Origin of the sequence: Amycolatopsis balhimycina FH 1894 (genome assembly GCF_000384295.1) — a bacterium.
Classification (GTDB): Bacteria; Actinomycetota; Actinomycetes; order Mycobacteriales; family Pseudonocardiaceae; genus Amycolatopsis; species Amycolatopsis balhimycina.
Genome location: NZ_KB913037.1, coordinates 1,273,117 through 1,330,230, shown reverse-complemented (window position 1 = coordinate 1,330,230; position 57,114 = coordinate 1,273,117). Strand labels below are relative to the sequence as shown.

The following is a 57,114-nucleotide window of genomic DNA, read 5'->3' as shown; positions in this document are numbered from 1 at the left end:
TGCGGACGAACTGGTCTCGCCGTTCTCGACGAGCGACTACTACGAGCGGGTCCGTGCCGTGCTGGGGCCCCGGGAGACCGGTGCGTTCCTGCGGTACTACGTCGTCCCCGGGGCGAACCACGCCAACTTCGGCACGCCGGCGTTCGCGGCCGGCTGGGACTCGCTCACGGCGCTCGAGCGGTGGACCGAAGCGGGACGGCCACCCGCGAACCAGGTCGTGACCGACCTGGCCCACCACCGCACCCGGCCGCTGTGCGCTTATCCGGGCTGGCCCCGGTATCTCGCGGGTGATCCGGACAGCGCCTCGAGTTTCGCCTGCACCTGAAGCCTTCCCATGCGACGCGTATGGCCGGCGTGAAGGAGTTCTGCGGGGTTCTCAGTCTCTTGCCAGCCGGGCCTGGCAAGCTCGGACCGGACCACAGCGGAACGGGAGGAGGCCCGGTGGTGCCACCACGTTCGGCTTCTCCCGTGCCCGCGCAGCGAGCTGCCGGCGTCCGGCGGGCACCGGCGGCCGCCGCGTGGGAGCGGCTGACCGGGTGGACGACCCGGCCGCTCGCGTCGTTCCACCTGGTGCTGGCGTTGGCCGGGATCCTCACCGTCGTCGGGGTGGTGATGGTGTCGAGTGCGTCGTCGGTGGCGTCCTACGACCCGCGCACTCCCGGCCAGGGCGGCTTGTTCGGCAAGCACCTCACTTACGTCGCACTGGGTGCGGGGGTCTTCTGGCTCGGCCTGCGCGTGCCGCTCGCGACGATCCGCCGGTGGTCCGGCGGGGCGATGATCGTTTCGCTGGGCATGCTGCTTCTCGTGCTGACCCCGCTGGGTTCCGACGGCGGCGGGGCGCAGCGCTGGTTCGTCGTCGCCGGGCAGTCCGTCCAGCCGATCGAGTTCGCCAAGCTCTCGCTCGCCCTGTGGGGCGCGCACGTCCTCGTGGCCAAGGACCGGTTGCTGCACCGGTGGCGGCACCTGCTGGTGCCCGTCGTCCCGGTGACGTTGCTGATGTTCGCGCTCGTGATGGCGCAGCCGAACCTCAGCGGCACGATCACCCTGGGCATCATCATGCTCGGCCTGCTGTGGTTCGCCGGCATGCCCGCGCGGTTGTTCACGGCGCTGGTCCTCGGCGCGGCCGCCGGGTTCACCGTGCTCGCCCTGAGCGCGGGCTACCGGCAGGCGCGCGTGCTCTCGTTCCTGTCGTCGGCACCTGACTCCGGTTCCGGTTCGTACCAGACGACCCAGGCGTCGTACGCGCTCGCCGACGGGGGAGTGTTCGGCCGCGGGCTGGGGCAGGGCAGCTCGAACTGGGGCTACCTGCCGGGCGTGGCGAACGACTTCATCTTCGCGCTCATCGGCGAGGAACTGGGCTTCGTCGGCGGTGTCGCGGTACTCGCGCTGTACGCGGGCGTCGCCGTCGTCGGGATGCGGATCGCCCGCCGCACCGCGGATCCCTGGATCCGCATCGTCGCGGGCACGCTGACCCTGCTGGTCGTCGGCCAGGCGGCGATCAACGTCGGCTACGTCGTGGGCCTCCTGCCGGTCACCGGCGTCACCCTGCCGCTGATCTCCTACGGCGGCTCGTCGCTGCTGGTCACCATGCTGGTGTTCGGCATCCTCGCCAACTGCGCGCGCCACGAACCCGAGGCCGTCGCCGCGCTGCGCGAACAGGGACTCCGGTCGCCGATCCGGAAAAAGAGAACACTCGTCAGTTATTTCCCGGCCGGATTCCGCCGGTCGTGAATTGCGGTTGAAGAATCATCAACCGTTTCACGCCACGCGGAAACCCAGTGGTTCGCCATCGCGAGGACCACGCCGGCCGTCACGCACGACCATCGGTCCGGCACTACCGCCCCGACGACCGCGTATCCGGCGCTGCCCGCGGCGAGCACGACCGCTCGGGACACCACCACCCACGACACCTTCTCCGCGCCGAAGCAGCCGCACGGCACGCCCGGCCGGTGCGTCCGCAGCACGGCTGCGTAGACGGCAAAGGCGCAGTACAAGACCGCTTGGGCAGCAGCGGGCAGAACCGCGGCCGCCGGGTCCGCGAGCAGGAACGCGAGGACGGCCACGCCCACGAGGACCTCCGTGACGGCGGTCGCCGGCGCCGCGAAAGCCGTCCACGCCGGTGGCAGCAAGCGGTGGACTCGCAGCACCGCCCGGTGCTCCCGCGGCCGCGCGGCGTGCGCCACGCCGGCCACGGCCAGGAGAATCGCCCCGAGTGCGGTCAGGACGGTCATTCCCGCCGGCCAGAAAACGTTCATGGAACCACTGTATTCGCTGACAAAATTGCCGTCCCCCGATCGGAGCAATTCGGAAACCGTTCCGGAACGATCGTGGCCGCGGTCGAATCCGTCGGCTAGTCTCGCCGGGCGGATTCCGGGGGAATCGGAGGTCTCATGGCGACACAACGGCTGCGACTGGTGGCGCCGAGCGGTGACCGGGTGACCGTGGGCCTTTCCGCGGCGGCCCCCGTTTCCCACGTGGTGGCCGGAGTCCGTTTCGTCGGCGGTTCGTTCGGCACCGGGTTCCAGATCGGGCCACGCGGTTACCACGACTTCGCCTGCACGCATGTCGCACCGGCCGAAACCCGCGAACGCCTGGTCGTGCACGGCCGGGAGGTGATCGTCGCCGAGGCCCGCGACGGGCAGTCGTCGCTGGCCACCCTGATCGGCACCTACCACGAACTGATGACGGTGTACGCCGGACCGGCGCCCCGCCGCGACCGTGTGCTCGCGCTGTTCGGTTCGCTGCGGATCGAAGACCACGCCGGCGGCATGACCGTCGTCCCCCAAACGGCGACGCTGCTGGACTCGGCGAACGAACACTTCGTGGTCGTGGTGAAGGACCACGGCGCGCTGTCCATCCCCGCGCCGCGGCACGCGGCGGGCCTGATCCCGCGGCACGCGGGCGCCCGCACGAAACACGGCGAGGTCTGGAAATCGGCGTACGCCGGGGATTCCGCGCGCTCGTTCGTCCTCGGGTGCCCGGCGGGCGTGGCCGAGGTCCACCTCGCGGACACGGCGGCGAAGACCGAGCGGCAACGGCTCGACTGGCTCGACGAGATCGACGTCGCCTGGGACCGCCGATGACCCCGACGACCGCGGTCACCGTCCTCACCTGGGCGGCGATCATCCTGCTGTTCTTCGGCTTGGCCGCCGTCCTGCGCGAAGTCCGGCTGCTGCGCGGGATGGTCACCCGGACGACGGACGGGTTCGTCGCCGTGCCCCCGGATCTGGTCCTCGGCCCGCGGTTCGCCGGGGACGGCGGCCGGATCGTGGCGGCGGTCGATTCCGGCTGCCCGCTGTGCCTGACGGTGGTGGAACGGCTGGCCGGGCTCGGCGCGGAAGCGACCCTGCTGACCCACGAACCCGGCACGACGTGGGCGGACCTGGCCCACGGCCTGCCGGTGGTCAGCGACGGCGAAGCGTGGCGTTCGGTCTCCCACCTCGCGCCACCGGTGCTGATGCTGCTCGACGGGACCGGCCGCGTCCGCCGGATGCTGCTCCCGGTCCGGGCCGGCGAAGTGGACACCACCCTGGCCGAATGGGCCGTCCCGAAGGCAGGAGGCGATAGCGGTGACGCTGGAGTTGGCGCGCATTCCCGGTCTTGACCGGCCCGGACCGGACGCCGGAGGCACCCGCGCGGGACGGAAGCTGAAGGCGGGTGGCACGAGGAGGACGTTCCTGCGCGCGGTGGCGCTCGGCGCGCTGACGCTCGGCGCGACCGCGCTCGACTGGTCGGGCCTGTCCCGGGTCCGGAAGGCGAACGCCGAGTTCAGCCCGTACGGCATGCCGGGCTTCGACCGCAACGACTGCCACGACGCCTATCCGACCGGCTACGCCGAGCTGCCCGACACCAGCGGCGCCTACGTCAACGCCTACGCCGCCTGCTTCGGCGGCTTCTGGCGGGGAAGCACCTACTGCGACGCCGGGTGGCACAAGTACGGCACCTGGAACGAGGGCGGCATCCAGGTCGACCATCAGCCGGTGGCCAACACCTGCGGCCAGTTCGTGGGCAAGAACGCGTGGCGGTGGACGACACCGGACCAGAAGGTCTACCGCTGCTCGGACGGCTTCTCCACCTTCTGGGGCGGCGGGTACACCGGCCAGACGTACCTGACGATCTGCCGCGCCGCCCTTTGATGCGCGCGGTTCCGCGGCGCCGGTGGCACCCGCTGACGATCGCCGCCGGGCTCGCGCTCGCCGCCGCCGGGGTGACGGGCGCACTCCTGCTCGCCCGGCCGGGCTGGCTGCTGCCGAGCGCGTGGCTCGTCCTGTGCGCGGCCGCGGGGTTCGCCACCAGCGGCTCCAGTTGAAGCCGGAACTCGGCCTTCGTGCTGAGCTCGCCGGTCTGGCGAGGCACTCCGGTGGTGGCGTTCTGCGCGGGACTGGTCTGCGGCGGCGCCCTGACCGCGACGGTTCTCCTCGTGGCGGGATCGCTGCTGCGCGCACCCCTGCCGGACTTCGTGCGCTGGGCCGTGGTGGCGGCCGCGCTCGGTGCGGTGCTGCTGCGGGAAACGGGCGTGTGGTCGTTCCGGCTGCCGGAAAACCGGCGGCTGGTGCCGGACACCGTGTTCCGGCTCGGCCGGCACCTCGGCCCGCTGCAGTTCGGGTTCGAAATGGGCACCGGCGCCCGCACCTACCTGCCCAGCGGGCTGCCGTACGTCGCCGCGGTCGCCGTGGCCCTCACGGCTTCGGTGGCCGCCGCCCTGTGCGCGGGCGCCGGGTTCGGCATCGGCCGGGCCCTGATGACGACGGCGAACCTGCGCTACGACGGTGAGAACGGCTGGGACGGCGAGTGGCGGGCCCACGGCCGGGAACTGAGGTTCCTGACCGGGGCCGCCTTCGTCGTGCCGCTCGCCGCGGTCGCTGTCACGGTGTTGTCTGGTACGCCCTGATCACTGTCTGGCTGACCGCGTTGCCTTCCGTGTCGCGGGCGGTGATCCGCAACGACACGAACCCTTCGCCCGCCGGGTTGCGCACCAGCGCGAGCCCGCCGTTGCCGATCCGGACGGCGGGTACCGGCGTCCAGGTCGTGCCGTCGTCGGCGGACGTCTCGACCCGCAGGTCCGCCAGCCGGAACTCGCCGGCACCCGGCTGCCGCTGTGCGGTCAGCGCGAGCACGAACGGCTTCCCGGCCGGGGCCCGGCTCTGGTCGTCGACCGCGCCCTCGGCCCGGACCACCAGCAGCGGCAACGGTTTTGCCGGCGCCGCCAGACCCGGTTCGCGGAACGTCCACGCCACGTCCACCGCGGTGCCCACCACCGACCACGGCACGTCGCGCGTGGCGACGGACCGCAGGGTGTAGGTGGCCGGGCCGTCCGGGATGGCGAACGCCCCGAAGGCCGGGCTCGCGGAGGTGCCCAGCGGAACGCCGTCGCGGGACAGCGTCGCCGTGCCGGTGAGGCCGCCCGGTGGCGAGGTGTACTGCTGCGGGTCGCTGCCCGACACCAGCGGGATCGCGTACGTCAGCTGGTTCCCGGCGCGGAGCACACCCCAGCCGTCCTGGAGCGCGCCGAAGGCGGGCCCGACCGGGGCGCGGTTCCAGCCGGAGCGCTGGGGGCCGGGCCGGTAGGTCCGGTACGAGTAGTTGTTCTCCGCGTCGGTCAGCGGGGTCGGGTACACCGCCACGATGTGCTGCCAGCTCACGCCGGGCCCGGCGGTGTAGTACTCCGTGCGCCGGCTCGGCAGGGTCTGCGCCGAGACCAGGTACGTGGAGGTGTCGGCGCCCGGGAAGCCGAAGGTGGAGTCGTCGACGCGCAGCCCGTTCGCCGGTTTGCCCTGCGTGTGGTAACGGGTGTCGACCACCGCGAGGTCCCGGTCGCGTACCCGGAAGACCGGGTCGGCCGGAACGCGGCCGCGCTCGAGGAGTGCCAGCTGGTAGACGTAACCGTTCGGATCCACACCGGGTGGCCGGGCGGCCAGGGTGGCCCGGAAGTACAGCGCGTAGGTGTGGTCGGTGACCTCGCGGTCCGAGCCCACCGCGTACAGCTCGTTGCCCGGCTGGACGGTCCAGGCGAGCGTGCTGGTGCGGGTCCCGCCCGGATTTCCGGACACCAGGCCCAGTTCGCCGCCCTGCAGCCGCGCGTCCGCGCGATCGACCGCCGCGCGCACGGGTTTGCCCGCCCGCGCGTCGAGCGTGAACGCGACATCGCCGGTCACCGGCTGACCGGGCCGGGACAGCAGCGTCACCGCGGCCGGCCGGGTCTGGCCCGCCGGATCACCGGACACGTCGAACGCGTTGAGGTCGTAGCGTCCCTTCGGCACGCGCACCACGGCCGTGCCGTCGGAGCGGAACGGCCGCACCCCGAAGGCGGCCCCGGTCGCGGTGTCGACCAGGGTGGCGACGCCCACCGTGAACCGCCCGTCCCGGCCGATCAGCCGGACGGACACGTCGTAGCTTTCGGCTTCCAGGAAGGCGCCGAGCGCGGTCTGCACGCTGATCCCGGGTGCCGTCGCGGTCAGCCGGCCGCCGTACTGGCCGGCGCCGGCCGCGCCGGGCCGGAGGGTGACGCCGACGTCGGCGGCACCGTGGGCGGGGACCACCACGGACGGCACCGACGGCGTGAACAGCGCGGCGGTGGTGGCGAGGGCCAGGGTGACGGCCGCGTCGCCGTCGTTGCGGTAGGTCACGGTCTTCGTGACGGACTGGGCGCGTGGCCAGGCGACGAAGCCGTAGCCGAGGCTCCCGGTGGTCGCGGTGACCTGCTGGGTGACCGCGCGTCCCACGTCGACCCGGCCGGCGCCCTGCTCGACGACGTCGGCGGTGGCGTGGGCGGTGCTCGTCAGCGTGGTCTTGAGCCGATCGGCGAGCCAGTCCGGGTGCCGCTGGAGCAGCAGCGCCGCCGAACCGGCGACGTGCGGCGCCGCCATCGACGTGCCGGACAGCCTGGTGTAGTTCTCGTCGACCGGAGCGATGTCGCCGTCGCGGGTGCCCGCGGCCCTGGCCGAGACGATGCCTTCGCCGGGCGCGGCGAGGTCGGGCTTGAGCGCGTAGTCGCCGAGCCGGGGGCCACGGTTCGAGAACGCGCTGGTGGTGTCCTGGGCCGACACGCTGCCGACCGCGAGCGCCGCGTCCGCGGCGGCGGGCGCGACGACCGGCCCCGGTTCGGGCAGGTCGTTCGAACGGTCGTTGCCCGCCGGGGCGACGAACAACGTGCCGTACCGGCCGGTGAGCGCGTTCACCGCCTGGGACACCGGATCCGTGCCGTCGGTCGCTTCGCCGCCGAGGCTCATGGTGACCACGCGCACCTTCGGGGCGATCCACTCCATGCCGGCGATCACCGCGGACTCCGGGCAGCCGTAGGCGACGCAGACCTTGCCGCTGATCAGCCGCGCGTCCGGCGCCACCCCGCGGTAGCGGCCCCCGGAGGCGGCTCCGGTGCCGGCGATGATGCCGGCGACGTGCGTGCCGTGCCCGAGGTCGTCGCTCGCGTCCGGCCTGGTCCCGGTGAAGTCCTTCGCCTCCACGACCTTGCCGGCCAGGTCCGGGTGGTCGGCCTTGACGCCGGTGTCGAGCACGCCGACCGTCACACTGCTGCCGGTGTAGCCCGCCTGCCAGGCGGCCGGGCCGCCGATCTGCGGCACGCTGACGTCGAGGGCCGGCGTGGCCAGGCCGTCCAGCCACAGCTTGCCGACCCCGGCCCGCGCGGTGAGCCAGGTCCAGAACTCCGTGGCACGGCGCTTGTCTTGGCGCAGGGCCGTGCCGTGCACGCTCGGCAGGTCGCGGACCGTCGTGGTGGCGGGGGGAGCTTCGGCGGCGGCCCCTGCCGAATCGGTGAGGATCAGGGGGAGTTGTGGCGCGGAGTCGGCGAGGTGCTGCCGCAGCAGCTCGGAAACGTCGAACAGCCGGGAATCCAGCTTGCCGGACGCCACCAGCGCCAGCGCGTCCGACGGCACCACGGTGATGTCGCCGGGTTTCGTGCCGGTATTCGTTTCGCGGAGGAAGCCGATCCGGTCGCGGCCAGGGCCCGGTTCGATCACGACCGGGCTCGCCCCGCGGGGATTCGGCAGCACCCGCACCTTGTCGCCGGTGATCAACGTGACGGTCTGCCCGGGACCGCCGGGCACCGGGGAAACGGCGGCCGGTGCCGCCACCGCGGGCATGGACTGTGCCAAGCTCGCCACCACCACGGCCGCGAGCGCGCCCGCCGTCTTCTTCCGTTTTCGCTGCATGTCAGGACCTCCCGATTTGTTCGGTGCCCATCCTGATAGCCCCCACAATGCGAGCACGGCGAATATCCGCGTCACACTGCCGCCGATCATGAATCGTCCGGCAGTCCGGAACGGTCGGAAATTCACACCCCTCGAATTGTGCCCACCCGCGGCGTCCGGATCTGGCGTTTCACCGGCATCACGGTACCATTCGAAATGGGGGTGAAGAACCGCTGGGAAAGCAGCCGGTTCCTTGCCCGCTCGAGCTGGGCGCCGGTCGCTCCGCCCGCCGGCAGGTAAGTGCGCGCGCCGCCGTGACGGTCGTCCAGGTGGCTCAGCATCCGGAGCATCGTGTCGCCGCTGCAGCCGTCGGTGCGCGCGTAGTCCGCGGCGATCGAAGCGGGTGGCACGCCGGCGACGCTCAGCGCGAGCGCCACGAGCACCCCGGTCCGGTCCCGCCCGGCGCTGCAGTGCACCGCGAGCGGGCCGGACGGGCGTCGCCCAGCCGGACGAAGGCAATCCGCCGACGTCACGGGCGTGAAAGTTCGTGAAGGCCACCTTGAGGAACGTAGAGTTCCTCAAGGTGGCCTTCACGAACTTCGGGGAAGAGCGGTGGGGCTTGCCGCCGTGACGGCGTCAGGAACCGCCGTGGAAGGTGATCGTGAAGCCGGTGCAGGAGGCGCACTGGTACACCGTCTGGTTGCCCGGCTCGGTGTCCTGTGTGGACCAGGCGTACGCCTTCGGGCAGTGCGACTTGATCGTGTCGCTGTAGCTCGTGGGCGCGTCGCGGTCCGGGTTGACGCAGTTGACCAGCGTGCCGCCGGGGGAGTACTGGCGGTCTCCGGCCGGGCAGTAGGGCAGCAGGTTCTCCGGGCAGCCGGCGGTGCCGCACGACGCCGAACCCGGCGGCACGGTCGCGTTGACCGGCTCGATCGTGATCGGCAGCGAGAACGCGTTGACGTAGCTGACGTCGTACCACGGGGCGAGGCCGTCGGCCGTGTCGAAGTTGAACTCGGCCAGGCTGGCCGGCTGTTCACCGGTCGCGCAGTGGTCGGCGTAGACGCCGCAGTCGCCGACCACGCAGTGGAAGTTCTGGCCCGAGGTGCCGGTGCAACCCTGGCGCGCGAAGAACTTCCCCCGCCAGTGCCCGGGCGCCGACGTTTCCGGGATCGTCACGGTCGCCGACTGCCCGTTCGCCAGTGTCGGCAGGTTCGCGAAGTTGACGGACTGGTCGGCGTTCACGGTGCTGCCGAGCCAGAGCGTCTGGCCGGAGCGGTTGACGAACGTGACGGTGTGGTTGCCCGCCGCGGTGGCCGGAGCCGCCGGTGAGCTCACGGTCAACGCCACCACGATCGCCGCGGCGATAGCGAAGAACCTCCTGGAAAGCATGGGTTCGACCTCCGTTCGTTCCGTGCGGGGAAGGGGCCTTCGCGGTGGTCATCGGATGTCGTGAACGACTCGTTCATGGCGTCCGACGACAGGAAAGAGTCGTTCACGACGTCGCGGATTCTCTGAACTGCGGAAACGACTTTGCCGGGGCCTGGAGGGTGATAGGCCGGCCTCCGGCGGTGCCGCCGGAGGCCGGCACGGGGGTCACGAGTGCACGAACGTCCAGGTCACCGGGATGTTGCCCAGATTGGTGTCCGCCAGCTGGGCGAATGCCGGCTGGCTGAGGTCGATGTGCGCGCTGTCGCAGCTCGGGCACTTGTCGACCACGGGCACGGTGATGGACCGGCCGTTGTAGGACACCCGGATGGACACGCCCCGGCACAGCGGGTCGTTGTTCGGGTTGGCCGTCGTCCAGTACGCGGCCGGGGCCGCGACGAGCATCTGGGTGGCGGCGTTGATCTGCGTGCCGCAGGCGCCGAAGCCCGCGTCGTTGTAGTAGGTGGCGCGTCCGTTGACCGGTTGGTCGAAAGGAATGTCGGCCCACGCCGTACCGCTCATCGTCAGAGGAAGTGCGACAGCGGCGGCCAGTACACCGAGCGACTTGGTGGTCTTACGCATTCGTCCCTTTCCCTCGTGTTGCGGACGTGTTCGCGCCGGATGCTACTGGCCGACAGCAATACCTTGCTATGACAAAGAAGTGTCCGGACAAGATCGGCCGTCAACGTTGACAATGGGGCGTGGCGTGTTCAATGCGGAAATCGTGCGTCGGTTCTCCGTAATTCGTGAAATCGTCGGCTCGGCGGGTGGTCTTGGCCCAGATCACCACCGGGGGCGCGTCCGGATAGCCGGTGTCGTGGGCGATGACCTTGTCCACCTCGGGGTTGTGCCGGAAGAGCTTGAACTCGTCCTGTCGATCGCCGGGTCACGGCCGGCGGTAGAGCGTGATGGAGTGGCCGACTTCGCCGATCGGCGTGCTTTCGTGGATCAGCGCGGCCAGGCGGCCGTCGGCCTTGGCGGCGGCGGAATCCGAGACGACGAGCAGCCCGCGCACCTCGTCCGGCGGCACGCCGAACGGGTCGGCGGCGTCGATGCCGTAGGAGGACGGCACGCCGCTGCCCTTGTAGACGAGCCAGACCCGCTCACCCGCGTGGTCCCGCCGCAGGCGGTCGGCCAGCCGGCCCAGGTCCTGGCCCCAGTCGACGTTGGAGTCGTGCAGCCACCGGTGGGTCTCCGCCGGGCCGCCGAACGCCTCGTTGGAGTACGGCAGGTAGTACGGGAACGTCCGCAGCGAGCTGACCGCGGAGAACCCGACCAGCGCGGCCACGGCGACGTACGCCCAGCGCCGGCGGATCGCGACCACGCCGGCCGCCGCGACCGCCAGGAACATCGGCAGGAAGACCGCGTACCGGACGCCGAGGTCACGGCTGCCCGTCATCGCCACGGCCAGCAGCACGGCCGAGGGGACGAGGACGTACGGTGCCGCCGGGCGCAGCCGCGGAACCGCCACCAGCACGACGGCGCCGGCCAGCCAGAGCGCCAGCGCGCCCAGCGGCGTCTTCACCAGCAGTGCGGCCGGGAGGTAGTACCACAGCGAGCCGACGTGGAGCCTGCCGAACAGGAAGGTGGTCCAGACCTGGTCCTCGAAGCCGAACTGGACGCGCATCCCGTCGAGGTAGGGCCGGGGGAACGGCAGCCACTCGACGAGGGCGCGCAGGCCCTGGACGGGCGGGAGGCCCGGCGGTGCCGCCCAGCGCAGCCGCGGATCCACGGCGAGATAGGACGCCCACACGACGGCGACCGCGATCAGTGCCACGCCGGCGGCCGCCGCTACGCCGAGCCCGAGGTTCCGGACCGTCCTGCGTGGACCATCGCCGGGAGCGCGCCGGGCGTGCCAGACCGACAGCACGGCGAGGAGCATCACCACGGGGACGGCGGCCAGGGCGCTCATCTTCGTGGCCACGGCCGCGCCGAGGGCCAGCCCGGCCGGCGGGAGGTGGAGGACGGGACGGCGCCGGGCCCGCCACAGCAGCCAGGCCGACGTCAGGAGGAACCCGGCCGCCGGCACGTCCAGAGTGGCCAGGGACCCGTGCGCGATGAGGTCGGGGGAAAACGCGTACAGGGCCAGCGCGGCCAGCCCGCCGGCGGAACCGGTCAGATCACGGGCGAAGGCGAAGACGACCAGCCCGAACAACAGAGTCAGCACGATCATCGGCAGCCGGGCCGCCGACATCAGCCGGCCCGGGTCGTTGCCCGACTCGTACAGCACACGCCGGCCGAGCTGGGTCTGGTCGCCGTCGAAGGCGGGGTCGACGTGCGCGCCGGCGAAGACCAGCCCGGTCGCGATGATCAGCTTGCCCAGCGGCGGGTGCTCCGGGTTGTACCGCAGGCTGTGCTGCTGCAGGGAGTACACGGCGGTGCCCACGTAGACCGGCTCGTCGATGGTCGGGGACTGCTCGACGGCCGTCGTGACCATGGCGATCGCCATCTGGGCGAGCAGCGCGACGACGGCGAGCGCGAACCACCACCGCCGGTGCCGCCGCAGCCGGCCAGGCGGATGTTCGTCCGGGGTCGCCGCATCGGTGCCCGGCGGCCGGCTCGTCAAGAGGGCCAACCCACCAGTCCTTCCCTGGGCGATAGCGAGATCATCTTCCAGAGACGTCCGGCAAGCGCGGTGGTTCGCCTCGAAGGGGTCCCGGCCGGTCGTCACCAGCCGCCCGGCGGGCGGTTCCAGCCGGTTCGCCGATGCCGGCCGGCGCCCGCGGTACCGAGTATAGAACCCGGGAAGGGAGGCCCCCATGGAACGCGACGACCACCGCGGCACGGATCGGTCGGCGGCGGCTCGCCCCCCACTCCCAGCCGCCGCCGGCATCCCGCTTCACCGATCAGACGCCCCCTTGGTGCCGGGGACCGGCCGCCGGTGCGGCACGCCACCCCACCGGCAGTGACCGGGCCCTCGGCTGCTCGCCGGGCACCGCGAAGGTCCGGTCGAACTGCCAGAACGCCTGCGTCGGGGGTTCGGGAACCGGCCGGTGCCGCCCGGCCTGCCGCAGCGGCTGGGTCATCGGCTCCGGGTTCGTCCGCGGCGACGGGGCCTTCTGCTCCTTGGTCGGGACACCCGCGTAGCGCAGCCGGGGGAGCAGCCGCTCCTGCTTCATGACGACGCTGTGCGGGGCGACGTAGGCGTACTCGCCGATTTCGGCCCCGTACAGCGGAACCGTGCCGTGTGACAGGGTCGAATGCGCTCCGACGTACACGTGGTCGATCTTGAGCACGCGGTCCTCGAACGTGTGGGCCTGGAACATCGCGCTGACCGTCGCGCCGTCGCCGAAGTGCAGCATGTCGGGGTCGACGACCTGGGCGAAGCCTTCGCCGAGCACCACGCGCTTGCCGATGTCCATGCCGATGCGGCGCAGGTAGAGCGGCAGCATCAGGGTGCCTTCCAGCGCCGACAGCACGCCGCCCGCGATGACACCCCAAGCGACGTAGAGGAAGTCCCACCGGCTGCACCAGCAGGACCACAGCGGGTGCACGCCCGGCTTGACCCGCCCGAGCAGCCCCCACTTGAGGGCGAGGACGATCAGGCACGGCAGGATCCCGGCCGCCACCGTCACCACGGCGGCGCCGGGGAAGAGGAACGCGGCCAGCGGCAGCACGCCGGCGGCGTAGGCGATTCCGGTGAACCAGGCCGTCATGACGATCAGCGGGGCGACCGGCAGCGCGAACCGCAGCCACTCCCAGAACACCCGGGTGACCACCCGCGCGAACGACGGGTCGTGGGTCAGGCTCCGGTCGGTTTCCACGATCTCCCGGCGCGGCAGCAGGATCGGCGGGTGGCCGAACCACGACGTGCCGGGCAGCATGATGCGGTCGTCGGCCACCGTGCAGACGCCGATCAGGATGTCCGGTGGCAGCCGCTGCCCGCCCGGGATGACGGCGTGGTTGCCGAGGAACGTGTCGTGCCCGAGCCGGACCCGGGCGAGGGTGACCGTGCCCTGCTGGATGCGGGGGCCGCCGAGGTAGATGCCGTCGGCGAAGAACGTGTCCGGCCCGATCTCGACCAGCTCCGGGACGACGTCGATGATCGTGCTGATCTCGCAGCCGCGGCCCACCTTCATCCCGGCCCAGCGCAGCCACACCGGCCAGAACAGCCCACCGGAAAGCCAGTTCCCGGCCGTGGTGACCAGGCCGGTCTTGAGGCTGACCCGGATGTAGGCGAGACTCCAGCGGCTGATGACGCCTTCCTCCACCCGGCCGAGCGCGCGGGCGCAGAACGCTTCGACCCAGACCCCGATCAGCAGCGACAGGCAGCTGGCCGCGGCCAAGACGAGCAGGAACGTCGGGTGCGCCCACGGCCGGGTGAGCGCGTCCAGCAGCGCCGGGTAGGTGACGTCGAAGGCCAGCACCAACGCGATCATGACGATCGAGAGCGGCAGCGCGAACACCCAGGCGAAGAGCGCGCGGGCGGCGATGGTGGCGAGCCCGTGCGCGAACGGCGACAGCACGCTGCCGCCGACGACCGGGACGGGCACGCGCGGCGCCGGGCCGGCGTCGTGCGCCGGGACGCCGTCCCAGCGCCGTCCGTCGGGAACGGCGGTCCCGGACGGCAGTGACGACAACGCGGCGAGCCAGGAACCGCGGCCGAGGCGGGTGTTGGGGGACATGCCCGCGCGGACGTCCACGGTGGCGCCGCCGGCGACGGTGATCCGGCCGATCGTGAGGTGCCCCTCGCTCAGCTGGACCAGGCCGAGCTGGGCGTCCTGGCCGATGGTGGCGTCGTCGCCGATGTCGAGCAGGTCCCAGCCGCCTTGGACGACGTCGACGCCGCGGTGGATGTGCACGCGTTTGCCGATCCGGGCGCCGAGCCTCCGCAGCGCCATGTTCTGGAACTCGGTGCCGGCGATGGTGCCCCACGGCACGAACCGCAACAGGTGCCGGACGATCCACAGCCGCAGGTGGAACCCGCTCCAGACCGGCACCCGCGTCGGCTCGAACTTGCCGATGAGCAGCCGTTTCGCCCGCACGGCGAAGAACACGGCCAGCGGCGTCCAGCCGAAGGCGACCACCACGAGCGCGGTCGGGAGCAGGACGATCAACGGCACCAGGCCGATCCGCTCGGCCAGCCACGGCAGCGCGACGAAGACGGCGAACCAGCCGATCGGCGCGGCGATCGCCAGTTCGGCGAACAGCCAGGCCGCCTGCGCCATCGTGATGGAGACGGCGCTGCGTGCCGGGGCCGCGACCGCGTCGATCTCGTCGTGGGTCACCGGGGCGGCCAGCTTCGCCAGTCCCGACACCGTGCGGGCACGGTAGACGTCCCGGACGGCGATGGCTTCGGTGAGCGGGTTGACGCGCAGCTTCGAGATGAGCATCGCCGCCTGCAGCGAGCTGCCGCCGAGGTCGTCGAAGAAGTCGTCGTCGGCACCGACGTCCGGCGTTTCCAGCACTTCGCGGAGGGCGGCCGCGATGAACTCCTCGGTCTCGTTCCCGGTGGTCTCGGTGCCGGTGGTCCTGGCCGCGTGCCGCCGCCCGGCCGCCAGCACCGGCAGGTCGTCGCGGCGCAGCTTCCCGCCGGCGCTGCGCGGCAGGGTTTCCGCCTCGCCGAAGACCGCCGGGATCATGTACACCGGAAGGACTTTGCGCAGGTGTTCCTTGAGCGCGGCCGGGTCCGGCATGGCGCCGTCGGGCACCAGGTGCGCGGCGATCACCTGGCCGGCGCCCTCGCCCTGGACCCGGCACGCCGCCTCGCGCACCCCGGGGAACCGGGCCAGTGACGACTCGATGGCCTCCAGCTCGATCCGGTAGCCGCGCAGCTTGACCTGGGAGTCGATGCGGCCGTGGTAGAAGAGCCCGCCGTCCGCTTCGGCGTGCACGAGGTCGCCCGTGCGGTACAGCCGGCCGAGCCGGGGGTGCCGCGGGAACTTCTCCGCCGTCAGCTCCGGCTTGCCGTGGTAGCCCAGCGCCAGGCCGGCGCCTGTCATGCACAGCTCGCCCTTCTCGCCCGGCTTGACGGGTTCGAGCTTGTCGTCGAGGACCCAGGCCCGCATGCCCGGCACCGGTTTGCCGATGGCGACCGGCTTCCCGGGCTCGACGTCGGCGCGCAGGCAGGTCACCGTGCACTCGGTCGGCCCGTACCCGTTGACCATCCGGCGGCCCGGGGCCCAGCGCTCGGCGACGTCGTCGGGCAGGGCTTCCCCGCCGACGTAGAGCAGGCGCAGGTCGGGCAGCTCCCGCCGCGGGTTCTCGCACGCGGTCGCGCGCAGCAGGGTCGGCGGCGGGCAGAGCACGGTGATCCGCTCGTTCCGCAGCCACGGCACGAGGTCGGGGCCGAGCCGCGCCGTCTCGTCGTCCATCACCACGACGGTGGCGCCGCACGCCCACGCCATCCACGCCTCCTCGACCGAGGAGTCGTACGCGGGCGAAGACCCCTGGGCCACGCGATCGCCGGGCCCGAGCCCGAACTCGGCGACGTCCGAGCGGATCAGGTTGACCACGCCCTGGTGCCCGATGAGCACGCCCTTCGGCTTGCCCGTGGTGCCCGAGGTGTAGATGACGTAAGCCAGTCCCGGCGGCGCCGCCGGCGCGATGACCGGCCGGCCGACCGGCTTGGCCGGGCCGTCGACGCGCTGCACCGCGCCGGTGTAGCCCGCCCGGACCGCCCGCTCCTGCCCGGCCCGGTCGGTGACGAGCAGCGCCGGCGCGGCGTCGTCGAGGATGTGGGCCAGCTGCTCGTCGGGGAACGACGGGTCGACGCAGACGTACGCCGAGCCGGCCCGCAGCACGCCGAGCTGCGCCAGGTAGAGGTCCTCCGTCGCGCGGGACAGGAGGATCGCGACGATCCCCGGCCGCCGCACGGCCTGCTGGACCACGCGGGCGGCGGCCGAGGACCGCCGGAGCAGCTCGCGGTAGGTCACGGTGCGCCGCGCCCGCCCGCCGGACGGCGGGACGTCGAGGGCGATCGCGTCCGGCCGGCGGCGGGCCGACTGCTCGAAGAAGTGGTGCAGGAGTGCCGGCCCGGCGGTACCCCGGGCCGGCACATCCGGCTGGAACGCCTCGCTCACTCCTCACACCCCGACGGGTTCGGCGAGCCGGCCGTCGAGCACGGCCAGCAGGTACGGCGAGAGCAGCGCGCGCAACGCCTCGCGCCGCTCCTTCGGCAGGTGCCGGAAGCCCTGGATGACGCCGTCGCAGCGGTCGCCGCCGCACTGGCACGTGAAGGGCTCGGCCATGTCGTACTCGGTGGTGGCGTAGTGGAAGGTGATCTCCGACCACGCCGGGATCGGGCGCAGGCTGAACACCGACCGGTCGCGGATCACCGCGGTCGGCTCGCAGGCGTGGTTCATGAACCGCCACGAATAGCGGTCGAGCACTTCCTCGAGCGGGCAGTCGCCGGGCATGTCGATGTGGTGGACGGCGTCGAGCTGGACCGTGTAGCGCGTCGGCGTCGCCGTGACTTCGCCTTCGAGGGTGAACAGCAGCGTGCGGGCCGGCACGGCCTGGTTGGTGACCAGCCGGTACTCGCCGTCGTTGCGGACGACAGCGGCGCGGCGCTCGGTGACGACTGTGGACTCGGTCATTCGTGATCTCCTCAAGGGGTGGCTTCCCAGGGCACGGCTGCGCGGTACCGGGGGGTTCACGCTCGCTCGTGAGCGTTCTCAGCGGGCTCTCAACGAACTTTTGCTACGGCTGGTCTGGTGCGCGGAACGCGCCGGAGACCCGTGCGGCGCGGGACATCCCCCGCGCGCCGTGACCCGGCCCTGGTGCAGCCCGGTGGTGCTGCCCATCCGGAGCACCTGCTGGTTCACCTTCGCCGCGGCCGCCCGCGTGATGGTCACAGTCCGGCCGCCGCCGGTGTCGACGACGCTGGGCGCGTCGGTCGCGGTGTCGTTGTAGGTGAGCAGGGAGAAGTCGCCGTTGCCCGGAAACGTCGCCTGTTTGACGGTGGCGACCGGTCGCCCGCCCTGCGCCAGGGACCACTGCCGTCCGGCGGCGGCGCAGTGGTCGGCGGTGAGGATGCCGGGGTCCCCGTTGCCGGTGGTGACGTTGAAGCCGAGGGAACATCGGGCCCGGCCGGTGAAGATCGCGTCGCCGCCCTCGGCGAACAGGGTGAGCACCCCGGGTGTCCGCTCGACCCGGATCTGCCGGTCCGGTCCGCCGGGCGCGTCAGGTCCGCCTCGTCCTGGCGGAGGATCCCGAGCGTCGCGCGCAGTTCGTCCATCGCGGTCTGCACGGTGCCCCGGATGAGCCGGGCGGGCTCGGTGGTCTCGGCCGGCTGCGCCGCGTCGAGCTCGAGGCTGCCGGCGTAGAGCGAGATGAGGCTGAGCCGGTGCCCGAGCAGGTCGTGCATCTCCTGCGCGATCCGGGACCGCTCCTGCAGCCGGGCGGCCGACGCCGCGAACCGCGTCTGCTCCCGCGGGGCGGCGAGCAGGCGTTCCCGCTGGGCCAGCAGCACCTGCACCGCGACCGGCCCGAGGACGCAGACGACGGCCACGACCCCGTAGCCGGCGAGCGAGGTCTGCCACTGGAAACCCGACCCGGCGAGCCCGATGGCGAACGGGGCGGCGGCGGCCACGGCCAGTGCGGCACAGCGCCACCGCAGGGACCGCGTCCGCGCGGCCACGCCGTAGTCCGCACGAATGACTCCAAGTCCGTGAATGGCACATCGAGAGACGTAGAGTCCCTTGATGTGCCATTCACGGACTTTCGAGTTCGGTGCTGGTCACACGCGCTGAAGCTGGAAACGCTGGTTCGCCGCGCCGGTCACCGTCCACTGCGAGATGCGGGCGCCGTCGGCGGTCGAGGCGCCCCAGACGTCCATGGCGAGGCCGCTCGCCCGGTTGACCAGGCTCACCACGCCGCCGCCCTGGTCGGTCACCTGCCACTGCTGGGCCGGCGCGCCGGTGTCGGGTTGCTGGGTGATGTCGGCGCCGGTGCTCGTCGACGCCACCTGCAGGACCAGGCCGCTGCTGCGGGACCGGATGCGGTGGAAGCCGCCGTCGGAGACGAGGAAGTCGAACTGCTGGTTGAGCCCGCTGGTGGCCGCCCACTGGATCAGGGCTGCCCCGGCACTCGTCGAGCCGCCGCTGATGTCGGCCTGCTTGCCGCTGTGCTGGGCGACGAGCCGGTAGTTCACCCCCGGTTGCACCACCGGCGGCAGCCCGCCGACGGAAGTGGCGCGGTAGGTGTGGCCTGCCTGGCCCGCGAAGCGGACCAGGTCGGGCTCGACGGACACCGGCTGGACAGCCGCGCCGCTCGTCGTGTCGAGCACCGCGTAGTCCGCGGTGAACATCCGGCTGCGCACCTTGATGTCGCCGTCACGGTCGGGCGTGATGGTCAGCTGCGTCGCCGAGCCGGCGCTCCAGGCCGCGCCGACCGTGTAACCGCCGCGCCCGCGCAGGCCCGCGACGCTCCCGGCCGGCCAGGAAGGGGGCAATGCCGGCAGCACGTGCAGCTCGCCGTTGTGGCTGTGCAGCAGCATCTCGGCGATGCCGGACGTCGCGCCGAAGTTGCCGTCGATCTGGAACGGCGGGTGCAGGTCGAACATGTTGGGCGCCAGCCGGTCCGTCCGCACGAGGAGCCGGAGCAGGTCGTGCGCCTTGCCACCCTCCTCCATGCGCGCCCAGTAGTTGATCTTCCAGGCCAGCGACCAGCCGGTACCGTCGTCGCCGCGCAGCTCGAGCGTCCGGCGGGCCGCGGTGAACAGCGGGGGCGTGCCGCGCTTGCTGATCTGGTTGCTCGGGTACAGGCCGTACAGGTGCGAGATGTGCCGGTGGTTCTGCTCGGTCTCGACCCAGTCGTAGAGCCATTCCTGGATGTTCCCGCGCGAGCCGACCTTCATCGGCGCCAGCCGCTGCCGGGCCGCCTTGACCTGGTCGGTGAAGGCGGCGTCCACGCCCAGCACCTGGCACGCGCCCGCGCAGCCGTCGAACAGGTCGCGCAGGATCTGCATGTCCATCGTGGGTCCCGCGCACACGGACGCGTTCGCGTGGTGGTTCAGTTCCGGCGAGTTGGCCGGGTTCGTCACGAGGTAGCCCAGCGACGGTTCGGTCACCAGGGTGTCGAGGAAGAACTGGGCGGCACCCTTCAGCAACGGATAACGGGAGCGCAGGAATTCGACGTCGCCGGTGAACCGGTAGTGGTCCCAGATCATGGTGGCGAGCCAGGCCCCGCCGGTCTGCCACATGCCGGCCTGCGCGAAGTCCACAATGGAGGATCCGCGCCACGCGTCGGTGTTGTGGTGGGTGACCCAGCCGCGAGCGCCGTATTCGACCTGCGCGGTGCGGGCGCCGGTGACCGCGAGGTCGGCGATCATGCCGAACACCGGCTCGTGGCACTCGGCGAGGTTGGTCACGTCGGCCGGCCAGTAGTTCATCGGCAGGTTGGCGTTGAGCGTGTACTTCGACTCCCACGACGGGTTCATCTGGTCGTTCCAGATGCCCTGCAGGTTGGCCGGCTGGGTGCCCGGCCGCGACGAGGAGATCAGCAGGTAGCGGCCGAACTGGAAGAGCAGGGCGGAGAACTGCGGGTCGTCGGCGGTGTTGTGCTGCGCGATCCGGACGTCGGTCGGCTGGTCGGCCGCCGCGGTGCGGCCGAGGTCGAGGGTGGTGCGCCCGAACAGCTTCTGGTAGTCGGCCACGTGACGGCCGCGCAGGGAGTCGTAGGGGAGAGCCCGGGCGGCACTCAGCCGGGTGCGGGCGATGCCCTGGTAGTCCCCGTTCACCGTGCGGTAGTCGACGTAGCTGGTGCCGACCGAGATCAGCAGGGTGACGGCGTTGGCACCGGACACCCGCAGCGTGCCACCGGAACTGCTGGTGGTCCCGCCCTCGGCGACGGCGTCGGCCAGCGCGAGGAACCGGACCGAACCGGCGATCCCGCGGCTGTCCGCGGAAACTCCGTCCAGGCCGATCGTCGAGGCGCCGGGGCTGGACGCCGTCGCCCGCTGCGGGGTGGCCAGCGACGCCGAGAACGAGATCGAGCCCGGCGTCTCGGCCGTCAGGCGCACGACGATCACCTGGTCCGCCGCGCTGGCGAACACTTCCCGCCGGTAGCGCACGTTGTTCGCGACGTAGGTCACGACCGTCGTGGCCGTGGTGAGATCGAGCCACCGCTGGTACGAAGACGCCCCGCTCCCGCCGGAAAGGGCGAGGCTGAGGGTGCCGACGGGCTGGTACGGCTGCTGGGCGGCGGGGGTCCCGAGCATCTTCTGGTCGATGAGCGACTGCGCCTGCGTCCACTGGTTCCCGAACACCAGCTGCCGGATCTGCGCGAGCGCCCCCGCGCCCTGGGCGTTGCTGTAGTCGTGCGGGCCGCCCGCCCAGACCGTGTCCTCGTTGAGCTGCAGGCGTTCGGTGTCGGTGTTGCCGAACACCATGGCGCCCAGCCTGCCGTTGCCGATCGGCAACGCGCGCAGCCACTCCGTGCCCGCCGGCTTGTCGTACCACAGCGCCAGGTCGTTCACCGCGCGGACGTCCGCGGGCGCGGCCGACCCGGCCCGTGCGGTCGCCGTCCACGCCGTGGGCACCAGCGCGGCGCCCACGCCCGCGGCACCGAGCCGCATCGCCTGCCTGCGCGTCAGATCCGGCATCGTCGTCCTCCGATCGGCAGCGGCCGCGATCAGGCGCGCTGGAGCTGGAACCGCTGGTTGGCGCCGCTGGAAGCGGCGTACTGCGAGATCCGCGCCCCGTCGGCCGTCGACGCGCCCCACACGTCCATCGCCAAGCCGCTCAGCCGGTTCACCAGGCTGACCGCGTCGCCGCCCTGATCCACCGGTTTCCACTGCTGGCTCGCCGCGTCGCTGTCCGGCTGCTGCGTGATGTCCGCCCCCGAGGCCGAACTGGCGACCTGCAGGACCAGCCCGCTGTGCCGGGCCCGGATCCGGTAGTACCCGTCGGCGGAGGCCAGGAAGTCGAACTGCTGGTTCGACGCGGTGTGCGACGACCACTGGATCAGCGCCGCGCCCGCCGCGGTGGACGCGCCACTGATGTCCGCCGACTTGCCGCTGTGCGCGGCGACCAGGGAGTAGTTCACGCCCACCTGGACCGGCGGCAGAGGCGGCGGGGTCGGGTTGCCGTCGAACTGGCTGAAGAACTTCCAGATCTCGGCCTTGTCCCAGCTCCTCGCGCCGCTCTCGCAGCCGGTGCAGCCGTCCACCGGGCCCTGCTGGTGGCCGCCGTCGAACGGCGCCCAGACCACCGGATACCCGGTCCGGCAGCCCGAATAGACGGTCAGGTAATGGGTTTTGCTGCCCGGAGCGGGTTCGGGGGCGTTCTGCGGGGTGCAGCCGTTGTTCCTGACGAACGTGTCGCGCAGTCCCCGGCCGGCCCCGATGTTGTCCGACACGCCGTGGATTCCCATGTACGCGATGGGCTGGGTGCCACCGCTGCAGCCGCTGATCGCGCCGGGCGCGGCGATGGCCACGACCGCGCGGAAGACGGTCGCCCGGGCGCACGCGAGCGCGTAGCTCATCGCGCCGCCGTAGCTGAACCCGATGGAGAACAGCTGCGTCGTGTCGACGCAGAGGTCGTTCTCGATGAGCCGGATCATGTCGTCGGTGAAGGTGACGTCTTCGCCGCCGGAGTTGCCCCAGCCGTTGCCGATGCCTTGCGGCGCCACGAAGATCGTGGTGTTGCCCGACTGCGACTGCATGCCGTAGTAGGCCCAGGCGTACCCGTCGCTCCCGCCCGAGGCGACCTGCTCGGCGGTGCCGCCCAGCCAGTGGTACCCGAAAGCCAGCCGGTGCGGAGAGCTGTTGTCGTAGGTGTCGGGGATCTTCAGGATGAAGTCGCGGCTCTTGCCGTTGCTCTGGATGGTGCGCTTGCCGCTGGTGAGCGTGGGGTTCTTGCCGCAGCCGGCACTCGGCGTGCCCGCCGCCGCGGTGCCGGCTCCGGGCGCGGTGGCCGCGCCGGCGCTCGGGGGCGTGCCACCCACGGCCAGGACGAGCAGCGCGGCGGTCACGACGGTTCTGAACAACGATCGGTGTCCCGACATCCGAAACCCCTTTGGCCGGCGGGGAAATTCTCGACGATTCGCGAAACGCCGTTGCGTTGTAGCACATGCTGCGAATGCGCGTCCATGTACGTTTCACGCCGGACCGGGCGGAGTGCCGGATTTCGGGAATGCGTTTTCTCGGTGCGCTATGGCTATGCTGTCCGAGCGTGTGAAGTCTCCCTGCTCCTCGTTCACCTGTCCCCGCCGAGCGACAATGGAGTCACCTCGATGGAGAGCCCCCGTTCGCCGCTGACCCGTCGTACCTTTCTGACCGCCGCCGCGGCGGGCGCGGGGGCCGCCGCGCTACCCCCGGCCTTCTTCGGCGGTGCCGGTACGGCCGAAGCCGCCGTGCCACCGCAAGTCGTCCTGCCCGACCGGGGCGTCTTCGACCCGGCCGCGGCGTCCGGGTGGCCGGACGGCTTCGTCACCGGCAACGGCGAGTACGGCGCGGTCTACTACGGCACGCCCGGCGACGAGCGGGTCGTGCTCGACCACCACCGGTTCGTCCTGCCCAACGGAAGCCGGGGCGTGCTGCCGCCGGTCACGTCGGGGCTGCTCGCGTCCGCCAGGGCCAAGGCGCTGGCGGGCGACTACGGCGGCGCGGCGGCCACCTTCGCGGGCGGCTGGAACCTGCGCTGGACGCAGACTTTCCACCCCGGCTACCAGCTGCGGCTCAGCACGCCGGGGATGAACTCGGCCGCCGGCTACGCCCGGGTCACCGACTTCCGCTCCGGCGAGGTGGAGCACAGCTGGACCAACGGCGGCGTGTGGCGTCGCCGCCTGTTCGTCTCGCGCGCGGACCGGGTCGTCGTGCACGAGCTGGCCGCGGCCGACGGCCGGACGGTGGACGCCACCATCGCGGTCGACACCGCGCTCGACGGCGTGCCGAATTCGGTGTCCTACAAGACCTTCGCGACCATCTCCGGCCGTGACGGCTACCTGAACCTCCGCGGGACGTACCCGTCCGGCGGCGCGTACGGCTACGAGGGCGTGACGCGGGTCGTCGTCACCGGCAACGACGCCGCGGTGACGGTTTCGGGCACGTCGCTCGTCGTGGCCCGGGCCACCCGGGTCCTGCTGCTCACCAAGCTGGACCGCTACGAAACCGCCGGCGGCTGGGACGCCCAGGCCCTCCAGCAGGCGTTGGCGGCACTGCCGGCGGACTACATGACGCTGCTCGAGCGCCATCGGCCCCGGCACGCGTCGCTGTACGACCGATCCCGGCTGGACCTCACTGTTCCCGCCGCGGACCGCAAGCTTTCGACGTCGGAACTGATCGCCCGCCAGAACGGCAACCGGTCGGTCGTCGACCTCGCGCTGCTGGAGCGGATGTACGACGCCGGTCGCTACCTCTTCGTCAGTTCCAGCGGGGTGCTGCCCCCGCGGCTGACCGGCTTGTGGACCGGGAGCTGGAACGCCGCCTGGGCCGACGACTTCACCACCGACGCCAACGTCAACCTCCAGGTGGCGGGCGGCAACATCCTCAGCCTGACCGAGTCGATGCAGGGATACTTCGACCTGGTCCTCGGCCAGCTCGCCCACTGGCGCGTCAACGCCAACAGGCTTTATGGGGCACGGGGTTTCCTGGCGCCGACGCGCACCGACGGCGAGTACGGCCACATGCTGCACTTCAACGGCAGCGACTTCCCGGGGCAGTGCTGGACCGGCGGCGCGGACTGGCTGCTCTACCCGCTGCTCGAGTACTACCAGGTGACCGGCGACGCGGACTTCCTGCGCACGAAGCTCGGGCCGGCGCTGATGGAGCTGGCGCTGTTCTACGAGGACTTCCTCAAGCAGACGGATTCCGCGGGCAAGGTGGTGTTCGTCCCGTCCTTCTCGGTGGAGAACGCCCCGGCCAGCACCCGGCAGCACTTCGCGATCAACGCCACCGGCGACATCATGGCCGGCAAGCACGCCCTGCAGGCCGCGATCGACGCGGCCGGCGTGCTCGGCGTGGAACAGGGGAGCGGCCAGGGCGTCGAGCGGTGGAAGGCGTTGCTGGCCAGGCTGCCCGAGTACACGATCAACGGTTCGGGCGCGCTGGCCGAGTGGTCGTGGCCCGGCCTGACCGACAACTACAACCACCGGCACGCACAGCACCTGTATGGCGCCTGGCCGCTGCACGAGATCAATCCCGAGGACAAGCCCGCGCTGGCCGGGCAGGCCGCCAAGGCGCTCGACCTGCGGGGCGACGAGAACCTCTCGGCGCACGGCAGCCTGCACCGGGCGTTCGCGCGCGCCCGGCTGAAGGACGGCGCCGGCGTGTACGCCAACCTGCTCAAGATCTTCGGCCGGAACATGGTGTGGCGGTCCCTCGTGACCAGCCACAACCCCGATCTGCAGACGTACAACACCGACGCGGCGAACGCGATCCCCGCCGTGGTGGCCGAGGCGCTCGTCTACACCCGGCCGGGTGTCCTCGAACTGCTGCCGGCCCTGCCCGACCAGTGGGCCAAGGGCAGCATCACCGGCGTCCGCGGCCGCAACCGCGTGCTCGTCGAATCGCTGTCCTGGGACATTGCCGGGCGCACGGTCACCGCCGTCGTCACCTCGGCCGTCACCCAGGACATCACGCTCATCTGCCGCCGGGGGATCGCGTCGATCAGCACGTCCGCGCCGGTGACGCCGTCGGCGCTGGGCGCGCACGCGCGGACGGTGTCGCTGACGGCGGACGTCCGCACGACACTGACGCTCGGGCTCACCGGAACGTGCCGGCTCGTGAACCAGGCCAGCGGCAAGGTCCTGGACGTCAAGGGCGCTTCACGCGACGACGGCGCCGCGGTGATCCAGTGGCCGTGGACCGGGGCCGTCAACCAGCAATGGCGGCTGCTGCCCGCGTCCGGTGGCTCGGTCCGGATCGTCAGCGTCAACAGCGGGAAGGTGCTCGACAGCCCGGGCGGGTCGGCCCGGGGCGCCGGGCTCGACCAGTGGAGCGACACCTCCGGCGACAACCAGTGGTGGCAGGTCGTCGCGGTCTCCGGCGACGTCTGCCGGCTGGTGAACGTCCGGACCGGCTGGTGCGCGGAGGCCGAAAACTCCTCGACCGCCGACGGCGCGCGAATCGTCCAGAACCCTTACACGGGCGGTGCCCACCAGCAGTGGCGGATCGCCACTGTCTGACGCCTGCGATGTCATGAACGACTCTTTCCTGTCGTCCGACGACAGGAAAGAGTCGTTCATGACGTTTCGCGGCGCCCCGCTTGCCGATCAGGAGCAGGCGGCCCCGTTCAGCGTCGGTGACTGGAAGGGCGGCGTGGTGCCGGTGTAGTTCGCGTTGTAGCCGATGGTGACTGTCGCGCCCGTGGCGAGGTTGCCGTTCCAGGACACGTTGTCGACCTTGACGATGTCGCCGGTGTCGGTCCAGGTGCCGCTCCAGCCCTGGCTGACGGTGACCCCGGGGGCGGAGAAGGTGAGCGTCCAGTGGTCGACGGCCGTCCCGCGGTTCTCGATGACGATCTCGCCGGTGTACCCGCCGGACCAGGCGCTGACCACCCGGTGGGTGACCTTGCACCCGCCGGTCGGCTGCGGTGTCGTGGTGGTCGGGGGAGTGGGACTGGTGGGCGTCGTGGATGTCGTGGGGGTCGTCGGGGTGGTGGTCTGGACCGGACCGGCCGCGACAGCGAGGTCGTACGCCCGCTGGGGCACGAACTGGCCGGCCGTGGCGATGCAGCCGTCCGCCTCGCCCGGCGGCTTGACCCACAGGAACGCGTCGATCTGGCCGTCCCCGGTCTGGTTGGTGCTCGGCTTGCCGATCGCGCGCCCGGCGGGGTCGCACCACTCGCTGCCCTGCGGCCCGTTGCCGTTGCGGCTCGTGTCGACCACGGCCTTCAGCCGCGAGTCGCCGAGCTGGCCGAGGATCGCCTTGTCGTAGGCGACTTCGTCGGAGGTGGCGCGGTAGTTGGACACGTTGGTCGAGATGCCGTCGGCGCTGTTCGAGATGTCGGCGGCCCGCAGCCGGGTCGCGGCGTCGCCCGCGGAAAGCCAAGCGGAATGCCCGATGTCGAAGTACACCTTCGCCTGGGCCGAGCCGGCCTTGAGCCGCTTGCCCGCGTACGCCATCGACGCCGTGGTCTGGCGCTGCTGGTCGCTGTTCTGGCAGTTCGTCATCTGCGGGAGCACGTCGGGCTCGAGCACGATGGCCGCGGGGCGGCCCGCCAGGCCGGCCGCCACCTGGTCGATCCAGGCCCGGTAGGCGTCGTGGGACGGCGCGCCGCCGCTGCTCGCGCCGCCGCAGTCGCGGTTGGGGATGTCGTAGACGACCATGATCGGAATCTTGCCCGCGGCGGCCGCCGCCCCGGTGTAGGCGTCCACCTCGGCGCGGACCGTGGACGTGTTCGTGGTGGTGAACCACCGCGCCTGCGGTACCGCGGCGATGCGGTCGCGGATGACCGCGGCGCGCGAGTCGCCGGGGTTCGCCGCGACCCACTTGGCCGCGTTGGTGCCCGGGTCGGCGTAGTACGCCGATTCGGCGGCCTGTGCGCCCGCCCAGGTGGTCGCGGTGACGATGCCGGTCGCGGCCACCGCGGCGAGCCCACCGGCTGCCACTGTCCTGCTTCGCATGCACATTCTCCTTCGAACGGCTGGGTGGCGCCGGAGTTTCTTGAGTGCGGCGGGGTTCTGGGAGCGCTCCCAGTGTTCCGGGACTGTAGCCGGGGAAGGCGGGATCGGAAAGGGGGACCGGTGCGGTTCTCACCCGGCGGCAGGAAAATTACATCTGCGCGCAGCGGGAACCGGCGGGCGCCGGATGTCCGTGGCAGGGCCATGACCTGCGCCGATGTCCGGTCGGCGAGCCGGGGGACGCGCGATTCCGGAAGGCGCGGGGAGTGCTCGGAAACGGCGGTTGTTCGGCGGCAGGGCGGCTGTTAGCGTTAACGCCCGGCCTGCTCGCCATCGACGAAGATGGGGTTCTCATGTGCGGTTTCCCGCGTGCCTCCCCGGCAGGGTCAGTGCGTTTCCTCCTTCGCTGAAATTTTGGATTGTTTCGCCGGCGAGCCCGAAAGTTTCGCTCGGTGCCGCCCTTCGCCGAAAGTGAGGACAACCATGCCCGCGACCCTCTTCCGGAGCGTGCGAACCGCGGCGGCGATGGTCACCGCGGTCGTCTTGGCCGTGGCCGGCAGCGTCGTCGCCGCGGCACCGGCCCAGGCGGCCACCTCGATCACGATCAACGGAGGTTCCGGCGGCCGCACGTTCGACGGCGTCGGCGCGGTGAGCGGTGGTGGCGGCAACAGCCGCCTGCTGATCGACTACCCCGAGCCGCAGCGCGGCCAGATCCTCGACTACCTCTTCAAGCCCGGTTACGGTGCCGCCCTGCAGATCCTCAAGGTGGAAATGGGTGGTGACACCAACTCCACGAGCGGCGCGGAGCCCAGTCACGCCCACTTCCGCGGCGATCTCGACTGCAACCGCGGGTACGAGTGGTGGCTCATGGAACAGGCCAAGGCACGCAACCCCGGCATCAAGCTGGTGGGCCTGCCCTGGGGTGCGCCGGGCTGGATCGGCAACGGCACCTTCTTCTCCAACGACCTCACGGACTACTACCTGTCGTGGCTGGGGTGCGCCAAGCAGCACGGGCTGACCATCGACTACCTGACGAGCGTCCAGAACGAGAAGCAGTGGAGCGCCGACTGGACCGTCACCCTCCGCAATGCGCTCAACGCCAACGGGTACAACGCGGTCAAAGTCATCTCCGGTGACTCGTGGCCGGGCGACTGGGGCCCCGCGAGCGCGATCTCGACCAACACGGCCTACCGCAACGCGACCGACGTGCTGAGTGCCCACTACACCTGCGGCTACCTCAGCGCGCAGACCTCCTGCAGCGTCCCGGCGAACGTCACGAACACCGGAAAGACGTTGTGGTCCAGCGAAAACGGCTCGCAGGACTACAACGACGGCGCCAAGCCGCTGGCCCGCGGGATCAACCGGGTCTACCTCGACGGCAAGATGACCGCCTACCTCAACTGGGACCTGATCGCCGCCGTCACGCCGAACATCCCGTGGCCGACCGTGGGGCTGATCCTCGCCAACCAGCCGTGGTCGGGCTACTACTCGGTCGGCAAGGACTCGTGGGCGCTGGCGCACACGACGCAGTTCACCGCGCCCGGCTGGAAGTACCTCGACTCCTCCAGCGGCTACCTCGGCGGGAACCGCAACAACGGCAGCTACGTCTCGCTGAAGTCGCCGAACAACACCGACTACAGCACGATCATCGAGACGATGGACGCCACCTCGGCCCAGACGCTCAACCTGAATGTCACCGGCGGGCTGTCCACCGGCCAGGTGCACGTGTGGGCGACCAACCTCAACTCGAACAACGCGGGCGACCACTTCGTCCACAGCACCGACATCACCCCGTCCGGCGGGGCTTACTCCCTGACCGTCCAGCCCGGCTACCTCTACTCCATCACGACCACCACCGGGCAGGGCAAGGGCACGGCGACCAGCCCGCCGCAGGGTTCGCTGAACCTGCCTTACAGCGATGACTTCGAGGGATACGCGAAGGGCAAGGAAGCCAAGTACCTGATGGACATGGAGGGCGCTTTCGAGACTTCGGCCTGTGGCGCCGGCCGCGCGGGCACCTGCGTCCGCCAATCCGCGACGCAGAAGACGATCCCCTGGAAGAAGTTCGTCGACCCCTACGCGCTGCTGGGCAACGTGGCCTGGAGCAACTACACGCTCAGCACGGACGTGCTGCTGGAGAAGCCCGGGTACGTCGAGCTGCTCGGCCGGGCCGGTTCGCAGGACACCGGCAACCAGGGCGCGCTGAACGCGTACTACCTGCGGGTGAGTGACACCGGCGCCTGGTCGATCCGGCGGAACAACACCAGCCAGCAGAACACGACCCTGCGCACCGGCACGACGACCGCGCTCGGCACCGGCAGCTGGCACAAGCTGTCTCTGGGCTTCTCCGGCAGCACCATCACCGCCTCCGTCGACGGCACGGTGCTCGGCACGGTCACCGACAGCACCTTCCCGGCCGGCCAGGCCGGGATCGGCACAGGCGTGGGGGAGACCGCGCAGTTCGACAACCTCGAGGTCGCCGGCTCGGGCGGTGGCTCGACCTCCGTGCTGCGCAACACGGCGGCCGGGCGCTGCCTCGACGTCCCGAACGTGTCCCAGTCCAACGGCACGCAGGTGACGCTGTGGGACTGCAACGGCGGCACCAACCAGCAGTGGACCCTCAACTCCTCGAAGCAGCTCCAGGTGTACGGCAGCAAGTGCCTCGACGCCGAGGGCTCCGGGACGGCATCGGGGACCCGGGCGATCATCTGGGACTGCACGGGCGGCGCCAACCAGCAGTGGAACGCCGGCGCCGACGGGACGATCACCGGTGTCCAGTCCGGACTGTGCCTGACCCCCGCCGGGAACGGCACCGCGAACAGCACGCCGGTGACCCTGCAGACCTGTACCGGCGGCAGCGCCCAGAAGTGGACGCGAAGCTAGCCGTATTCCTCCCGGACAAAGGAGTTCGCCGATGAACGCACGCTGGAGAACGTTGTGGCCGGCGGTGGTGCTCGCCGCGGGGGCGGTGGCCGGCACGGCCACCGCGTCGCAGGCCGCAACCCAGGGGCCGTGCGATCTCTACGCCGCGGGCGGTACGCCGTGCGTGGCCGCGCATTCCACCACCCGGGCGCTGTACGGCGCGTACAACGGCTCGCTCTACCAAGTTCGGCGTGCTTCGGACAACACGACGCGGGACATCGGCGTCCTGAGCGCGGGCGGCCTCGCGAACGCCGCGGCCCAGGATTCGTTCTGCGCCGGGACGACCTGCCTGATCACCGTCATCTACGACCAGTCCGGCCGGAACAACCACCTGACCCAGGCGCCGCCGGGCGGGTTCTCCGGACCGGCGGCCGGCGGCTACGACAACCTCGCCAACGCGGCCGCCGCCCCGATCACGATCGGCGGGCAGAAGGCGTACGGCGTGTTCGTGGCTCCCGGCACCGGCTACCGCAACAACAACGCCACCGGCACCGCGACCGGTGACCAGCCGGAGGGCATGTACGCGATCTTCGACGGCACGCACTACAACGGCGGCTGCTGCTTCGACTACGGCAACGCCGAGCGCAACAGCCGCGACAACGGCAACGGCACGATGGAGGCCATCTACTTCGGCAACATCAAGGTCTGGGGCTACGGCAGCGGACCGGGCCCGTGGATCATGAGCGACCTCGAGAACGGCCTCTACTCCGGGGTGAACGCCGGGTACAACGCCAACGACCCGACGATCAACCACCGCTACCTGACCGCGATCATCAAGGGCGAGGCGAACCACTGGGCCATCCGCGGTGGCAACGCGCAGTCCGGCGGCCTGTCGACGTTCTACGACGGCAAGCGGCCGAACGTGTCGGGCTACAACCCGATGCGCAAGGAAGGCGCCATCATCCTCGGCACCGGCGGCGACAACAGCATCGGCTCCGCGGGCACCTTCTACGAAGGCGTCATGACGTCCGGCTACCCGTCGAACGCCACGGAGGACGCGGTGCAGGCCAACATCACCGCGGCCGGCTACGGCACCGGTGGGTCCGACACGGGCACCGGCCCGCTGCACGCGGTGGGGGCGGGCAAGTGCCTCGCCGCGCCCAACTCGACGCAGGGCACGCAGCTGCAGATCGCCGGCTGCACCGGTCAGGCGAACCAGACCTGGACGCGCACGTCGGATGGCAGGCTGACGGCCACCCTCGGCGGCGCGACCCTCTGCCTGGACGCGTCCGGCCAGGGCACCAGCGCCGGCACGAAAGTCGTGACCTGGCCCTGCAACGGCCAGGCCAACCAGCAGTGGACCGTCAATTCCAACGGCACGGTCACCGGCGGCCAATCCGGACTGTGCCTGGACGTCACCGGTGCTTCCACCGCCGACGGCGCGCCGGTCGAACTGTGGACCTGCAACGGCGGCAGCAACCAGCAGTGGACGCTCGGCTGACTTCGCGCGGTGGCGAGGGCGAACGTCTTGAATGACTCATTCAGGTCTTCGGAGGTCCTGAATGAGTCATTCAAGACCTTTCAAACAACTTGCGACGCGCGACAGTGGCCGCGTCTTGCCCGACGAAACGAGGACTCCGATGAACATCGGCTCACCCGCGCGGCGGCGGATCGGGACAGCTGTCGCCGTTCTGGCCACGGCGGGCTTGTCGGCGACCGCCCTGGTGCTGTCCTCTGGCGTGGCCGGGGCGGCGAGCACCCTCGGGGCCGCGGCGGCGCAGAGCGGAAGGTACTTCGGCGCCGCCATCTCGACGAGCCACCTCGGCGAGGCGGCCTACGTGAACACGTGGGGGGCCGAGTTCAACGGCGTCACGCCGGAAAACGAGATGAAGTGGGACACGGTCGAGCCGAACCGCAACCAGTTCAACTTCGGGCCCGGTGACCAGATCGCGAGCCAGGGCAAGAGCCGGGGCATGAAGATCCGCGGGCACACGCTGGTGTGGTACCAGCAGCTGGCGCCGTGGGTCGGCGGCCTGGACGCGAGCAACCTGCGCTCGGCGATGCTGAACCACATCAGCCAGGTGGCCGGGCACTGGAAGGGCCAGGTCATCGCGTGGGACGTGGTCAACGAGGCGTTCGAGGAGAACGGCACCCGGCGGCAGGCGACCTTCCAGCAGAAGCTCGGTGACGGCTACATCGAGGACGCCTTCCGCGCCGCCCGGACGGCCGACCCGAACGCCAAGCTCTGTTACAACGACTACAACACCGACGGCGTCAACGCGAAGAGCACCGGCATCTACAACATGGTCCGGGACTTCAAGAGCCGGGGCGTGCCGATCGACTGCGTGGGCTTCCAGAGCCACCTCTCCTCGAACTCCAACCTCGGCAGCTACCAGGCGAACCTGCAGCGCTTCGCCGACCTCGGCGTCGATGTCCAGATCACCGAGCTGGACATCGGCGGCTCGGGGTCCGCGCAGGCGAACGAGTACCGGCAGGTCACTCAGGCCTGCATGGCGGTCTCGCGGTGCACCGGCATCACGGTGTGGGGCGTCACGGACAAGTACTCGTGGCGGTCGGGCGACACCCCGCTGCTGTTCGACGGCAACTACGGCAAGAAGCAGGCCTACACCGCCGTCCTCGACGCGCTCAACGCCGGCCAGAACCCGGGCGGTGGGGGCACCGGCCCGGTACGCGCCGTGGCCGCGAACCGGTGCCTGGACGTGCCCGGCTCGTCGACCACGGCCGGCACCCAGGTGCAGGTCTGGGACTGCGGGAGCGGGGCGAACCAGCAGTGGACCCGCACGGCGGCGGGCGAGCTGACCGTCTACTCCGGTGACACGAAGCGGTGCCTCGACACGGCGGGCAGCGGAACGTCCGCGGGAACGGCGGCGGTCATCGCGGCCTGCACCGGCGGCACCACCCAGAAGTGGACCGCCACCGGGAACGGCACCCTCACCAACGGCCAGTCGGGAATGTGCCTGGACGTGAGCGGCGCAGCGACCGCCAACGGCTCCAAAGTGATCATCTGGACCTGCCACGGCGGCACCAACCAGCAGTGGACCCTGCCGTCCAGCTGATCGAGGAGCTCGAGTGCCCGCTGAGGGAGAGGGAGGGCCCCTGGCCTGCTTCGCCGTTGCGGCGCGGTGAAGCAGGCCAGGCCGCAGAGGTCACTTCTCCGGCTAGGACACTTGCAGCTCGGCGAGCTGGACCAGCGCGGTGGCGTCGGTGGTGCTGTGCCGGGCGAGCTCGGTGAAGAAGTGCGCCACGTGGGCGGTCTTCAGATGGGCCCGGAACGCGTCGGTGCTCGCGTAGATCTCGTAGAGGTAGAAGACGCCCGGGTTCGCGACGTCGCTGAACGACCGGAACTCCCGGCAGCCCGGCTCACGCCGGACGGCGGCGGTCAGCGTCGCGATGGCGGCGGCGAGCTGCTCCTCGTGGCCGGGGACCGCCCGGACGACGGCCACCATCGGCCGCTCGCCGGGCGGGAGGTCGTCGCCGATCTCCGGCATGAACTCGCGGTCGCTCACGCGACCGTCACCGGGGTGCCGGGCAGGACCAGCCGGACTTCGACGCCGGGGGCGAGCCGGGCGACCGCGTCGGCGTAGTGACGGGGGTCCTGGTCGCCGCGGGTGATCATCCGGTCGCCGAGCTGGCCGCTGTGGAAGGCGTAGTGGTGGGGGATGGCCAAGGCCGGCTGGAGCGCGGCGGTCAGTCCGGCGGCTTCTTCGGCGTCCATGACGACCTGGCGCATGTTCATCGGCCGGACGCACAATCCGTTGGTGGGCAGGATGGCCAGGTCGACCGGGCCAGGATGGCCAGGTCGACCGGGCCGAACCGCTGCGGGATGGTGTCCAGCTCGGGCACGCGCAGCGAGTCACCGCCGAAGAAGACGGTGCGGCCGCCGGCCTGGATGACGAACGTGACTTCGTGGACGCCGTGCTCGCCCGGGGTGGCGGTCACGGTGAGGCCGCCGACGGTGGTGGACTCCCACGCCTCGATGGCGCGGACGTCGCGGAAGCCCTTGTCCCGGGCGATGGTGGCGACGGTGCCGGGGCCGATGAGCGGGGTGCCGAGGTCGAAGCCTCCGGTGACGAGGGCGTCGAGGTCACAGTGGTCGTAGTGCTCGTGGCTGACCACGACCGCGTCGACCTGTCCCAGGGATTCGACGGTCGCGGCGACGGGCTCGCCCTGGTGGTAGATCGCGGTCTCGGTGAACCACGGATCGGTGAGGACGCGGATTCCGCCGATCTCGAGCAGCTGGCAGGCGTGGCCGATCCGGGTCACCGTCAAAGGGGTGCTCATGCCGTTTCCTTTTGTCGCACAGGGGTCGCGTAGGGAGGTCACCGGTTGCCGAGGTCGAGCAGCGCGCCGAGCAGTTCCTCGGGCGTTTCGACCTGCGGGAGGTGGCCGGTGCGGGGGAGCACGGTGAACGTCGACAGCGGGATGGCGGCGGCGAAGGCCTTGCCGAATTCCGGGGTGACGATGCGGTCGCTCTCGCCCCACACCACGTGGACCGGGATGTCCACCCCGGCCAGGCGCCGCGCGAGTGCCGGGTCGGACATGGCCGGGCCGGTGTAGCCGATCAGCGCCGCCACGTCCGGGCTGGGCCCGGTGCCGCCGCCCGGCGGAACGGGTGCCTTGCGCGGGTCGTGGAAGGAGTGCGCGCGGAGTTCGGCGGGCGAAAGGCCGCTCACGTCGGTGACGGGGTGTCCCTCGACCTCGATGCCGATGCCGTCGACGATCACCGCGCCGCTGACGCGCGGGCTGTGGCACAGGGCGATTTCGGCGGCCAGCCAGCCGCCGAAGGAGTTTCCGACCACGGTGACGTCGGTGAGGTCGAGCTGCTCGAGCATCGAGACGTAGGCCTCGGCCAGCGCGGAGACGCCGGTGAGCGTGCCGGCCTTCGGGGTGCCGGCGAAGCCGGGATGGGTGGGCAGCAGCACCCGCGAGTGGGTGCGCTCGGCCAGCAGATCGGCGAAGCCTGCCATGGTCTGCACGCCGCCACCGCCGTGCAGCAGCAGGAACGGCCGGGTGCGGTCGCGGTCCTGGAGGGTGATCTCGACGGCGCCGTCGGTTTGCAGGGTATGCGTGCGGGTGGGCCGGAGGGTGCCCGCGGGGATCGGAGTGCTCATCAGTCCTTCTCAGCTCTCTGCGCGAAGTCGTATATCAGGAACCTTATCTAAGCGTCCTGATATAAGCAACCTGACTTCGTGCGGTACGCTCTCCGCCATGCTCTACCGCCCCTCCGACGTCTCCCTGGCCGTGAAGCGGCTGCAGTACCGCCACCACCGCGCGCTGAGCCGCGCGCTGGCGCCGCTGGGGCTCTCGCTGGTCCAGTGGGACACCCTGCGTCACCTGCACCGCCGGCCGGACGCCTCCCTGCACGAGCTCGCGGTGCTGACCTTCCAGACCGACCAGTCCTTCGGTTCGCTGGCCGTCCGGATGGCCGACCGCGGGCTGATCGAGCGTGTGCCGGGGCCGGGCCGGGCCGTGAAGCACCGGCTGACCGAGGAAGGCGACCGGCTGCGGGCCGCCGGCCAGGACGCCGTCGAAGCCGTCGTCGAGGACTCGTTCAGCGGACTGTCCGCCGAGCAGCTCGACCGGCTGGGCGAGCTGCTGGACACCGTCCTCGGCCCCGACCCGACGGCCTAGCGTCCGCTAGCCGCGCCGGTCGCCCTGGTCGGTGACGACGGTGCCGATCGCCTTCACCAGCTGCCGCAGCTCGTCGTCGGTCGTGATGAACGGCGGGCTGATCTGCAGGGTGTTGCCGCGCAGGGGCCGCGTGACGAACCCGTGGTCCACGAGCTCGTCCGCCACGGCTTCGGCGCCGAGGTGGTCGTCGAGCGTGACTCCGCCGAGGAAGCCGGCGACGCGCGTGCCGGCGACGCCGGGCACCGTGCGCAGGACCTCGAGTTCCTGGGCCAGCAGGAACTCCAGCTCCACGACCCGCGGCAGCAGCTTCTCCTCCTCCAGCAGGGCGAGGTTGCGCAGGGCGACCGCGCAGGCCGTGGCGTGACCGGAGTAGGTGGAGCCGTAGCGGAACACCGGGGTGTCGGGTGAGTCGCGGTAGAAGGGCCGCCAGACGGCGGGAGCGATCAGCACACCGCCGAGCGGGGCGTACCCGGAGGTGACTCCCTTGGCGAACGTCAGCAGGTCCGGCGTCAGCCCGTAGCGCTCACTGGCGAACATCGTGCCGGTGCGGCCGAAGCCGGTGATGACCTCGTCGACGACGAACAGGATGTCGTTGTCGCGGCAGATCCGCTGCAGTCCTTCGAGGTAGCCCGGCGACGGCGGGTGCACCCCGCCGGTGCCCTGGACGGGTTCGGCGACCAGTGCCGCGATGTGCTCCGCGCCGATCTCGGCCACCGTGCGCTCGACCGCGGCGACGTCGTCGGCCGAGATCCGCGCGGTTTCGGGGACGAGCGACTCGCTGCCGTAGCCGGTGCGGTTGAACTCGAGGCCCGCGATGCTGGTGCCGTAGGCGTGCAGGCCGTGGTAGGCGAACTCCCGGCTCAGCACGATCGTCTTGGCCGGGCGTCCCGCGAGCTGCCAGTGCCGCCGGGCCAGCTTGCAGGCCACGTCGATCGCGTCGGAGCCGCCGCTGTTGAGGATCACCTTGACGTCGTCGACCGGGGACAGCGCGGCGAGCCGGTCGGCCAGCTCCACCGCGCGGTCGTTGAGGTAGCGGCCGAAGACGTGGTAGGTCTCGAGACGCCGCATCTGGGCATACGCCGCGTCGGCCAGTTCGGGACGGGCGTGGCCGACGTTGGCGTGCCACAGGCCCGCGGTGCCGTCGAACAGGGCGCGGCCGTCGGCGGTGTGCACGTAACTGCCCTCGGCCCGGGTGACGACGAGCTGACGGCCGAGGACCGACGGCAGGTGAGCCTGCGCGCTCCACAGCGCGGGTCCGTCGAGGACGCGGAACTCGTTCTCCGGCACGGTGTTCTCCAGGCGGCTCGGCGGGCGTGACCATCCACTGCGGACGGTTCCGACGCTACGCGACCGGGCGGGCCGGACGGCTTGACAAAACGTCAAGCGGACGGCCGCCGGAGCTGACACATCCGTCCTTGCCGGGCCCCGCCCCGGCGATCAGGCTCGGAAGGTCCCGACTTCCTCCGTCCACAGGAGAGCCCCATGATCGACCTGCCCGGCAAGCTCTTCATCGACGGAACGTGGCTGGACGCCGTGGACGGCACCACCATGCCGGTCGACGATCCGGCGACCGGCGAGGTGGTCGCCCACGTCGCCGACGCCGGCGCGAAGGACGCGCTGCTCGCCGAAGACGCGGCCGTGCGCGCGCAGGAATCCTGGGGGCGCACGGCTCCGCGCGAGCGCGGCGAGATCCTGCGGCGTGCGCACGAACTCATCGTCTCCCGCGCCGACGACCTCGCCCTGGTGATCACCACCGAAATGGGCAAGCCGCTCGCCGAGGCCAAGGCGGAAGTCGCCTACGCCGCCGAGTTCTTCCGCTGGTTCTCGGAAGAAGCCGTGCGCATCGGCGGCGGCTACGGCGTGCTCCCGGACGGGCGCAACCGGATGCTGCTCAGCCGCCGTCCGGTCGGGCCCTGCCTGCTGATCACGCCGTGGAACTTCCCGCTGGCCATGGGAACGCGCAAGATCGGCCCCGCGGTCGCCGCGGGCTGCACCATGGTGCTCAAGCCCGCGCCGCAGACCCCGCTGTCGAGCCTCGCGCTCGCCGGCATCCTGCGGGAGGCGGGCCTGCCCGACGGCGTGCTGAACGTCGTCACGACGTCCCGCGCCGCGGCGGTGGTCGAACCCCTGCTGCGCGGCGGGCGGATCCGGAAGCTGTCCTTCACCGGCTCCACCGCGGTCGGCAAGCTGCTGCTGGCCCAGTGCGCCGACCAGGTGGTGCGCACGTCGATGGAGCTCGGCGGCAACGCGCCGTTCGTCGTGTTCGAAGACGCGGACCTCGACGAGGCCGTCGAAGGCGCCCTGGCCGCCAAGATGCGCAACATGGGCGAGGCCTGCACCGCCGCCAACCGCTTCTTCGTCCACCGCGAAGTGGCGGACGCCTTCGCGACGCGGCTCGCCGGCCGGATGGGCGCGCTCGCCGTCGGACCGGGTACCCGGACCGGGGCGGACGTCGGGCCGCTGATCGACGAGGCCGGCCGCCGCAAGGTCGATTCGCTGGTGGCCGACGCCGTCCGGCGCGGGGCGCGGGTGCTCACCGGCGGGGTGAGCCCCGAGGGCCCGGGCTGGTTCTACCCGCCGACCGTGCTGTCCGGGGTGTCTCCGGAGAGTGATCTGATGGCGACCGAGATCTTCGGCCCGGTCGCGGCGATCCTCACGTTCGACGACGAAGACGAGGTCGTCAGGCGGGCCAACGACACGCCGTGGGGACTCGTCGCGTACGTCTTCACCCGGTCCCTGGACCGGGCACTGCGGGTGAGCGAGCGGCTGGAGACCGGGATGGTCGGCCTCAACACGGGCCTGGTCTCGAACCCGGCGGCACCCTTCGGCGGCGTCAAGCAGTCCGGGCTGGGCCGCGAAGGCGGCCGGATCGGCATCGACGAGTTCCTCGAGCACCAGTACGTGGCGGTGCCGGTGCGCTGAGCCCGATGCCATGAAGGGCACCCTCATGGACATAACAGCCATGAGGGTGCCCTTCATGGCGTTGCCGGTCAGCCTGTCGTGCTCCTCGTTGCGTCCCGCGCGGTGAGGGCGCAGGGTATGACGGTGAGTGATGGCGAAAGCGTGACGGTGGCCGAGGTCCTGGCCCTGCCCGTGCTGGCCAGGGGCCTGCCCAAGGTCGTCGCCTGTCACGACCGGCTGGACCGGCCGGTGCGCTGGGTCCACATCACCGAGTGGGCGAACCCCACGGCCGCCTTGGACGGCGGCGAGCTGGTGCTGACCACGGGCATCGGCTTCCCGGCGCGCCTCGACGACTACGCGGCCGAGATCGCGGAGGTCGGCGCGGCGGCCGTGGTGCTCGAACTCGGCCGCCGCTACCGGGAAGTCCCGCACGAACTCGTCGCCGGCTTCCGCACCCGGGGCGTGCCGCTGATCGTCCTGCGCCGCGAAGTCCGCTTCATCGACGTGACCCAGGAACTGCACGCCCTGATCGTGAGCAGCCAGGTCCGCACCCTGCGCGCCGCGCAGCGGGTCCACGACACGTTCACCGCCCTCTCGCAACGCGGCGCCGGTGCCGGCGAGGTCGTCCGGGCGGCGGTCACCATGACCGGGCACGCCGTCGTGCTGGAGAACCTCACGCACCAGGCACTCGTGTTCGCCACGGGGGAGCGGAGCCTCGAGGACGTGCTCGACCGGTGGGAGGCGCGCTCACGGGCCACGCCGTCCCCGGCGGACCGCACCGCTGTCCGCGGGGACGAGGGGTGGCTCGTCACGCGGGTGGAGTTCCGTGGCCGGCAGTGGGGCAGGCTGGTCATGCTGCCCACCGCGGAAGAGCCGTTCCGGGCCGAGCACGTCCTGGTCCTCGAACGCGCGGCGGGCGCGGTGACACTGGCCCGGCTGACGCAGGAGACGCGGTGGGAGGACCAGGCTCACCGGGACGCCCTGCTCGACGTGCTGGAACACCGGCAGCTGTCCTGGCAGGACACCCGCGTCCGGATCGCGGCGCTCGGCGTGCCGGCGCAGGGCCGCCTGTTCGTGGTGGTCCTCATCCGGCCGGTGGACCGGGCGATCCTGCTCGAGAAGCTGAGGGCCCGCTTCGAAGGCAGTGCGCTCGTCGGCGACCTGGGCGAACGCGGCGTCGGCGTGCTGCTGACGTTCCGCGAGCCCGGCGGCTGGCGGCCACTGGCCGAGGAGATCGCCGGGCTGGCCGGCGCCGCGGTCCACGTCGGTGCGGAGGTGGGTGAACTGTCCGATGTGGCCCGTTCCGCGGCCGAAGCGGACCAAGTCGCCGGAGCGGTACCGCCGCACCTGCCGCCGGCGGTGTACACCATCCGGGACGTCGGCCTGCCCGAGCTGCTCTACTCGCTGCGTGACGACCTCCGGGTGCAGGCCTACGCCGAGCGCCAGCTGGCGGCGTTGCTGAGCCACGACCACACCCACGGCACCGACCTGCTGGGCACGTTGCGCCACTACCTCGCGTCGGCGGGGAACAAGTCCACCACCGCGCGGCGCAGCCACCTGTCCCGCCAGGCGCTGTACCAGCGGTTGCGGCAGATCGAGCAGATCCTGGGCGGCGACCTCGAATCCGGCGACCTGCGGGCTCAGCTGCACGTGGCGGTGACGGCGCTGGACGCCCAGCGCGCCGGCCGGTCCGCCGGTCTGTCCGCCGGTCTGTCCACAGCGGACTGATCCGGTCCGGGCGCCGCCCCCTCAGCCGGCCCCGAAGCGGGCGGGGTCGAACTCCTTCGCCTCGGTCGCGGGCTCGCCGAACGCGATCGCGACCGCGGCTTCGGCGGACGCCGGGGCGATCTTGAAGCCCGTGCCGGAAAAACCGGTGGCGAAGACCGTGCGCGGCCGCCCCGGCAGGCAGCCCAGCAGCGGGGCGTGATCCGCGGTGAAGAGATCCGGGAACGCGTCGGCCCGCACGATGCTCGGGACCAGGCCGGGCAGGAACTCGCTCACCGTTTCGCGGGTCTCGGTGATCTCCTCCTCGGTGAGCTCGCGCCTGAGCCGGTCGGCGTGCTCGGCGGGCTGGGAGCGCCCGTCGAGGGTCGCTTTCACGGTCACCCCGTCGGTGCTCGGCGCGCCGTAGAGGGACCGGTCGCTTTCGATCCGGATGAAGATCGGGAACCGCTCCGGCGTGAACTCCTCCGGTCGCCGGGCGACGAACCAGGTGAGGTAGTTCCGGCGGGGGTGGACGGCGGCCGCGACCGGCGGCGGGAGCAGGTGCGACGACCAGCCGCCGGCGGCGACGATCACCCGCTCGAACCGCCAGCTGCGCGGCCCGGACCGGAGCACCACCGAGTCCGGTTCCTCGTGAATCTCGTCGACGGCCGTGTCTTCCAGCACTTCGGCGCCGGCTTCGCGGGCGGCCCGCGTCGCCGCGAGCACCGCGCGGTCGGTGCGCAGGAAGCCCGCCCGCGGGTCGAACAGCGCGCAGTCGTCCGGCCGGAGCCGGTGCTGCGGATAGCGGGCGGCGAGTTCGTCGTGGTCGAGGAACTCGAACGGCGTGCCGTCGGCCGTCGCGCTCGCGAGCAGCTGCGGCAGGTACTCCCCGTCCCGTGCGCCGATCGACAGACCGCCGCACCGGTTCAGGATCTCCTGCCCCGCCTCGGCTTCGAGTTCCGGCCACAGCAGGTTCGCCCGCTCCAGCAACGGGGCGTACCGGGGTCCGCCGCGGTAGGTCATCCGGAACAGCCTCGTGTCCCCGCCGACCGCGCTGCGGGTGTGGCCCGGGGTCCGCGCCTCGAACCCGACGACCTCGCCGGCCCCGGTGCCGGACCGGCGCGCGGCCTGCCACAGGGCCATGCTGCCCACGCTGCCGAGGCCGATGACCGCCAGTTCGCCGTCCATCACAGCACCCTTTCCAGGAACTCCCGCGTGCGCGGCTCGGCCGGGTTGGCGAGCACCTCACGGGCGTCCCCGCGCTCGACGGCGACGCCGTCGTCCATGAACAGGATGTCTTTGGCCACTTCGCGCGCGAACCCCATCTCGTGGGTGACGACGAGCATCGTCATCCCGAGGTCGGCGAGGTCGCGCATGACGGCGAGCACCTCGCCGACGCGTTCGGGGTCGAGCGCGCTCGTCGGCTCGTCGAACAGCATGATGCTCGGATCCATCGCGAGCGCGCGGGCGATGGCGACGCGCTGCTGCTGGCCGCCGGAGAGCTGCGCCGGGAACTTGTGCCCGCAGCCCGCGAGCCCGACCCGCGCCAGCAGCTCGGCGGCCTGTTCCCGGGCCGCCTTCCTGGCGACCTTCTTCACCAGCACCGGCCCGGACATCACGTTCGCTTCGGCCGTCATGTTCGGGAAGAGGTTGAACTGCTGGAACACCATGCCGATCCGGGTCCGCTGGTGCGCCAGCCGCTGCGGAGTGACCGCGTGGTAGGCGTTCTCGTGTTCGACGTGACCGAAGTCCTCGCCGTTGACCCGGAGCACGCCGCGGTCGATCGTCTCCAGCCCGTTGATGCAGCGCAGCAGGGTGGACTTCCCCGAGCCGCTGGGGCCGATGATGCAGGAGATCTCGCCGGCCGCGACGGTCAGGTCGATGTCCTTCAGGACCCGGTGGTGCCCGAAGCTCTTGCACAGCTTGCGTGCCACGATCGTGCCGTCGGCGCTCACAGCAGCGACTCCTTCACCTTGATCGCCGGGCGGGACGAGCGCGAGAACCGGCGTTCGATCATCGACTGCGGAACGCTGAGCGTGAGCGTCATGATCAGGTACCACAGGCTCGCCACGATGAGCAGCGGGATCGTCTCGTACGTCCGGGCGTAGATCGCCTGCGCGCTCTGCAGCAAGTCGGCGACGCCGAGGACGCTGACCAGCGAGGTTTCCTTGAGCATCCCGATCACCTGGTTGCCGGTCGCCGGGATGATCGCGGGCATGGTCTGGGGGATGATCACGCGCCGCAGCTTGGTGAACTCGCCCATGCCCAGCGACTCGGCCGCCTCGAATTGGCCGCGGGGCACCGCCGCGAAGCCGCCGCGGATGATCTCGGCCATGTAGGCGGCCTCGTTGAGCGTCAGCCCGATGATCGCCGCGGTGAGCGGGGTGATGAGCGCGTTCATGTCCAGGGCGTGGCCGCCGATGGACAGGTTCGGGTACAGCGCGGCCACGTTGAACCAGAACACCAGCTGCACCAGCACCGGGGTGCCCCGGAAGAACGTGATGTACAGCCGGGCCAGCCCCGAGATCGGCCGCTGCGACGACATCCGCATGACGGCGAGGACGAGACCGAGCACGGTCCCGAGGACCATGCTCACCGCGGTGAGCATGAGGGTGATGCCGACGCCGTCGAGGATGGAGGCGGCGGTGAAGTACCGCAGCACCACGTCCCAGTGGAAGTTGCCGTTGCTGACCAGGGCGTAGGCCAGCCCGGCGACGATCGCGACCGCCGCCACCCAGGCGACGTAGTCCCGCGGGCGCGGGGGCCTGATCCGTTTCTTTTCCTCGGGCGCGAGTACGGTCACCGGTCGCCTCCTCCTCGTCGTCGTCCCCGTGTCACTTCGGCTGCGGCTTGGAGCGGGCCGCCTTGGTGACGCCCAGGCCCTGGAAACCCCAGCGGGACAACGCTTCCTGGTACTTCGGGCTGTCGATGACGGACTGCAGCGCGGCCTGGACGGCGGGGGTCAGCGGCGAGTTCAGGTTCAGTGCGACGGCCACCGGCAACGGGTTCAGCACCGGCTGCAGGACGTCGAACGCGTTCGGCTGCTTGGCTTTCGCCCAGTTGAGCGAGGTCGCGTCGTAGAAGACGCCGTCGATGCGCCGGGAGGCGACCTGGGTCAGCGCGTCGCTGACGCTCGGCAGCGCGACCGACTTGATCGGGTCCTTCCCCTTGCTCACGCAGTTCTGCTGGTTCAGCTTCGGCAGCCACTTGAGCTCCTGGGTGCTGCCGGACTGCACGCCGAGAGTGGCGCCGCACAACGAGTCCATGGCCAGGTGCTTCGGGTTGCCGTAGGCCGTGGCCACCGTCGAGCCGTTCGAGAAGTAGTCGATCATGTCGAGCACCTTCAGCCGCTCGGCCGAGGTCCCCATCGTCGACACCGTGAGGTCGTAGCGGTTGCCCTGGAGGCCGGGGATGATGACGTCGAACTTGACGTTCTTGATCTCCAGCTTCAGGCCGAGCTTGGCCGCGACGAGCCGGGCGATGTCCGGGTTGAAGCCGATCGGTGTCTTGTTGTCCGAAGCCATGAAGGTGGTCGGGGGACTGGTCAGGTCCTCCGCGGTCACCAGGGTGCCCTTGGCCTTCACCGCGGCCGGCAGCAGCGCGACCGCCGCCGGGTCCGGCTGGACGCCGGCCGAGATGTCGTCGGTGTGCTCGGCGGTGGCGCCCCCACCGCCACCCGCCGGGGCGGCGCCCTCGGTCGTGCACGCTGTCAAAGTCACAGCCGCGGTGAGGACCACCGCGCTCATAGCCGCCTTGACCCGCATTGGATTCTCCTTCGACGGGGGCTGCCCGTGCGGCGGTCACACCGCTGACGAGCAGAACATGCCCGATGCCTGTTGTCTACTTGGTGCGATTCACTGTGGACTGACGCTGCGGGTCCCCGGCGATGATCGTGCACTTCGGCTCGCTCATCGCTTCCACCGCGAACCGGATGCCTTCGCGCCCGATCCCCGAACTCTTGAATCCCCCGAACGGCATCGAATCGATCCGCACGTCGCTGGTGCCGTTGACGACCACGGCGCCGGCGTGGAGCCGGTCCGCGATGGACAGAGCGTCGTCGAGCACGCCGGTGAAGACACCGGCCTGCAGGGCGTGCTCCGAGCTGTTCGCCGCCGCGATCGCCGCGTCGGCGGAGCCGACCGGGATGACGGTCACCACCGGGCCGAACACCTCGCGCACCAGGACGTCGGCGTCCGCGGGCACGTCGGTGAGGACGGTCGGGTGGTAGTAGGCGCCGCCGCGGTGGGCGCCGGTGTGCGCGCGGGCGCCCCCGGCCAAAGCCGCGTCGACCCAGGCCTCGACGCGGGCGGCCTCGGCCTCGCTGATCATCGGGCCGACGTCGGTGGTGCGGTCGGTCTTGGGGCCGACCTTCAGCGCGCGGGTGCCGGCCGTGATCCGGGTCAGCAGTTCTTCGTGGATCGCCGCGTCGGCGTAGACGCGCTGGACGGACAGGCAGTTCTGCCCCGCGCACCCGAACGCGCCGCGCACGATCGCGTCGGCGGCCTTCTCGAGGTCCGCGTCACCGCACACGATCACCGGGTTGTTCCCGCCGAGCTCCATCAGGAGCTTCTTCGGCCCGGCCGCCGCCGCGATCCGTGCCGCCGTGGCCGGGCCGCCGGTGAACGAGACGACGTCGACGCCCGGGTGCGTCACCAGCGCGTGCCCGGTTTCCCCGTCGCCGCACACGACCGAGATCCGGGCCGCCGGGACCCCGGCCCGCAGCAGGATGGCCGCCAGGGCCAGCGCCGAATGCGGAGTCGTGTCGGCGGGTTTCACCACGACGCCGTTGCCCGCGATCAGTGCCGGGCCGACCTTGTGGGCGACCAGGTTGAGCGGGTCGTTGAACGGGGTGATCGCCGCGACGACCCCGATCGGCGCGCGGACGAACCAGCCGCGCTTGCCCGCGCCGCGGTCGCTGTCGTCGAACTCGAGCACCTCGCCGCGCAGGACCGGGCCCGCCGCCGCGGACAGGCGCAGCGTCTCGGCGCAGCGCCGCACCTCCTGCTCGGCCTCGGCGATCGTCTTGCTGCCCTCGGCGCTGATGATCCCGGCCAGCCAGGCGGCCTCGTCCCGGACCAGCCGGGCGGCCTCCTCGAGGGCCTCGCGCCGCTGCCAGAGCGGCCACGGCTCGGCGACCGCTCGGGCCGCCGCCCGGACGGCGACATCGACGTCGGCCGCGTCGTTGCGCGCGACCCACCCGACGGGTGTGCCGTCGTGGGGGTCGGCCACCCCGGACGTGAGCCCGCCGGTCTGCCACTCGCCGGCGACCAGGGCGCCGCCGGGCAGGCCGAACGACGCCGTCACCGGAGCCGTGGTGGTCATGAGATCGCGTCCAGCACCCGCGCCCCGCCGCCGATCAGCGGGAGGAACCACGGGCGGCCGAAGTGCCCCGGCACGGCGGGGAACTTGACGTCGCCCCAGATGTTGGCTTCGGCGTCCCCGGACATGAACCGCGCCATCTTCTGGCCCATGTAGGTGGCCATCTGCACGCCGTGGCCGCTGTAGCCGACGGAGTAGTGGACGCCGTCGCGCTCGCCCGCGTGCACGAGCTGGTCCATCGACAGGTCGACCAGGCCGCCCCAGGTGTAGTCGATCCGGGTGCCCGCCAGGTACGGGAACAGCTCGGTCATCGCCCTGACGAGGATCTGCCCGCTCCGGACGTCGGAGTCCGGGCTGGACATCGCGAACCGGGCGCGGCCGCCGAAGAGCAGCCGGTTGTCGGGGGTGATCCGGAAGTAGTAGACGAGGTTCTTGCTGTCCGACGCCTGCCGCCGGTGCGGCAGGATCCGGTCCACGACGTCCTGGGCCAGGGGCTCGGTCACGATGATGAAGCTGCCGACCGGGATCACCCGCCGCCGCAGCCACGGCGTCACCTTCCCGGTGTAGCCGCTGGTGGCGATCAGCACCTGGTCCGCGTGCAGCCGCCCGCGGGTGGTCTGCAGGGTGTGCCCGCCGCGCGGATTGCGGTCCAGCGCGGTCACTTCGGCGTTCTCGCAGATCGTCGCGCCGAGGTCACCGGCCGCCTTCGCCAGGCCGTGCACGAACTTGCCGACGTGCAGCCCCGCGCCGTACGGGTCCACCGTGGCGCCGTAGTAGAAGTCGGAACCGATTTCGGAGTGGATGTCCTTCTTCGGGACCGTAATGACCTCGTGGTCGGCGAGCTCTTCCAGCGCCTTGCGGGTCTTGACCATCGCCTCGAAGTGCGACGGCCGGTGGGCGAGGGTCAGCTTGCCCGAGCGCTCGAAGTCGCAGTCGATCCCGTGCTCGGCGACGAGCTTCTCGATGCTGTCGATCGCGTCGTTGTAGGTCCGGAACATCGCGACCGCGCGGTCGGCGCCGTAGCGTTTCACCGCGGTGCCGAAGCCGATCGCCAGGCCGGTGGTGGCCATGCCGCCGTTGCGGCCCGACGCTCCCCAGCCGATCGTGTGCTGTTCGAGGACCGCGACGGACGCGCCGAGCTTGCGCAGTTCGACGGCCGCGGAGGTCCCGGTGAGCCCGCCGCCGACGACCGCGACGTCGACCCGCTCGGGGACCGGCGTCCGCCGGTGGTCCCCGGCGGGGGTGGCGGTGTCCTGCCAGTAGGAAGTCAGTTTCATCGCCCTCAGAGCCCCAGCAGGCCGTTCAGCTCGTCGAGTGAATCGACCTTGGTGTAGCCGTAGACCGGGGCCGGCGGGTCGTAGCCGCGGTCGAGCAGGACGGTGTTCGTGAAACCCAGGTCGTGGCAGGGCATCAGGTCGTACCGGGTGTGCGAAGAGACGTGGAGGAACTGCTCCGGCGGGGTGTTCAGCTGGTCGAGCATGTACTCGAACGCGGCGTAGCGGGGCTTGTAGAAGCCGGCCTGCTCGGCGGTGTACACGGCGTGGAAGTCGGCTCCGAGCTTGGGCACGCTGACATCGAGGTAGCGGGTGTTGGCGTTGGAGAGGATCACCAGCGGGTAGTGCTCACCCAGCTTCTTCAGCGGGCTGGGGATGTCCGCGTGCGGGCCCCAGGACAGCACGGCGTCGGAGAAGCGCTCACCGGCGTCTTCGGCCACGGCGAGGCCCCACTTCGCGCAGGTCCGGGCGTAGGCGTCGTGGAGAACCTGCTGGTAGTCGTAGTACTCCCCGCAGACCTGGTCGTACCGGTACCCGCGGAAGTCGATCACGAACCGGTCGAACTGCTCCGGGGTGAGCAGGTCGCCGACGAGCTCGCGGGTGACCGGGGTGATCTGGAAGTCGATGAGCGTGCCGTAGCAGTCGAACGAGACGTACTTCGGCCGGAAGGCTGAGTCGATCACAGGGTGCCCTTTCCAGGTGAAGCGGAGGTGTCCGGCAGGGAAGGACCGTAAGCCGGGTCACTGTAAACTGTCAACAGTTTGCTGTGAACGCTGCGTTTCGGCTCGTGTTATCGTCAACAGTCTTCAGTGAACGAACGACCACAGTGGGTCTCACACCAGGGGGAACCGGATGAAGAACCTGAACCTGCAGGCCATCGACTACCAGTCGGTGTCCGGCACGATCGCCGCCCAGATCAGGAACAACATCCTCGGCGGCACCCTGCAGCCCTCGCAGGCGCTGTCGGAGTCCGAGATCGCCAAGCAGCTGGGCGTGTCACGGGGTCCGGTGCGCGAGGCGCTGCAGCGGCTGGTGCAGGAAGGACTGCTGGTTCGCATCCCCAACCGGGGCGTCTTCGTCACCGACATCACGCCCGAGGACATCGCCGAGATCTACGAGGCCCGCCAGACGCTGGAAGCCCGCTGCGGCGCGAAGGTGCTGTCCGCGGACGACGGCGTCCTCGAGCGAACCGTGGGCGAACTGCAGGCGATCGTCGACGAGATCGGCCCGGCGGAGCGGTCGGGCCGGTGGCGTGAAGTCGTCGAGCTGGACCTGCGTTTTCACAGCTCACTGGTGGCCGCCTCCGGCAACTCGCGGATCCAGCGCGCCTACTCCACGCTGATCGCCGAGTCGTCGCTGTCGATCAACCGGCTCGAACGCTGGTACCCCTCCGAAGACTCGCTTTTCCAGGAACACCAGGCCATCGTCGACGCGCTCGCCGCCCGGGACGAGGCGGCGTTCACCCGCGCCCTCGACCTCCACTACCTGCAGACGCTCACGGAGAAGACCGCGCACAGCACGCGGTCGTGACTCCGGATCGGCCCGGTTCAGATGCCGAGCAGCGGGGGAACCTGGGAGAGCAGGTTGACTTCGTAGTAGCCGTAGCCGGGGGTGCTGGGCTCGAAACCGCGGTTGACGTGGACCTTGTTCGTGACGCCCAGGTCGTTGGCGGCCATGAGGTCGTAGCGCGGGCTGGCGGAGACGTGCAGGATGTCCTTCGGTCCGCAGCCGAGCCGGCTCAGCATGTACTCGAAGGCCTGGTACCGCGGTTTGTAGGCCTGGGCCTGCTCGGCGGTGTAGACCGCGTGGAACGGGGCCCCGAGCTTCTCCACGTTGCTCATGACCTGGTCGTCGGCTGCGTTGCTCAGGATGACCAGGGGGTAGCGGGAGGCCAGCGTCCGCAGCGCTTCGGGCACCTCGGGGTAGGGGCCCCAGGTGGGGATCGCGTCCACGATGGCCTGGCTGTCAGCCTTCCGGTACGGCAGGTCGAAGCGTTCCAGGGTCTTGCGCAGCGAGTCGTGGATGATGTCCGGAAAGGGCTTCCAGGGGTTCAGCACCTCGTCGAGACGCTGCCATTTGAAGCTGTGGAGGACTTCGTCCATCCGGTCGCCGGGGACGATGTCGGCCAGCAGCTTGCGGGTCAGGTCCGTGAGGTGCCACCGGATCAGCGTCCCGTGCATGTCGAACGTGATGTACTTGGGCTCGAACTCGATCATGGCTGTTTTCCTTTCATGGGGTGGAACCGGAGCTTGGTCATGACGGCCTTGCCGCCAGGTGCGCGACGACTTCGCCGAGCGGCACGGCCAGCGCACGCTCCACGTTGAGCCAGTCGTTCTCGGCGTGGCTGAGGAGGTAGTCGCGCCGTTCCGGGACACGCCGCGCACGCCAGTCGGTCAGCAGCGCGCGCAGGGTGAGCCGGGCCAGTGCGGCGACCGGGAGCAGAGGCAGTTCGCCGTCCTTGATCGGCCGCACCTTGTCGTAGCCGGCGGCGAAGGCGCAGGCCTCCCGCCAGGGGCTGCCCGGCGTCCGGCCGAGCAGGTTCGCCAGCGCCACGGCGGGATCGAAGATCACCGCGGTGCGCAGGGTGTCACCGAAGTCGATGACACCCGTCACGAAGTCGTCGTGCCGCCGGTCCACGACGATGTTGTGCGGGCTGAAGTCACCGTGGATCACCTGGGTCTCCAGGTGGTCGAGGTCCGGGACGACAGCTGCCTCGAAGAGCGCGAAGACCTCTCGCGCCAGCCGGCGGTGCCCGGAGTCCGGCGTGTGCTCGGCGAGTCCGGTCAGCCGGTGGAAATGGCGGATGTCCCACACCAGACCGCGCCGGTCCGCGGGGTGGCTGAACGCCGCGAGCGCGAGGTCGACGTGGCCCAGCAGCTCGCCCGCGCGGGCGAGCTGACCGGGTTCCGCGTGCGTTTGCGCCAGGACCTCGCCGTCGACGAAGCCGAGTACCCGGAGAACGCGGGTCTTGCCGTCGCCTGCCGCGAGAACCACGTTGTCGTTCCCGTCGACTGTCAGCTTCACCCGTTGGACCGGAAGCTCCGGGGCAGTGTCCTCGAGAAAGCGCATCACGGCGGTCTGGAGTGCGACCGCGGCCTCCGGCTCGTCCGGCGGGGAGACCTTCACGAGGTAGTTCCCCGAGCCGGTCCTGAGCCGGAAGGTGTCGTCCTTCTCCGTCGCCAGCCGCTCGAGGTTGCCGCTGACGTGGTAGTGCTTCGCGACGAGGGTGCTCACGAGCGCCATGTCCACGGGCTCGTGCGGCGATGCCAGGCCGCTCTCCTCGAGGAGCCGCTGAGCGAAGTTCGCATCCGGTGCGGTGGTCACGATCATTTCCTCCGGACGGGCCGTTACAGGCGGACCTTGGCGACCTCGGCGAAGGTCTCCAGGAACCGGGTCACGTCCGCGGCGGTGAAAGCCAGGGGAGGACGGATCTTCAGGACGTTGGCGGCCTTGCCCGTGCCGCTGATGAGGACCCGGCGATCGCGCAGGTCGTTGATCACGTCCTCGGCACGCGCGCGGTCGGGCTCGCTCGTCTGCCGGTCCCCGACGATCTCCACGCCGACGTACAGGCCGCTGCCGCGGACCTCGGCGACGTGAGCGGAGTCCCCGGTGATCTCTTCGAGCCCTTTCCGGAGAGCGGTGCCGTTCTCGAGGACGCGCTGCCGGACGTTCTCCTCCTCGAAGACGTCCAGCACCGCGGCACCGGCGGCCACCGGGATCGAGCTGCCGCCGAAGGTGTTGAAGTAGCGGACGCTCCGGCCGAATTCGTCGGAGACCTCGGGCCGGAACACGACGCCGGAGATCGGCATCCCGTTGCCCATCGGCTTACCCATGGTGACGATGTCCGGGAGCACGCCGTGGCGGCTGAAGCCCCACATCGTCTCGCCGAGCCGGGCGAACCCCGCCTGCACCTCGTCCGCGATGTAGACACCGCCGGCCGCCCGGACCTCGTCCACGACGCCCGGGAGGTACCCGACCGGGTCGGTGAAGATCCCGTCACTGGAGTACGCGCCGTCGGTGACCAAAGCCGCGAGCCGGAACCCGTGCCGCTCGAGATCGTCGATCGCGCCGCGGACCTGACCGCGCATGTGCTCGGCGAGATCGACCCCGGGCGCGGCGAGCCGCGGGTCGGGCGGGTCGATGACGCGGACGTTCGGCCCCAGTGGCGAACCCGTACCCAGCGTGGGTGAGAAGCTCGCGACCTCGCTGGTGATGCCGTGGTAGGCCCACCGGGTCACGATGATTCCGGTACCGCCGGTGTGGAACTTCGCCACCCGTACCGCGAGGTCGTTCGCTTCCGAACCGCTGCAGGCGAGGCTCAGCCTGCTCAGTCCTTCGGGGAAGGTGGCGAGCAACCGCTCGGCGTAGGCGACCAGTGCCTCCTGGACGTAGCGCGTGTTGGTGTTGACCGTCGCCACCTGGCGGGAGACCGCTTGGGCCACGTGCGGGTGGGCGTGGCCGACGCAGGGGACGTTGTTGTACGCGTCCAGGTAGTCGTTGCCGTCGCGGTCGACCAGGTGGGCCCCGTGCCCGGAGACGAACTCGACCGGCTCCCGGTAGATGAGCGTGTAGCCGGGACCGAGCACCTCGTCGCGACGGCGGATGGTCTCCCGGAGGGTTTCCGGGAGCTCGCTCAGCATCCCGGGGTCGAACCGGTTGGGGTAGTTGGCGATTGCCCGGCTCAACGTCGAAGTCATCGGCGGCCACCTTCGGTCTCGTTCGGTCGGTGCTCCTCGCTGGCACGACCGACCATACCATCATTTGTTCCAGTTTCAACCTGAAACTTGAATAGTTCGAGATCGAAGGTGCGCGACGCCGCGAGTCGGTCCATATCGGACACTTCGGCGGTAGCGCATCCAAGTGGACGAAACCGCCGGGCCGGCCTTCAGAAGGCCGGTGTGGACTGTTCCGTGCGCCGGCCGCGCGCCCCGAGTGCCGCGTCCCGCAGCCGCTCCTGGGTCAGTGCCAAGCAGGCGAACACCGCTCCGCGTGCCGTGGACAGGCCGACGACCTGCGTCACGACCTTGACCTCGGGCGCCGCCGGGAGGATCCGGCCGAGGCGGCTGCGCACCTCGGGAAGAACCTCCTCGACGAGGGGGCACAGCCGGCCCGCGAAGTAGACCGTTTCCGGGTCCAGTGTCACGGCGACCGCGCTCGTGGCGGTCACGATCGCCGTGGTGAAGGCGGCCACGACCTCGGCGTGCGCTTCGTCGTCCCGCCGGCCTCGCCAGAGGTCCTCGACGCGCTTCAGGCCGAGTCCCCGGCCGCGGGCGAACTTGAGGAGCCCTCGCGTGCTCATCAGGTCGTCAAGGGTCTCCTGGCCGGCTCCGGCGCAGAGGACGCCGATCCCGCCGAAAGCCGGCGTGCGCCCCCGGGCGAGTTCGTGTCCGGTGCAGCCGGCGAAGTTCAGCACGCTGCTGAGATTGAAGAGCGCGGCATTCCCGATGCTGGTGTCCTCGGCGAGGATGGCCAGCAGGGACGCGTTGGCGTCACTGTCGAGGAGTACCGGTGCGTCGACCAGGTCCGCGACGGCGCGGTGGAGGCCGGAACCCGTGAAGATCTTCATCGACCGCGCCGGACTGAAGATCTCCGTGCCGTCGCGGACCCGGCCGGGCACCGCGACGACGATCTGGCGCAGGGGACCCCGCCCGGCTCCGGCGGTCTCCTCGATCAGGCCGGCCAGCCACTCGGCGGCGTCGCCGGCGTCATCGTGGTTCGCGGTCGGGACGACCACGTGGTGTACCTCGCGGCCCCGCAGGTCGGTGACCAGGACGCAGGTGGTCAGCACGCCGAAACTGACCCCGGCCACGTGCCCGGCCGTGCCGGGCACGTCCAGGTAGGTCGACCGCCTGCCCCGGCCGGTGGCCGCGTCGACCCCGCCGTCGGCGACGAAACCGTCCGCGCGGAGCTCTTCGACCGCTCGCGACACCGTGGCCTTGCTCAGGCCGGTGAGTTCGATGACCTCGTTGCGCGTCAACGGTGCCCGGGAGAGGACCACCTCCAGAACCGAGGCCTTGTTGTGGTCGCGCGGTGTCGGGTTGCTCGTCACCTCATGGACCATAGCGACCCGGGCGAGCCGGGCGAGCGGAACCCAGCCAGTCGTCAACTGTTGACAGTTGACGACTCGCGACCGACACTCAGTGCTGAGCGGCCACTCCGACCGCTCGCCGGATCACCGCCTGGAGGATTCCGTGGCTTTCGACAGCAAGCCGAAGTTCGTCACGTTCGACATGAACGGGACGCTGATCCACTTCCGCATCAACGACGCGATCCGCCGGGTCCTGGGCGACCGCCTCCCGCCGGAGGTCGCCGACGACTTCCTGCGGGCCGGCGACGCCTACCGGATCGACGAGTGCCTGGGCGAGTGGAAGCCCTTCCACCGGATCGTCGCCTGCTCCCTGGAACGGACCATGCGCCGGTTCGGCCTGGAGTACCGCGAAAGCGACGCTCGCGCGGTGTACGAAGAGATCCCGACCTGGGTCCCGTACCCCGGCGTCACCGCGGCACTGACGCGCCTGGCGGAGGCCGTTCCGCTGGTGATCGTGACGAACACCGACGACGCGCACGCGGCGCGCCTCGTGGAGAACCTCCAAGCCCCGTTCGAGGTCGTGATCACAGCCGAGCAGATGGGCGCCTACAAGCCGCGGCTGCGCGCGTTCGAGTACACATTGGACAAGCTCGGCGTGGCACCCGGCGAGCTCGTGCACGTCTCGGCGAGCCCGAAGTACGACCTGCGCCCCGCGGCCGTGATGGGCATCGAGCACAAGGTGTACGTCGACCGCGGCTTCGAGCAGGACGAGCCGTGGCTCGGCTACGAGCGGATCACGGACATCGCCGACCTGCCCGTGCTGTTCGGCCTGCCGCGCCCGTGAGGAGCGCGACGTGAACCGGCTGCACCGGGTACTCGACGGTCTTCTCGGGCGGATCGACACCCCCGCGCCGGTCGTGCTGGCCGACGTCATGCAGGACAACATCGACCGCATGCAGGGCTTCGCGGCCGCGCACCACCTCGACGTCAGGCCGCACGTCAAGACGCACAAGTGCGTGGAGATCGGCCGGCGTCAGGTCGCCGCGGGGGCGGTCGGGATCACCGCCGGAAACGTCGGCGAGGCCGAGGTTTTCGCCGCGGCCGGCTTCGGCGACATCTTCCTCGCCTATCCGGTCTGGCCCGCGGGAACGAAGGGAGCCCGGATCCGCCGGCTCGCCGAGACCACCCGGCTGCGGGTCGGCGTCGACAACGTCGCGGCGATCGACGCCCTCGCCGACGCGATGGGAGACGAACCGGACCGGCTGCAAGTCGTGGTCGAGGTCGACTGCGGCGCCCGCCGTTCCGGTGCGCCACCCGAGTTCGCGGGCGACCTCGCGCTCGCCGCCCGCAAGCGCGGCCTCGTGCCGGTGGGCGTCTTCACGTATCCGGGGCACGGCAGCTCCGGCCGGGACGCCCGCGAGCGCGCCGCGCGGGACCAGGAGACCGCACTCGCCACCGCGGTCCGCGGTCTCGGCCAGGCGGGGATCCCCGCCGAGGTGGTCAGTGCGGGCTCCACGCCCACCGTCGAGTTCTCCACCGGCGACCTGATCACCGAAATCCGGCCCGGCGAGTACGTCTTCGGCGACCTGGACAACAGCAGGCTCGGCGCCTGCACCGACGACCAGATCGCCCTGTTCGTCGCCGCGACCGTGGTCAGCGACTGGGTTCCCGGCCAGGTCATCCTCGACGCGGGCACCAAGGCCCTCGGCCGCGAAGGCAGTCCCGGGCGCGGTTACGGCGCCGTCCTCGGCACGGAGGCCGTTCTCTCGAAGCTCAACGAGTACCACGGTTTCCTCGCGCTGCCCGGCGGCGCCGCCCGCCCCGGCGTCGGCGACGTGGTTCCCGTAGTGCCCAACCACGTCTGCCCGGTCGTCATCAACTTCGAGGAGCTGATCGTCACCGACAGCGCGGGCACCGCGCCGCGCCGGTGGCCGGTCGACGCCCGCGGCTTCCTCGGCTGACCCACCCCGCGAAGGAGTGTCCGACATGAGACTCGAGAAGGTCACCGCCCTGGTGACCGGCGCCGGCAGCGGCATCGGGGAGGCGGTGAGCGCGCGTTTCCGCCGTGAGGGCGCCCAGCTGCTGCTCACGAGCCGCCGGGAGCGGCTCGGCACCACCCGGCCCGGTGACGTGTACATCCCCGGGGACCTCAACGACGAGGCGTTCGTCGTGGAGCTGGCCCGCCGGGCCGCCGAGTCCGCCGGCACCGTGAACGTCGTCGTCCTCAACCACGGCCTGCAGGTCAGCGGCCCGCTCACCGAGATGGCCTACGACGACGCGAAGGACGTCCTCCACAGCAACCTGCTCAGCGCGTTCCTGGTGATGAAGCACTTCGCGCCGCTGATGCCACCCGAGGGCGGCTCGTTCGTCTGCGTCGGCTCCCGGCTCGGCATCGTCGGCAAGCCAGGGGAAGTCCTGTACTCCGCCGCCAAGGGCGGCCTGATCATGCTCGCCAAGGGGGCGGCGATCGAATGGGCGGCGCGCAACATCCGCGTCAACGTCGTCGCTCCCGGCCTGACCGCCACCCCCGTCATCGAAGCGTCGTTCCGGCGGAGGCCGGACCCCGAGGCCTACCGGCGGCTGCGCGAAAGCCAGATCCCGCTGCAACGCCTCGCCGTCCCCGAAGAGATCGCCGACGCGGTCGTCTTCCTCGCCTCGCCGGAGTCGTCCTACATCACCGGCGCGGTCCTCCCCGTCGACGGCGGCTACACCGCCTTCTGAGGGGGGTCTTCGTGGTCGAGGTCGGCCAGGTCGAGGACGAAGCGGTAGCGGACGTCATTGCGGGCCAAGCGTTCCAGCACGTCGTTCACGTGCGCCGACGGCACGACTTCGACGTCGGCGGTGACGTCGTGGCGGGCGCAGAACTCGAGCATGGCGGCAGTCCCGGCCCGGCCGCCGCTGCCCGCGGAGGTCAGCTTCTTGCGGCCCACCAGCAGGTCCATCGCCTCGACCGTGATCGGGCCGAGGTGCCCGACCTGGCTGAGGGTGCCGTCGAGGGCGACCAGCCGCAGGTGCGGGCCGATGTCGTGGGCGACGGCGACGGTGTCGATGACGATGTCGAACCGGTCGCGGGCCGCGGCCGGCTGCCGCGGGTCGGTCGACACCAGCAGGTCCCGCGCCCCGAGCCGGCTCGCGTCGGCCGCCTTGTCGGGTGAACGGCTGATCACCGTCGTCTCCGCGCCGAGAGCGACCGACAACTTGACCGCCAGGTGCCCGAGACCGCCCAGGCCGGCCACCGCCACCCGCGTGCCGGGCCCGGCGCCGAGGGCGCGCAGCGGCTCCCACACGGTGATCCCCGCGCACAGCAACGGCGCGGCCGCCGCGGGATCGAGGCCCGCGGGGAGCCGGTAGGCGAACTCGTCCCGGACGACGTACTCGCGGGAGAACGCGCCCAGCGTGGGCGAGCCGTCGTGGCGGTCGGTTCCGCCGTAGGTGAGTGTCGGGAACTCGGCGCAGAAGTTCTCCTGGCCGCGGCGGCACATCGAGCACTTCCCGCAGGAGTCGACGATGTTGCCGACCGCGACCGGATCCCCGGCGGCGAACCGCGTCACGGCGGGACCGGCGGCGGTCACGACGCCGGTGAACTCATGGCCCGGCACGAGCGCGGCGTCCCGCGGAGCACGCAGGGAGTGCAAGTCGGTGTGGCAGACCCCGCAGTAGTCGACGCGGATCGCGATGTCGTCGTCGCGCAGGTCGCGTCGCTGCAGGGTGGCGCGGCGGAGAGCGGGTTCGCTCTCGCCGGCCAGCCAGCCGGTGACCTCATCCGGCTCGCGACGTGGACCCGCCTCGAGCGCCGGCCGGCCGGGCACCTGGTGGCCGACGCCGAGCGGATGGACCACCCCAAGCTGCGAGCGATCTCCGAAGCGCAGGCCGCCGGGCTGGTGCGCGCGGGGGGACCCCTTCGACCTGATGGCGATGGTGATCGCCATGTCCATGGCGTGGTCGCCGGTCAGCAACGTCTACGCCGCCACGGCCGGGGAACCCGCCGAGGTGCACGAACAGCGCAGGGCGCTGCTCCGGGAGTGCGTGGCCCGCGTCGTCGCGCCCGTCGGGTCCTGAGGCCGGCTCCGCGGTGGTCGCCGGAGGTCTTGAATGACTCGTTCAGGACCTCCGAAGACCTGAATGAGTCATTCAAGACACCGCGGCTTCACCGGCACCTTCGCCAAGACGGGCGCCCGCTTCGGTTCGACGGCGCCGAACCGACACTGGTCGCCCTCGGCGCCGCCCGGTCAGCGCGCCGACACGGCGTGGAGCGCGTGGATCCTCGAGCTCGCCGCCCGGCGGGGGACGGTTTGGC

Annotated in this window: 47 protein-coding genes and 4 pseudogenes (1 of these 51 only partly in view); 20 read left to right on the top strand and 31 right to left on the bottom strand. The window is 71.1% G+C overall.

The window, feature by feature from the left end; genetic code table 11:
• Together A3CE_RS0105220 and A3CE_RS50215 are read left to right on the top strand one after the other, a co-directional pair.
• Positions 1-325, top strand: partial view of a tannase/feruloyl esterase family alpha/beta hydrolase gene (locus A3CE_RS0105220; RefSeq protein WP_026468162.1) — the 3' end only. The gene continues 1,289 nt to the left of window position 1, outside the view; the window shows 325 of its 1,614 coding nt (coding positions 1,290-1,614); its start codon lies off the left edge, out of view; it ends in the stop codon at positions 323-325.
• 116 nt (positions 326-441) lie between these two features.
• Positions 442-1,876 (top strand): annotated as a pseudogene (locus A3CE_RS50215) (FtsW/RodA/SpoVE family cell cycle protein); the annotation flags it as partial.
• 37 nt (positions 1,877-1,913) lie between these two features.
• On the opposite strand, the pseudogene A3CE_RS59755 reads toward A3CE_RS50215, so the two are convergent.
• Positions 1,914-2,231, bottom strand: a pseudogene (locus A3CE_RS59755) (MauE/DoxX family redox-associated membrane protein); the annotation flags it as partial.
• A 159-nt stretch (positions 2,232-2,390) separates the two neighbouring features.
• Here A3CE_RS59755 and A3CE_RS0105205 point away from each other — a divergent pair.
• The 5 genes from A3CE_RS0105205 to A3CE_RS0105185 are packed head-to-tail and all read left to right on the top strand — an operon-like array spanning position 2,391 to position 4,891.
• On the top strand, positions 2,391-3,083 hold the full coding sequence (locus A3CE_RS0105205) for a hypothetical protein (protein WP_020639009.1): 693 nt from the start codon (positions 2,391-2,393) through the stop codon (positions 3,081-3,083).
• The gene (locus A3CE_RS0105200; RefSeq protein ID WP_020639008.1) at positions 3,080-3,604 is read left to right on the top strand and encodes a hypothetical protein; all 525 of its coding nucleotides are present in this window, start codon (positions 3,080-3,082) and stop codon (positions 3,602-3,604) included. Before A3CE_RS0105205 ends, A3CE_RS0105200 begins: the two co-directional genes overlap by 4 nt.
• Entirely contained in the window at positions 3,570-4,136 is a 567-nt protein-coding gene (locus A3CE_RS0105195) for a hypothetical protein (protein WP_026468161.1), read from the top strand. Before A3CE_RS0105200 ends, A3CE_RS0105195 begins: the two co-directional genes overlap by 35 nt.
• Positions 4,136-4,309 carry a hypothetical protein gene (locus A3CE_RS57325; protein ID WP_020639006.1) on the top strand — a complete coding sequence of 58 codons (174 nt, stop codon included), beginning with the start codon at positions 4,136-4,138 and terminating at the stop codon, positions 4,307-4,309. Before A3CE_RS0105195 ends, A3CE_RS57325 begins: the two co-directional genes overlap by 1 nt.
• Before the next feature lie 18 nt (positions 4,310-4,327).
• Positions 4,328-4,891 (top strand): hypothetical protein, encoded by a 564-nt coding sequence (locus tag A3CE_RS0105185; RefSeq protein ID WP_020639005.1) that lies wholly within the window; start codon positions 4,328-4,330, stop codon positions 4,889-4,891.
• On the opposite strand, the gene A3CE_RS0105180 is transcribed toward A3CE_RS0105185, so the two are convergent.
• The 12 genes and pseudogenes from A3CE_RS0105180 to A3CE_RS0105130 all read right to left on the bottom strand — a co-directional run bounded on the left by A3CE_RS0105180 (position 4,866) and on the right by A3CE_RS0105130 (position 22,520).
• Positions 4,866-8,168 (bottom strand): S8 family serine peptidase, encoded by a 3,303-nt coding sequence (locus A3CE_RS0105180; protein WP_020639004.1) that lies wholly within the window; start codon positions 8,166-8,168, stop codon positions 4,866-4,868. The two genes, A3CE_RS0105185 and A3CE_RS0105180, sit on opposite strands and share 26 nt — an antisense overlap.
• A 122-nt stretch (positions 8,169-8,290) precedes the next feature.
• Positions 8,291-8,680 (bottom strand): tyrosine-protein phosphatase, encoded by a 390-nt coding sequence (locus A3CE_RS50205; RefSeq protein ID WP_245589432.1) that lies wholly within the window; start codon positions 8,678-8,680, stop codon positions 8,291-8,293.
• A 103-nt stretch (positions 8,681-8,783) separates the two neighbouring features.
• Positions 8,784-9,536 (bottom strand): thaumatin family protein, encoded by a 753-nt coding sequence (locus A3CE_RS0105165; protein ID WP_020639002.1) that lies wholly within the window; start codon positions 9,534-9,536, stop codon positions 8,784-8,786.
• 204 nt (positions 9,537-9,740) lie between these two features.
• Positions 9,741-10,154 carry a cysteine/serine endopeptidase inhibitor gene (locus A3CE_RS0105160; protein WP_020639001.1) on the bottom strand — a complete coding sequence of 138 codons (414 nt, stop codon included), beginning with the start codon at positions 10,152-10,154 and terminating at the stop codon, positions 9,741-9,743.
• Positions 10,155-10,254: 100 nt separating this feature from the next.
• Positions 10,255-10,410, bottom strand: coding sequence for a hypothetical protein (locus A3CE_RS56160; protein ID WP_157376769.1), 156 nt, complete (start codon positions 10,408-10,410; stop codon positions 10,255-10,257).
• 48 nt (positions 10,411-10,458) lie between these two features.
• Positions 10,459-12,147: a phospholipid carrier-dependent glycosyltransferase gene (locus tag A3CE_RS0105155; protein WP_020639000.1), complete on the bottom strand. Its 1,689-nt coding sequence runs from the start codon at positions 12,145-12,147 to the stop codon at positions 10,459-10,461.
• Positions 12,148-12,418: 271 nt separating this feature from the next.
• Positions 12,419-16,594, bottom strand: coding sequence for a non-ribosomal peptide synthetase (locus tag A3CE_RS0105150; RefSeq protein ID WP_020638999.1), 4,176 nt, complete (start codon positions 16,592-16,594; stop codon positions 12,419-12,421).
• A 3-nt stretch (positions 16,595-16,597) separates the two neighbouring features.
• Complete coding sequence (locus tag A3CE_RS0105145; RefSeq protein WP_020638998.1) at positions 16,598-17,110, bottom strand: SET domain-containing protein-lysine N-methyltransferase; 513 nt, start codon at positions 17,108-17,110, stop codon at positions 16,598-16,600.
• A 78-nt stretch (positions 17,111-17,188) separates the two neighbouring features.
• Entirely contained in the window at positions 17,189-17,647 is a 459-nt protein-coding gene (locus tag A3CE_RS58345; protein ID WP_020638997.1) for a S1 family peptidase, read from the bottom strand.
• A 74-nt stretch (positions 17,648-17,721) separates the two neighbouring features.
• Positions 17,722-17,985, bottom strand: a pseudogene (locus tag A3CE_RS59750) (histidine kinase); the annotation flags it as partial.
• A gap of 267 nt (positions 17,986-18,252) precedes the next feature.
• Positions 18,253-21,117, bottom strand: coding sequence for a glycosyl hydrolase family 95 catalytic domain-containing protein (locus tag A3CE_RS0105135; RefSeq protein WP_026468160.1), 2,865 nt, complete (start codon positions 21,115-21,117; stop codon positions 18,253-18,255).
• A 29-nt stretch (positions 21,118-21,146) separates the two neighbouring features.
• Positions 21,147-22,520, bottom strand: coding sequence for an RICIN domain-containing protein (locus A3CE_RS0105130; RefSeq protein ID WP_026468159.1), 1,374 nt, complete (start codon positions 22,518-22,520; stop codon positions 21,147-21,149).
• Positions 22,521-22,748: 228 nt separating this feature from the next.
• Here A3CE_RS0105130 and A3CE_RS0105125 point away from each other — a divergent pair, with 228 nt between their 5' ends.
• Positions 22,749-25,640 (top strand): glycosyl hydrolase family 95 catalytic domain-containing protein, encoded by a 2,892-nt coding sequence (locus A3CE_RS0105125; protein WP_020638994.1) that lies wholly within the window; start codon positions 22,749-22,751, stop codon positions 25,638-25,640.
• Positions 25,641-25,727: 87 nt separating this feature from the next.
• Here A3CE_RS0105125 and A3CE_RS0105120 read toward each other — a convergent pair whose 3' ends face one another.
• A complete protein-coding gene (locus A3CE_RS0105120; protein ID WP_020638993.1) occupies positions 25,728-27,065 on the bottom strand; it encodes a glycoside hydrolase family 6 protein in 1,338 nt (445 codons plus the stop codon).
• Between the two features lie 495 nt (positions 27,066-27,560).
• On the opposite strand from A3CE_RS0105120, the gene A3CE_RS0105115 reads away from it, so the two are divergent.
• From A3CE_RS0105115 to A3CE_RS0105105, 3 genes are all read left to right on the top strand, one after another.
• Positions 27,561-29,960 carry a ricin-type beta-trefoil lectin domain protein gene (locus tag A3CE_RS0105115; protein WP_020638992.1) on the top strand — a complete coding sequence of 800 codons (2,400 nt, stop codon included), beginning with the start codon at positions 27,561-27,563 and terminating at the stop codon, positions 29,958-29,960.
• Positions 29,961-29,991: 31 nt separating this feature from the next.
• Positions 29,992-31,440, top strand: a complete 1,449-nt coding sequence (locus A3CE_RS0105110) for an arabinofuranosidase catalytic domain-containing protein (protein ID WP_084641288.1) — start codon at positions 29,992-29,994, stop codon at positions 31,438-31,440.
• A gap of 139 nt (positions 31,441-31,579) precedes the next feature.
• Entirely contained in the window at positions 31,580-33,016 is a 1,437-nt protein-coding gene (locus A3CE_RS0105105) for an endo-1,4-beta-xylanase (RefSeq protein ID WP_020638990.1), read from the top strand.
• 102 nt (positions 33,017-33,118) lie between these two features.
• Here the strand turns inward: A3CE_RS0105105 and A3CE_RS0105100 are convergent, their stop codons facing one another.
• From A3CE_RS0105100 to A3CE_RS0105090, 4 genes are read right to left on the bottom strand one after another with little or no spacing between them, the layout of a single operon-like run.
• Complete coding sequence (locus A3CE_RS0105100) at positions 33,119-33,466, bottom strand: putative quinol monooxygenase (protein WP_020638989.1); 348 nt, start codon at positions 33,464-33,466, stop codon at positions 33,119-33,121.
• A complete protein-coding gene (locus A3CE_RS58340) occupies positions 33,463-33,696 on the bottom strand; it encodes a hypothetical protein (protein WP_020638988.1) in 234 nt (77 codons plus the stop codon). Before A3CE_RS58340 ends, A3CE_RS0105100 begins: the two co-directional genes overlap by 4 nt.
• On the bottom strand, positions 33,693-34,241 hold the full coding sequence (locus A3CE_RS50195; protein ID WP_020638987.1) for an MBL fold metallo-hydrolase: 549 nt from the start codon (positions 34,239-34,241) through the stop codon (positions 33,693-33,695). Before A3CE_RS50195 ends, A3CE_RS58340 begins: the two co-directional genes overlap by 4 nt.
• 38 nt (positions 34,242-34,279) lie before the next feature.
• A complete protein-coding gene (locus A3CE_RS0105090; RefSeq protein WP_020638986.1) occupies positions 34,280-35,071 on the bottom strand; it encodes an alpha/beta fold hydrolase in 792 nt (263 codons plus the stop codon).
• A 97-nt stretch (positions 35,072-35,168) separates the two neighbouring features.
• Here A3CE_RS0105090 and A3CE_RS0105085 point away from each other — a divergent pair, with 97 nt between their 5' ends.
• The gene (locus A3CE_RS0105085; protein WP_020638985.1) at positions 35,169-35,591 is read left to right on the top strand and encodes a MarR family winged helix-turn-helix transcriptional regulator; all 423 of its coding nucleotides are present in this window, start codon (positions 35,169-35,171) and stop codon (positions 35,589-35,591) included.
• A gap of 6 nt (positions 35,592-35,597) precedes the next feature.
• Here the strand turns inward: A3CE_RS0105085 and A3CE_RS0105080 are convergent, their stop codons facing one another.
• Positions 35,598-36,878, bottom strand: a complete 1,281-nt coding sequence (locus tag A3CE_RS0105080) for an aminotransferase family protein (RefSeq protein ID WP_020638984.1) — start codon at positions 36,876-36,878, stop codon at positions 35,598-35,600.
• A gap of 195 nt (positions 36,879-37,073) precedes the next feature.
• Between A3CE_RS0105080 and A3CE_RS0105075 the strand changes: the two genes are divergently transcribed.
• Both A3CE_RS0105075 and A3CE_RS0105065 read left to right on the top strand, forming a co-directional pair.
• Complete coding sequence (locus A3CE_RS0105075) at positions 37,074-38,513, top strand: NAD-dependent succinate-semialdehyde dehydrogenase (RefSeq protein WP_020638983.1); 1,440 nt, start codon at positions 37,074-37,076, stop codon at positions 38,511-38,513.
• A 117-nt stretch (positions 38,514-38,630) separates the two neighbouring features.
• Entirely contained in the window at positions 38,631-40,220 is a 1,590-nt protein-coding gene (locus tag A3CE_RS0105065; protein ID WP_020638981.1) for a PucR family transcriptional regulator, read from the top strand.
• A gap of 21 nt (positions 40,221-40,241) precedes the next feature.
• Here A3CE_RS0105065 and solA read toward each other — a convergent pair whose 3' ends face one another.
• The 7 genes from solA to A3CE_RS0105030 form a co-directional block, all read right to left on the bottom strand.
• Positions 40,242-41,384, bottom strand: a complete 1,143-nt coding sequence (solA, locus tag A3CE_RS0105060) for an N-methyl-L-tryptophan oxidase (RefSeq protein ID WP_020638980.1) — start codon at positions 41,382-41,384, stop codon at positions 40,242-40,244.
• Positions 41,384-42,151, bottom strand: a complete 768-nt coding sequence (locus tag A3CE_RS0105055) for an amino acid ABC transporter ATP-binding protein (protein WP_020638979.1) — start codon at positions 42,149-42,151, stop codon at positions 41,384-41,386. Before A3CE_RS0105055 ends, solA begins: the two co-directional genes overlap by 1 nt.
• On the bottom strand, positions 42,148-42,999 hold the full coding sequence (locus tag A3CE_RS0105050; protein WP_020638978.1) for an amino acid ABC transporter permease: 852 nt from the start codon (positions 42,997-42,999) through the stop codon (positions 42,148-42,150). The genes A3CE_RS0105055 and A3CE_RS0105050 overlap by 4 nt, the downstream gene beginning before the upstream one ends.
• 31 nt (positions 43,000-43,030) lie before the next feature.
• The gene (locus A3CE_RS0105045; protein WP_043790687.1) at positions 43,031-43,960 is read right to left on the bottom strand and encodes an ABC transporter substrate-binding protein; all 930 of its coding nucleotides are present in this window, start codon (positions 43,958-43,960) and stop codon (positions 43,031-43,033) included.
• A gap of 76 nt (positions 43,961-44,036) precedes the next feature.
• Positions 44,037-45,518, bottom strand: a complete 1,482-nt coding sequence (locus tag A3CE_RS0105040; RefSeq protein WP_020638976.1) for an aldehyde dehydrogenase family protein — start codon at positions 45,516-45,518, stop codon at positions 44,037-44,039.
• A complete protein-coding gene (locus A3CE_RS0105035; protein ID WP_020638975.1) occupies positions 45,515-46,792 on the bottom strand; it encodes an NAD(P)/FAD-dependent oxidoreductase in 1,278 nt (425 codons plus the stop codon). The genes A3CE_RS0105040 and A3CE_RS0105035 overlap by 4 nt, the downstream gene beginning before the upstream one ends.
• A gap of 5 nt (positions 46,793-46,797) precedes the next feature.
• Positions 46,798-47,472 (bottom strand): haloacid dehalogenase type II, encoded by a 675-nt coding sequence (locus A3CE_RS0105030; RefSeq protein ID WP_020638974.1) that lies wholly within the window; start codon positions 47,470-47,472, stop codon positions 46,798-46,800.
• Between the two features lie 169 nt (positions 47,473-47,641).
• Here A3CE_RS0105030 and A3CE_RS59220 point away from each other — a divergent pair, with 169 nt between their 5' ends.
• Positions 47,642-48,319: a GntR family transcriptional regulator gene (locus A3CE_RS59220; RefSeq protein ID WP_020638973.1), complete on the top strand. Its 678-nt coding sequence runs from the start codon at positions 47,642-47,644 to the stop codon at positions 48,317-48,319.
• 17 nt (positions 48,320-48,336) lie between these two features.
• Here the strand turns inward: A3CE_RS59220 and A3CE_RS0105020 are convergent, their stop codons facing one another.
• The 4 genes from A3CE_RS0105020 to A3CE_RS0105005 form a co-directional block, all read right to left on the bottom strand.
• A complete protein-coding gene (locus A3CE_RS0105020) occupies positions 48,337-49,005 on the bottom strand; it encodes a haloacid dehalogenase type II (protein ID WP_020638972.1) in 669 nt (222 codons plus the stop codon).
• Positions 49,006-49,042: 37 nt separating this feature from the next.
• The gene (locus A3CE_RS0105015; protein ID WP_020638971.1) at positions 49,043-50,119 is read right to left on the bottom strand and encodes a phosphotransferase; all 1,077 of its coding nucleotides are present in this window, start codon (positions 50,117-50,119) and stop codon (positions 49,043-49,045) included.
• 17 nt (positions 50,120-50,136) lie between these two features.
• Positions 50,137-51,486 carry an aspartate aminotransferase family protein gene (locus tag A3CE_RS0105010; protein ID WP_020638970.1) on the bottom strand — a complete coding sequence of 450 codons (1,350 nt, stop codon included), beginning with the start codon at positions 51,484-51,486 and terminating at the stop codon, positions 50,137-50,139.
• Between the two features lie 188 nt (positions 51,487-51,674).
• Positions 51,675-52,838 carry an ROK family transcriptional regulator gene (locus tag A3CE_RS0105005; protein ID WP_020638969.1) on the bottom strand — a complete coding sequence of 388 codons (1,164 nt, stop codon included), beginning with the start codon at positions 52,836-52,838 and terminating at the stop codon, positions 51,675-51,677.
• Positions 52,839-52,980: 142 nt separating this feature from the next.
• Here A3CE_RS0105005 and A3CE_RS0105000 point away from each other — a divergent pair, with 142 nt between their 5' ends.
• Genes A3CE_RS0105000 through A3CE_RS0104990 form a run of 3 tightly spaced genes read left to right on the top strand, consistent with a single transcriptional unit; the run spans position 52,981 to position 55,538 of the window.
• The gene (locus tag A3CE_RS0105000) at positions 52,981-53,661 is read left to right on the top strand and encodes a haloacid dehalogenase type II (protein ID WP_026468156.1); all 681 of its coding nucleotides are present in this window, start codon (positions 52,981-52,983) and stop codon (positions 53,659-53,661) included.
• 10 nt (positions 53,662-53,671) lie between these two features.
• The gene (locus A3CE_RS0104995) at positions 53,672-54,778 is read left to right on the top strand and encodes an alanine racemase (RefSeq protein ID WP_020638967.1); all 1,107 of its coding nucleotides are present in this window, start codon (positions 53,672-53,674) and stop codon (positions 54,776-54,778) included.
• 25 nt (positions 54,779-54,803) lie between these two features.
• Positions 54,804-55,538, top strand: coding sequence for an SDR family NAD(P)-dependent oxidoreductase (locus A3CE_RS0104990; RefSeq protein WP_020638966.1), 735 nt, complete (start codon positions 54,804-54,806; stop codon positions 55,536-55,538).
• Here the strand turns inward: A3CE_RS0104990 and A3CE_RS0104985 are convergent.
• Positions 55,523-56,494, bottom strand: coding sequence for an NAD(P)-dependent alcohol dehydrogenase (locus tag A3CE_RS0104985; RefSeq protein WP_376741594.1), 972 nt, complete (start codon positions 56,492-56,494; stop codon positions 55,523-55,525). The genes A3CE_RS0104990 and A3CE_RS0104985 overlap by 16 nt on opposite strands.
• Here A3CE_RS0104985 and A3CE_RS59215 point away from each other — a divergent pair.
• Positions 56,405-56,647 (top strand): annotated as a pseudogene (locus A3CE_RS59215) (hypothetical protein); the annotation flags it as partial. The gene A3CE_RS0104985 and the pseudogene A3CE_RS59215 overlap by 90 nt on opposite strands.
• A gap of 97 nt (positions 56,648-56,744) precedes the next feature.
• Positions 56,745-56,876, top strand: a complete 132-nt coding sequence (locus tag A3CE_RS59210; protein ID WP_125591498.1) for a transcriptional regulator — start codon at positions 56,745-56,747, stop codon at positions 56,874-56,876.
• Positions 56,877-57,114: the final 238 nt, after the last annotated feature.

What these genes read in the sequence shown, in the direction of transcription:
- A3CE_RS0105045 (WP_043790687.1), bottom strand. Translation starts at nt 43,960, where the DNA reads ATGCGGGTCAAGGCGGCTATGAGCGCGGTGGTCCTCACCGCGGCTGTG.
- A3CE_RS0105180 (WP_020639004.1), bottom strand. Translation starts at nt 8,168, where the DNA reads ATGCAGCGAAAACGGAAGAAGACGGCGGGCGCGCTCGCGGCCGTGGTG.
- A3CE_RS0105010 (WP_020638970.1), bottom strand. Translation starts at nt 51,486, where the DNA reads ATGACTTCGACGTTGAGCCGGGCAATCGCCAACTACCCCAACCGGTTC.
- A3CE_RS0105075 (WP_020638983.1), top strand. Translation starts at nt 37,074, where the DNA reads ATGATCGACCTGCCCGGCAAGCTCTTCATCGACGGAACGTGGCTGGAC.
- A3CE_RS59220 (WP_020638973.1), top strand. Translation starts at nt 47,642, where the DNA reads ATGAAGAACCTGAACCTGCAGGCCATCGACTACCAGTCGGTGTCCGGC.
- A3CE_RS0105105 (WP_020638990.1), top strand. Translation starts at nt 31,580, where the DNA reads ATGAACATCGGCTCACCCGCGCGGCGGCGGATCGGGACAGCTGTCGCC.
- A3CE_RS0105110 (WP_084641288.1), top strand. Translation starts at nt 29,992, where the DNA reads ATGAACGCACGCTGGAGAACGTTGTGGCCGGCGGTGGTGCTCGCCGCG.
- solA (WP_020638980.1), bottom strand. Translation starts at nt 41,384, where the DNA reads ATGGACGGCGAACTGGCGGTCATCGGCCTCGGCAGCGTGGGCAGCATG.
- A3CE_RS57325 (WP_020639006.1), top strand. Translation starts at nt 4,136, where the DNA reads ATGCGCGCGGTTCCGCGGCGCCGGTGGCACCCGCTGACGATCGCCGCC.
- A3CE_RS0105020 (WP_020638972.1), bottom strand. Translation starts at nt 49,005, where the DNA reads ATGATCGAGTTCGAGCCCAAGTACATCACGTTCGACATGCACGGGACG.
- A3CE_RS58340 (WP_020638988.1), bottom strand. Translation starts at nt 33,696, where the DNA reads ATGAACATGCGCCAGGTCGTCATGGACGCCGAAGAAGCCGCCGGACTG.
- A3CE_RS50195 (WP_020638987.1), bottom strand. Translation starts at nt 34,241, where the DNA reads ATGAGCACCCCTTTGACGGTGACCCGGATCGGCCACGCCTGCCAGCTG.
- A3CE_RS0105115 (WP_020638992.1), top strand. Translation starts at nt 27,561, where the DNA reads ATGCCCGCGACCCTCTTCCGGAGCGTGCGAACCGCGGCGGCGATGGTC.
- A3CE_RS0105130 (WP_026468159.1), bottom strand. Translation starts at nt 22,520, where the DNA reads ATGTCGGGACACCGATCGTTGTTCAGAACCGTCGTGACCGCCGCGCTG.
- A3CE_RS0105035 (WP_020638975.1), bottom strand. Translation starts at nt 46,792, where the DNA reads ATGAAACTGACTTCCTACTGGCAGGACACCGCCACCCCCGCCGGGGAC.
- A3CE_RS0105160 (WP_020639001.1), bottom strand. Translation starts at nt 10,154, where the DNA reads ATGCGTAAGACCACCAAGTCGCTCGGTGTACTGGCCGCCGCTGTCGCA.
- A3CE_RS0105135 (WP_026468160.1), bottom strand. Translation starts at nt 21,117, where the DNA reads ATGCCGGATCTGACGCGCAGGCAGGCGATGCGGCTCGGTGCCGCGGGC.
- A3CE_RS0105200 (WP_020639008.1), top strand. Translation starts at nt 3,080, where the DNA reads ATGACCCCGACGACCGCGGTCACCGTCCTCACCTGGGCGGCGATCATC.
- A3CE_RS59210 (WP_125591498.1), top strand. Translation starts at nt 56,745, where the DNA reads ATGTCCATGGCGTGGTCGCCGGTCAGCAACGTCTACGCCGCCACGGCC.
- A3CE_RS0105145 (WP_020638998.1), bottom strand. Translation starts at nt 17,110, where the DNA reads ATGACCGAGTCCACAGTCGTCACCGAGCGCCGCGCCGCTGTCGTCCGC.
- A3CE_RS0105015 (WP_020638971.1), bottom strand. Translation starts at nt 50,119, where the DNA reads ATGATCGTGACCACCGCACCGGATGCGAACTTCGCTCAGCGGCTCCTC.
- A3CE_RS0105125 (WP_020638994.1), top strand. Translation starts at nt 22,749, where the DNA reads ATGGAGAGCCCCCGTTCGCCGCTGACCCGTCGTACCTTTCTGACCGCC.
- A3CE_RS0104990 (WP_020638966.1), top strand. Translation starts at nt 54,804, where the DNA reads ATGAGACTCGAGAAGGTCACCGCCCTGGTGACCGGCGCCGGCAGCGGC.
- A3CE_RS0105165 (WP_020639002.1), bottom strand. Translation starts at nt 9,536, where the DNA reads ATGCTTTCCAGGAGGTTCTTCGCTATCGCCGCGGCGATCGTGGTGGCG.
- A3CE_RS0105085 (WP_020638985.1), top strand. Translation starts at nt 35,169, where the DNA reads ATGCTCTACCGCCCCTCCGACGTCTCCCTGGCCGTGAAGCGGCTGCAG.
- A3CE_RS0105090 (WP_020638986.1), bottom strand. Translation starts at nt 35,071, where the DNA reads ATGAGCACTCCGATCCCCGCGGGCACCCTCCGGCCCACCCGCACGCAT.
- A3CE_RS0105205 (WP_020639009.1), top strand. Translation starts at nt 2,391, where the DNA reads ATGGCGACACAACGGCTGCGACTGGTGGCGCCGAGCGGTGACCGGGTG.
- A3CE_RS0105065 (WP_020638981.1), top strand. Translation starts at nt 38,631, where the DNA reads ATGACGGTGAGTGATGGCGAAAGCGTGACGGTGGCCGAGGTCCTGGCC.
- A3CE_RS0105040 (WP_020638976.1), bottom strand. Translation starts at nt 45,518, where the DNA reads ATGACCACCACGGCTCCGGTGACGGCGTCGTTCGGCCTGCCCGGCGGC.